61 protein-coding genes and 3 pseudogenes (2 of these 64 cut by a window edge) are annotated in these 55,133 nt (G+C 65.3%); 35 read left to right on the top strand and 29 right to left on the bottom strand.

Annotated features, from left to right (window positions below; translation table 11 throughout):
- The 4 genes from ACQP2D_RS13160 to ACQP2D_RS13145 all read left to right on the top strand — a co-directional run.
- Positions 1–9, top strand: partial view of a YeiH family protein gene (locus ACQP2D_RS13160; protein ID WP_433683987.1) — the end only. It extends 987 nt beyond the left edge of the window; 9 of the gene's 996 nt are visible here — the last part of the coding sequence; the start codon falls outside the window, past its left edge; it ends in the stop codon at positions 7–9.
- A gap of 1,508 nt (positions 10–1,517) precedes the next feature.
- Positions 1,518–2,972 carry an FAD-dependent oxidoreductase gene (locus ACQP2D_RS13155; protein ID WP_433683986.1) on the top strand — a complete coding sequence of 485 codons (1,455 nt, stop codon included), beginning with the start codon at positions 1,518–1,520 and terminating at the stop codon, positions 2,970–2,972.
- Between the two features lie 81 nt (positions 2,973–3,053).
- Positions 3,054–3,515 (top strand): PPOX class F420-dependent oxidoreductase, encoded by a 462-nt coding sequence (locus ACQP2D_RS13150; protein WP_433683985.1) that lies wholly within the window; start codon positions 3,054–3,056, stop codon positions 3,513–3,515.
- 429 nt (positions 3,516–3,944) lie between these two features.
- On the top strand, positions 3,945–4,349 hold the full coding sequence (locus ACQP2D_RS13145; RefSeq protein WP_433683984.1) for a hypothetical protein: 405 nt from the start codon (positions 3,945–3,947) through the stop codon (positions 4,347–4,349).
- Positions 4,350–4,556: 207 nt separating this feature from the next.
- Here the strand turns inward: ACQP2D_RS13145 and ACQP2D_RS13140 are convergent, their stop codons facing one another.
- Positions 4,557–4,946 (bottom strand): winged helix-turn-helix transcriptional regulator, encoded by a 390-nt coding sequence (locus ACQP2D_RS13140; RefSeq protein ID WP_433683983.1) that lies wholly within the window; start codon positions 4,944–4,946, stop codon positions 4,557–4,559.
- 150 nt (positions 4,947–5,096) lie between these two features.
- Here ACQP2D_RS13140 and ACQP2D_RS13135 point away from each other — a divergent pair, with 150 nt between their 5' ends.
- Positions 5,097–5,825, top strand: coding sequence for an alpha/beta hydrolase (locus ACQP2D_RS13135; RefSeq protein ID WP_433683982.1), 729 nt, complete (start codon positions 5,097–5,099; stop codon positions 5,823–5,825).
- 698 nt (positions 5,826–6,523) lie between these two features.
- On the opposite strand, the gene ACQP2D_RS13130 is transcribed toward ACQP2D_RS13135, so the two are convergent.
- Positions 6,524–7,339, bottom strand: coding sequence for an IclR family transcriptional regulator (locus tag ACQP2D_RS13130; RefSeq protein ID WP_433683981.1), 816 nt, complete (start codon positions 7,337–7,339; stop codon positions 6,524–6,526).
- 811 nt (positions 7,340–8,150) lie between these two features.
- Here ACQP2D_RS13130 and ACQP2D_RS13125 point away from each other — a divergent pair.
- The gene (locus ACQP2D_RS13125) at positions 8,151–10,229 is read left to right on the top strand and encodes a nitrate- and nitrite sensing domain-containing protein (protein ID WP_433683980.1); all 2,079 of its coding nucleotides are present in this window, start codon (positions 8,151–8,153) and stop codon (positions 10,227–10,229) included.
- A 397-nt stretch (positions 10,230–10,626) separates the two neighbouring features.
- A complete protein-coding gene (locus ACQP2D_RS13120; RefSeq protein ID WP_433683979.1) occupies positions 10,627–11,088 on the top strand; it encodes a phage tail protein in 462 nt (153 codons plus the stop codon).
- A gap of 165 nt (positions 11,089–11,253) precedes the next feature.
- Here the strand turns inward: ACQP2D_RS13120 and ACQP2D_RS13115 are convergent.
- The 3 genes and pseudogenes from ACQP2D_RS13115 to ACQP2D_RS13105 all read right to left on the bottom strand — a co-directional run.
- Positions 11,254–11,349, bottom strand: a pseudogene (locus tag ACQP2D_RS13115) (DUF2871 family protein); the annotation flags it as partial.
- A gap of 49 nt (positions 11,350–11,398) precedes the next feature.
- Positions 11,399–11,836, bottom strand: coding sequence for a DUF4267 domain-containing protein (locus ACQP2D_RS13110; RefSeq protein WP_433683978.1), 438 nt, complete (start codon positions 11,834–11,836; stop codon positions 11,399–11,401).
- Positions 11,837–11,971: 135 nt separating this feature from the next.
- Positions 11,972–12,337, bottom strand: a complete 366-nt coding sequence (locus ACQP2D_RS13105) for an antibiotic biosynthesis monooxygenase family protein (protein WP_433683977.1) — start codon at positions 12,335–12,337, stop codon at positions 11,972–11,974.
- A 94-nt stretch (positions 12,338–12,431) separates the two neighbouring features.
- Between ACQP2D_RS13105 and ACQP2D_RS13100 the strand changes: the two genes are divergently transcribed.
- Entirely contained in the window at positions 12,432–12,920 is a 489-nt protein-coding gene (locus ACQP2D_RS13100; RefSeq protein WP_433683976.1) for a MarR family winged helix-turn-helix transcriptional regulator, read from the top strand.
- A 101-nt stretch (positions 12,921–13,021) separates the two neighbouring features.
- Here the strand turns inward: ACQP2D_RS13100 and ACQP2D_RS13095 are convergent, their stop codons facing one another.
- Positions 13,022–13,333, bottom strand: coding sequence for an integrase core domain-containing protein (locus tag ACQP2D_RS13095; RefSeq protein ID WP_433683975.1), 312 nt, complete (start codon positions 13,331–13,333; stop codon positions 13,022–13,024).
- Positions 13,334–13,425: 92 nt separating this feature from the next.
- Here ACQP2D_RS13095 and ACQP2D_RS13090 point away from each other — a divergent pair, with 92 nt between their 5' ends.
- From ACQP2D_RS13090 to ACQP2D_RS13080, 3 genes are all read left to right on the top strand, one after another.
- Positions 13,426–13,743, top strand: coding sequence for a DUF222 domain-containing protein (locus ACQP2D_RS13090; protein ID WP_245567547.1), 318 nt, complete (start codon positions 13,426–13,428; stop codon positions 13,741–13,743).
- 183 nt (positions 13,744–13,926) lie between these two features.
- Positions 13,927–14,124: an alpha/beta fold hydrolase gene (locus ACQP2D_RS13085; protein WP_433683974.1), complete on the top strand. Its 198-nt coding sequence runs from the start codon at positions 13,927–13,929 to the stop codon at positions 14,122–14,124.
- A gap of 201 nt (positions 14,125–14,325) precedes the next feature.
- Positions 14,326–15,135, top strand: a complete 810-nt coding sequence (locus ACQP2D_RS13080; protein ID WP_433683973.1) for an FAD-dependent oxidoreductase — start codon at positions 14,326–14,328, stop codon at positions 15,133–15,135.
- Here the strand turns inward: ACQP2D_RS13080 and ACQP2D_RS13075 are convergent.
- Both ACQP2D_RS13075 and ACQP2D_RS13070 read right to left on the bottom strand, forming a co-directional pair.
- Positions 15,084–15,698 (bottom strand): hypothetical protein, encoded by a 615-nt coding sequence (locus tag ACQP2D_RS13075; RefSeq protein ID WP_433685991.1) that lies wholly within the window; start codon positions 15,696–15,698, stop codon positions 15,084–15,086. The genes ACQP2D_RS13080 and ACQP2D_RS13075 overlap by 52 nt on opposite strands.
- A 79-nt stretch (positions 15,699–15,777) precedes the next feature.
- Positions 15,778–16,188 carry a class I SAM-dependent methyltransferase gene (locus ACQP2D_RS13070; RefSeq protein ID WP_433683972.1) on the bottom strand — a complete coding sequence of 137 codons (411 nt, stop codon included), beginning with the start codon at positions 16,186–16,188 and terminating at the stop codon, positions 15,778–15,780.
- A gap of 411 nt (positions 16,189–16,599) precedes the next feature.
- Between ACQP2D_RS13070 and ACQP2D_RS13065 the strand changes: the two genes are divergently transcribed.
- Positions 16,600–16,980 carry a PPOX class F420-dependent oxidoreductase gene (locus ACQP2D_RS13065; protein WP_433683971.1) on the top strand — a complete coding sequence of 127 codons (381 nt, stop codon included), beginning with the start codon at positions 16,600–16,602 and terminating at the stop codon, positions 16,978–16,980.
- A 158-nt stretch (positions 16,981–17,138) separates the two neighbouring features.
- Here ACQP2D_RS13065 and ACQP2D_RS13060 read toward each other — a convergent pair whose 3' ends face one another.
- From ACQP2D_RS13060 to ACQP2D_RS13035, 6 genes are all read right to left on the bottom strand, one after another.
- Positions 17,139–18,035, bottom strand: coding sequence for an AraC family transcriptional regulator N-terminal domain-containing protein (locus tag ACQP2D_RS13060; RefSeq protein WP_433683970.1), 897 nt, complete (start codon positions 18,033–18,035; stop codon positions 17,139–17,141).
- A gap of 10 nt (positions 18,036–18,045) precedes the next feature.
- A complete protein-coding gene (locus ACQP2D_RS13055) occupies positions 18,046–18,447 on the bottom strand; it encodes a DUF4345 family protein (RefSeq protein ID WP_433683969.1) in 402 nt (133 codons plus the stop codon).
- 52 nt (positions 18,448–18,499) lie between these two features.
- On the bottom strand, positions 18,500–19,261 hold the full coding sequence (locus ACQP2D_RS13050; protein ID WP_433683968.1) for an SDR family NAD(P)-dependent oxidoreductase: 762 nt from the start codon (positions 19,259–19,261) through the stop codon (positions 18,500–18,502).
- Between the two features lie 480 nt (positions 19,262–19,741).
- Positions 19,742–20,152 (bottom strand): thioesterase family protein, encoded by a 411-nt coding sequence (locus ACQP2D_RS13045; protein WP_433683967.1) that lies wholly within the window; start codon positions 20,150–20,152, stop codon positions 19,742–19,744.
- A gap of 35 nt (positions 20,153–20,187) precedes the next feature.
- Entirely contained in the window at positions 20,188–21,534 is a 1,347-nt protein-coding gene (locus ACQP2D_RS13040) for a methyltransferase domain-containing protein (protein ID WP_433683966.1), read from the bottom strand.
- A 525-nt stretch (positions 21,535–22,059) separates the two neighbouring features.
- Entirely contained in the window at positions 22,060–22,632 is a 573-nt protein-coding gene (locus ACQP2D_RS13035; protein WP_433683965.1) for a TetR/AcrR family transcriptional regulator, read from the bottom strand.
- 87 nt (positions 22,633–22,719) lie between these two features.
- On the opposite strand from ACQP2D_RS13035, the gene ACQP2D_RS13030 reads away from it, so the two are divergent.
- Together ACQP2D_RS13030 and ACQP2D_RS13025 are read left to right on the top strand one after the other, a co-directional pair.
- Positions 22,720–23,241 (top strand): carboxymuconolactone decarboxylase family protein, encoded by a 522-nt coding sequence (locus ACQP2D_RS13030; RefSeq protein ID WP_433683964.1) that lies wholly within the window; start codon positions 22,720–22,722, stop codon positions 23,239–23,241.
- Positions 23,238–24,038, top strand: coding sequence for an SDR family NAD(P)-dependent oxidoreductase (locus tag ACQP2D_RS13025; protein WP_433683963.1), 801 nt, complete (start codon positions 23,238–23,240; stop codon positions 24,036–24,038). The genes ACQP2D_RS13030 and ACQP2D_RS13025 overlap by 4 nt, the downstream gene beginning before the upstream one ends.
- A gap of 368 nt (positions 24,039–24,406) precedes the next feature.
- On the opposite strand, the gene infA is transcribed toward ACQP2D_RS13025, so the two are convergent.
- A complete protein-coding gene (gene infA, locus ACQP2D_RS13020) occupies positions 24,407–24,640 on the bottom strand; it encodes a translation initiation factor IF-1 (RefSeq protein WP_433683962.1) in 234 nt (77 codons plus the stop codon).
- On the bottom strand, positions 24,637–25,434 hold the full coding sequence (locus ACQP2D_RS13015) for a GNAT family N-acetyltransferase (RefSeq protein ID WP_433683961.1): 798 nt from the start codon (positions 25,432–25,434) through the stop codon (positions 24,637–24,639). The genes infA and ACQP2D_RS13015 overlap by 4 nt, the downstream gene beginning before the upstream one ends.
- Before the next feature lie 594 nt (positions 25,435–26,028).
- Here ACQP2D_RS13015 and ACQP2D_RS13010 point away from each other — a divergent pair.
- Both ACQP2D_RS13010 and ACQP2D_RS13005 read left to right on the top strand, forming a co-directional pair.
- Positions 26,029–26,970, top strand: a complete 942-nt coding sequence (locus ACQP2D_RS13010) for a LysR family transcriptional regulator (RefSeq protein ID WP_433683960.1) — start codon at positions 26,029–26,031, stop codon at positions 26,968–26,970.
- Positions 26,971–27,324: 354 nt separating this feature from the next.
- Entirely contained in the window at positions 27,325–27,756 is a 432-nt protein-coding gene (locus tag ACQP2D_RS13005; RefSeq protein ID WP_433683959.1) for a hypothetical protein, read from the top strand.
- Between the two features lie 37 nt (positions 27,757–27,793).
- On the opposite strand, the gene ACQP2D_RS13000 is transcribed toward ACQP2D_RS13005, so the two are convergent.
- Positions 27,794–28,879 (bottom strand): sulfite oxidase, encoded by a 1,086-nt coding sequence (locus tag ACQP2D_RS13000; RefSeq protein WP_433685631.1) that lies wholly within the window; start codon positions 28,877–28,879, stop codon positions 27,794–27,796.
- Positions 28,880–29,101: 222 nt separating this feature from the next.
- A complete protein-coding gene (locus ACQP2D_RS12995) occupies positions 29,102–29,380 on the bottom strand; it encodes a hypothetical protein (protein WP_433683958.1) in 279 nt (92 codons plus the stop codon).
- A 128-nt stretch (positions 29,381–29,508) separates the two neighbouring features.
- On the opposite strand from ACQP2D_RS12995, the gene ACQP2D_RS12990 reads away from it, so the two are divergent.
- The 4 genes from ACQP2D_RS12990 to ACQP2D_RS12975 all read left to right on the top strand — a co-directional run bounded on the left by ACQP2D_RS12990 (position 29,509) and on the right by ACQP2D_RS12975 (position 33,103).
- The gene (locus tag ACQP2D_RS12990) at positions 29,509–29,823 is read left to right on the top strand and encodes a hypothetical protein (protein WP_433683957.1); all 315 of its coding nucleotides are present in this window, start codon (positions 29,509–29,511) and stop codon (positions 29,821–29,823) included.
- Between the two features lie 487 nt (positions 29,824–30,310).
- The gene (locus tag ACQP2D_RS12985; RefSeq protein ID WP_433683956.1) at positions 30,311–30,634 is read left to right on the top strand and encodes a hypothetical protein; all 324 of its coding nucleotides are present in this window, start codon (positions 30,311–30,313) and stop codon (positions 30,632–30,634) included.
- A 305-nt stretch (positions 30,635–30,939) separates the two neighbouring features.
- The gene (locus ACQP2D_RS12980) at positions 30,940–32,475 is read left to right on the top strand and encodes a GH1 family beta-glucosidase (RefSeq protein WP_433683955.1); all 1,536 of its coding nucleotides are present in this window, start codon (positions 30,940–30,942) and stop codon (positions 32,473–32,475) included.
- 346 nt (positions 32,476–32,821) lie between these two features.
- Complete coding sequence (locus ACQP2D_RS12975) at positions 32,822–33,103, top strand: hypothetical protein (RefSeq protein ID WP_433683954.1); 282 nt, start codon at positions 32,822–32,824, stop codon at positions 33,101–33,103.
- 89 nt (positions 33,104–33,192) lie between these two features.
- Here the strand turns inward: ACQP2D_RS12975 and ACQP2D_RS12970 are convergent, their stop codons facing one another.
- Positions 33,193–33,993, bottom strand: coding sequence for a crotonase/enoyl-CoA hydratase family protein (locus ACQP2D_RS12970; protein ID WP_433683953.1), 801 nt, complete (start codon positions 33,991–33,993; stop codon positions 33,193–33,195).
- Positions 33,994–33,996: 3 nt separating this feature from the next.
- On the bottom strand, positions 33,997–34,104 hold the full coding sequence (locus ACQP2D_RS12965) for an acetate--CoA ligase family protein (RefSeq protein ID WP_433683952.1): 108 nt from the start codon (positions 34,102–34,104) through the stop codon (positions 33,997–33,999).
- A gap of 186 nt (positions 34,105–34,290) precedes the next feature.
- Here ACQP2D_RS12965 and ACQP2D_RS12960 point away from each other — a divergent pair, with 186 nt between their 5' ends.
- Together ACQP2D_RS12960 and ACQP2D_RS12955 are read left to right on the top strand one after the other, a co-directional pair.
- Positions 34,291–35,202: a cutinase family protein gene (locus tag ACQP2D_RS12960; RefSeq protein ID WP_433683951.1), complete on the top strand. Its 912-nt coding sequence runs from the start codon at positions 34,291–34,293 to the stop codon at positions 35,200–35,202.
- 351 nt (positions 35,203–35,553) lie between these two features.
- Positions 35,554–36,258: a class I SAM-dependent methyltransferase gene (locus ACQP2D_RS12955; protein WP_433683950.1), complete on the top strand. Its 705-nt coding sequence runs from the start codon at positions 35,554–35,556 to the stop codon at positions 36,256–36,258.
- 114 nt (positions 36,259–36,372) lie between these two features.
- On the opposite strand, the gene ACQP2D_RS12950 is transcribed toward ACQP2D_RS12955, so the two are convergent.
- Both ACQP2D_RS12950 and ACQP2D_RS12945 read right to left on the bottom strand, forming a co-directional pair.
- Complete coding sequence (locus ACQP2D_RS12950) at positions 36,373–36,537, bottom strand: helix-turn-helix domain-containing protein (RefSeq protein WP_433683949.1); 165 nt, start codon at positions 36,535–36,537, stop codon at positions 36,373–36,375.
- Positions 36,538–36,598: 61 nt separating this feature from the next.
- Complete coding sequence (locus ACQP2D_RS12945; RefSeq protein ID WP_433683948.1) at positions 36,599–37,012, bottom strand: VOC family protein; 414 nt, start codon at positions 37,010–37,012, stop codon at positions 36,599–36,601.
- 96 nt (positions 37,013–37,108) lie between these two features.
- On the opposite strand from ACQP2D_RS12945, the gene ACQP2D_RS12940 reads away from it, so the two are divergent.
- Both ACQP2D_RS12940 and ACQP2D_RS12935 read left to right on the top strand, forming a co-directional pair.
- Positions 37,109–38,116, top strand: a complete 1,008-nt coding sequence (locus tag ACQP2D_RS12940) for a helix-turn-helix transcriptional regulator (protein ID WP_433683947.1) — start codon at positions 37,109–37,111, stop codon at positions 38,114–38,116.
- Between the two features lie 1,129 nt (positions 38,117–39,245).
- Complete coding sequence (locus tag ACQP2D_RS12935; protein WP_433683946.1) at positions 39,246–40,745, top strand: WS/DGAT/MGAT family O-acyltransferase; 1,500 nt, start codon at positions 39,246–39,248, stop codon at positions 40,743–40,745.
- 324 nt (positions 40,746–41,069) lie between these two features.
- On the opposite strand, the pseudogene ACQP2D_RS12930 reads toward ACQP2D_RS12935, so the two are convergent.
- A pseudogene (locus ACQP2D_RS12930) lies at positions 41,070–41,636 on the bottom strand (LLM class F420-dependent oxidoreductase); the annotation flags it as partial.
- Positions 41,637–41,781: 145 nt separating this feature from the next.
- On the opposite strand from ACQP2D_RS12930, the gene ACQP2D_RS12925 reads away from it, so the two are divergent.
- On the top strand, positions 41,782–42,522 hold the full coding sequence (locus tag ACQP2D_RS12925; protein ID WP_433683945.1) for an SDR family NAD(P)-dependent oxidoreductase: 741 nt from the start codon (positions 41,782–41,784) through the stop codon (positions 42,520–42,522).
- A 43-nt stretch (positions 42,523–42,565) separates the two neighbouring features.
- On the opposite strand, the gene ACQP2D_RS12920 is transcribed toward ACQP2D_RS12925, so the two are convergent.
- Entirely contained in the window at positions 42,566–43,222 is a 657-nt protein-coding gene (locus tag ACQP2D_RS12920) for a hypothetical protein (protein WP_433683944.1), read from the bottom strand.
- An 18-nt stretch (positions 43,223–43,240) separates the two neighbouring features.
- Here ACQP2D_RS12920 and ACQP2D_RS12915 point away from each other — a divergent pair, with 18 nt between their 5' ends.
- Complete coding sequence (locus ACQP2D_RS12915; RefSeq protein WP_433683943.1) at positions 43,241–43,504, top strand: hypothetical protein; 264 nt, start codon at positions 43,241–43,243, stop codon at positions 43,502–43,504.
- Between the two features lie 2 nt (positions 43,505–43,506).
- On the opposite strand, the gene ACQP2D_RS12910 is transcribed toward ACQP2D_RS12915, so the two are convergent.
- Positions 43,507–44,937 carry a short-chain fatty acid transporter gene (locus tag ACQP2D_RS12910; protein ID WP_433683942.1) on the bottom strand — a complete coding sequence of 477 codons (1,431 nt, stop codon included), beginning with the start codon at positions 44,935–44,937 and terminating at the stop codon, positions 43,507–43,509.
- A 564-nt stretch (positions 44,938–45,501) separates the two neighbouring features.
- Between ACQP2D_RS12910 and ACQP2D_RS12905 the strand changes: the two genes are divergently transcribed.
- Positions 45,502–46,779 (top strand): hypothetical protein, encoded by a 1,278-nt coding sequence (locus ACQP2D_RS12905; protein ID WP_433683941.1) that lies wholly within the window; start codon positions 45,502–45,504, stop codon positions 46,777–46,779.
- 24 nt (positions 46,780–46,803) lie between these two features.
- Here ACQP2D_RS12905 and ACQP2D_RS12900 read toward each other — a convergent pair whose 3' ends face one another.
- Positions 46,804–47,988: a hypothetical protein gene (locus tag ACQP2D_RS12900; RefSeq protein ID WP_433683940.1), complete on the bottom strand. Its 1,185-nt coding sequence runs from the start codon at positions 47,986–47,988 to the stop codon at positions 46,804–46,806.
- A gap of 289 nt (positions 47,989–48,277) precedes the next feature.
- Here ACQP2D_RS12900 and ACQP2D_RS12895 point away from each other — a divergent pair, with 289 nt between their 5' ends.
- On the top strand, positions 48,278–48,835 hold the full coding sequence (locus ACQP2D_RS12895; protein ID WP_433683939.1) for a DUF2165 domain-containing protein: 558 nt from the start codon (positions 48,278–48,280) through the stop codon (positions 48,833–48,835).
- 52 nt (positions 48,836–48,887) lie between these two features.
- On the opposite strand, the pseudogene ACQP2D_RS12890 reads toward ACQP2D_RS12895, so the two are convergent.
- From ACQP2D_RS12890 to ACQP2D_RS12880, 3 genes and pseudogenes are all read right to left on the bottom strand, one after another.
- Positions 48,888–49,541: pseudogene (locus ACQP2D_RS12890) on the bottom strand (dienelactone hydrolase family protein); the annotation flags it as partial.
- A gap of 152 nt (positions 49,542–49,693) precedes the next feature.
- Positions 49,694–50,206: a MarR family winged helix-turn-helix transcriptional regulator gene (locus ACQP2D_RS12885; protein WP_433683938.1), complete on the bottom strand. Its 513-nt coding sequence runs from the start codon at positions 50,204–50,206 to the stop codon at positions 49,694–49,696.
- A gap of 96 nt (positions 50,207–50,302) precedes the next feature.
- Positions 50,303–50,731, bottom strand: a complete 429-nt coding sequence (locus ACQP2D_RS12880) for a PPOX class F420-dependent oxidoreductase (protein WP_433683937.1) — start codon at positions 50,729–50,731, stop codon at positions 50,303–50,305.
- Between ACQP2D_RS12880 and ACQP2D_RS12875 the strand changes: the two genes are divergently transcribed.
- From ACQP2D_RS12875 to ACQP2D_RS12845, 7 genes are all read left to right on the top strand, one after another.
- Positions 50,730–50,945 (top strand): hypothetical protein, encoded by a 216-nt coding sequence (locus ACQP2D_RS12875; protein ID WP_433683936.1) that lies wholly within the window; start codon positions 50,730–50,732, stop codon positions 50,943–50,945. The two genes, ACQP2D_RS12880 and ACQP2D_RS12875, sit on opposite strands and share 2 nt — an antisense overlap.
- Positions 50,946–51,446: 501 nt before the next feature.
- Positions 51,447–52,526 (top strand): alkene reductase, encoded by a 1,080-nt coding sequence (locus ACQP2D_RS12870; protein WP_433683935.1) that lies wholly within the window; start codon positions 51,447–51,449, stop codon positions 52,524–52,526.
- A 347-nt stretch (positions 52,527–52,873) separates the two neighbouring features.
- Positions 52,874–53,299: a hypothetical protein gene (locus tag ACQP2D_RS12865; RefSeq protein WP_433683934.1), complete on the top strand. Its 426-nt coding sequence runs from the start codon at positions 52,874–52,876 to the stop codon at positions 53,297–53,299.
- Complete coding sequence (locus ACQP2D_RS12860; RefSeq protein ID WP_433683933.1) at positions 53,296–53,595, top strand: SH3-like domain-containing protein; 300 nt, start codon at positions 53,296–53,298, stop codon at positions 53,593–53,595. The genes ACQP2D_RS12865 and ACQP2D_RS12860 overlap by 4 nt, the downstream gene beginning before the upstream one ends.
- Positions 53,592–54,302 carry a thiocyanate hydrolase subunit gamma gene (gene scnC, locus ACQP2D_RS12855; RefSeq protein ID WP_433683932.1) on the top strand — a complete coding sequence of 237 codons (711 nt, stop codon included), beginning with the start codon at positions 53,592–53,594 and terminating at the stop codon, positions 54,300–54,302. The genes ACQP2D_RS12860 and scnC overlap by 4 nt, the downstream gene beginning before the upstream one ends.
- On the top strand, positions 54,299–54,628 hold the full coding sequence (locus ACQP2D_RS12850) for a ScnB (protein WP_433683931.1): 330 nt from the start codon (positions 54,299–54,301) through the stop codon (positions 54,626–54,628). The genes scnC and ACQP2D_RS12850 overlap by 4 nt, the downstream gene beginning before the upstream one ends.
- Before the next feature lie 132 nt (positions 54,629–54,760).
- A protein-coding gene (locus ACQP2D_RS12845; RefSeq protein ID WP_433683930.1) for an FIST signal transduction protein crosses the window boundary here: on the top strand, positions 54,761–55,133 show its start. It continues 785 nt past the right edge of the window; only the first 373 of its 1,158 coding nucleotides appear in the window; it begins with the start codon at positions 54,761–54,763; its stop codon lies beyond the right edge, outside the window.

Here is a 55,133-nt window from a genome sequence, read left to right as displayed (position 1 = left end):
TGGCGTTGATCCGGCCCGTCAACCTTTCACACGGTCTCCGCACCGAGGAAACCGCCGCTTCGTGCGTCCCGGCTCGGTCACCGGGTGGTGACTGTCGGCCGAGACGGTTGTCGGCGAGTTCTCGCGGCTTGTTCGCCGAGCCCGGTGCGTCGCTGGCAGACGTGCCAGCGATGAGTATCCAGAGGAATCGGCAAGCCGGGCTGGGGGTCGTCATCGACGCACGGAGCCGCAACATTGGGCGGCTTGTCCAGCATCGTGCGGCTGACATCCAGGCCCGAACAGGTCGCCTGCACCTGAAACAGCAGTCCGTCGATCCCAACCCCCGACCGTCATGAACGATCTGCCTTCACCCTGCTGCTCAGATTAGTAGCCACGCCGGGGAGCCCATCGAGCAGCTCCCGGTAGCGGGCACGCGGACGCCGGGGACGCCGGGTGCGCCGATTAGAGCAGGGCGATGATGGTGCCGGTGATCCCCAATGTGACCGTCGCGGTACTCACGGTGCTGACCTCCCCTAGTCTCGAGAAAGCCCCTGAGCGGCAACAAGAGATATGTCCTCGACGTCGGCGGATTCGCTCGTTTCCCTCGCGCATCGCGCGTTCGAACGCCGACTAGGGTCCGGCACAAACGGCGTAATCGATGTCCGCAGGGGTGAAGTGAGTCGTTCGCGGCAGCACTGCCGAACCACACAACGTAATACTGAGGGGCGATCCCTGAACGCGAGCTGCTCACACCGGGGCGGCCAATCCGGTCGCGCGCCAACAGCGCTATCGGCGTCAAGTAAGTTGCAGGTCAGCGACATACACCAGGTTGGGGATATGGGTCAGTTCCCCCTCCGGACACAGACAGTACGTCACGTCAGCCGCTCTACCTGCGGTTATGCAGGATGGCGGGTAACACCTATCGCACGACAACGCGAGCTCAACAGAACTCGGAGTCATCGTTCCGAAAGATCCCCCCGACCTCACGCCGGCCGCTGCTCGCGCCCTGCTGTACCTCATCCAAGAAGCTGCGGCACGGCCGCAATAACCGCGGACGTCGGAGCATCGAGCGCAAACACACAGCCCGACAATGCATTCCATGCACTTACATGGCTTCACCGCGCCGGCGTCGCCATCACAGGCCGCGCCCGCCGTCGAACCCGGCGAAGTCGTAGTCGATGGCCTCGACCATCTCCGCGGCCTTGGGATCACGCAGGATCGGTCTCCGCTTGCCGGTTTCGACAGCCCGACCGTAGAGCGGAATGAGCAGCGATTTCTTCTGGCTATGCTGGGATTTCGATCAGAGTGAAGTCGCCGTCGGCACTGATGTTCACCTCATGGTGGTCCAACGGTGACGCGCAGTAATTCTCACCATCTCCGGGTGACCGTGCAAGCGCGCCGCAAGCATCGCACCAGGGTGGTGCAAGAGTTCTCGAAAAGCATTGATTCATGGACGAATTCGACGTGGTGATCGTGGGCGCCGGCCCGTTTGTCTCTTCCTTGCCTGCGAGCTCGGTCTCGCGGGCTGTGCTGTCCTGGTGCTCGAGCGGGAGCCGGAGCCCGGGTCCCCGTGGCGGGCGGACCCGCTCGGGACGCGGGGTCTGTCCGCCACGTCGGTCGAGGCGTTCTACCGGCGCGGGATGCTGCATCCGCTGTTGAAGGCTTCGGGCGTCCACGACGATCCCGACGCGAATCTCGATGCGGACGAGCCGTCGCCCCCGCGGAGCGTGGGCCACTTCGCCGGGATAGCGCTCGATCCGGCCGAGGTCGACGTTGCCGCACTGCCGTTCCGGCTGCCCAGCCCGGCAATGGACGGCGTGATGACGAACCTCGACGCAGTCGAGTCGGTGCTGTCCGAGCGGGCGGCCGAGCTCGGCGTGGAGATACGGCGCGGCGCCGCGGTCTCCGCCATCGCGCACGACGATGACAGCGTGGTCGTGCAGGCCGGCGAGCATGAGTACGCGGCGCGCTGGGTCGTGGGCTGCGACGGTGGACGCAGCGCGGTGCGCAGGCTCGCGGGTTTCGAGTTCGTCGGCACCGAACCACAGTTCACCGGCTACGTCCTGCTCGCCGCCATCGCCGATCCGGAGACGCTGAGCCCCGAGATGATCAACCTGACGCCAACGGGCGCGTACCTCCGGATGCGCGCGGAGGGGCACATCGGCATGATGGACTTCGACGGCGGCGCGTTCGATCGCACGCAGCAGCTGACTCGCGACCATCTCCAAGCGGTGCTGCGCCGGGTCTCGGGCACCGGCGTCACTCTGAGCGATGTCCGTCTCGCCTCGAGTTTCACCGATCGGGCGATGCAGACGACCACCTACCGGCGAGGGCGCATCCTGCTAGCCGGCGACGCCGCCCACATCCACTCTCCCCTTGGCGGGCAGGGACTCAATCTCGGCATCGGCGACGCCATGAACCTGGGATGGAAGCTCGCGGCGACCGTGCACGGGTACGCGCCGGAGGGGCTGCTCGACACCTACACCCGCGAGCGCCATCCGATCGGTGCCCGGGTGCTCGACTGGTCGCGCGCCCAGGTGGCGGTAATGCGGCCGGACCCGCATTCCCAGGCGATCCGAGGAGTGGTCCGGGACCTGCTCGGGACCCGTGACGGAACGACCTACGGGTTCCAGAAGATCTCGGGATCGTCGATCCGCTACGACCTCGGCAGCGAGCACCCGCTGGTCGGCCATAGCGCCCCGGAACTTCGATTCGCGGACGGCACTCGCCTCGGCGACCTGACGCAAGACGGACGGGGCGTCGCGCTCGATTTCAGCACCAACCGACGCCTGCGCGATTCAGCGATGGGCTGGGAGAACCGGATCCAGTATTCGGCCGGGTCGGTGAGAAACACCCTCGGATCGGGTGCCGTGCTGATCCGACCTGACGGCATCGTCGCCTGGGCAGGTGATCGCGACCCTGATCGCGAAGCGTTCGAGCGGGCCGCCGGCCGTTGGTTCGGCAGTCCGGCAATCCGACCCAGTGCCCTTTGACGCAGCGGGTTTCGCTCGCCGACGTGTCGAGGGGAACCATTCTGCATTTGTCCCTGGCATCGCCACGACAGGAGCCCGACCGTGCCACGTATTGCCACCGCCGACCGGGTCGAACGAGCCGAACTGCTGGAATTCCTGCGTACTCGCCACCGCGGCGTCCTGGTCACGAACCGCGGCGACAGCCGCCCGCAATTGTCGCCGGTAACCTGCGGGATTGATCCCGAAGGCCGCACCGTGGTGTCGACCTACCCGACCCGCGCCAAGGTCGGCAACGCGCGACGCGACCCGCGCGTGTCGATCTGCGTGCTGTCCGACGACTGGAACGGCCCCTATGTGCAGGTCGATGGCCGCGCCGAGGTCCTGGACATGCCGGAGGCCCTCGACGGTCTCGTCGAGTACTTTCGCGCCATCGCCGGCGAACATCCGGACTGGGCCGAGTACCGCGAGGCCATGGCACGGCAGAACAAGTCGCTGTTGCGCATAGCTATCGAACGCTGGGGACCTGTTGCGACGGGCGGCTTCCCGCCCGAACTCGCGGACTGAGACGGTCGAGCACTGCCTGGCCTTCGTTCTCCCCACATCACCTGCAGTGAGCGGGTGGGCCGGTATGGTCGGTACCCGCAAGCCCAGGAAAGCCGCGCGAAGGCCGAACGGAATCGTTTGCCGAACCCAACAGAGTCACTGGGGCCGCGATTGATCGTGTAGCCGTGAGTCGGCCGACATCGCACTCTGGTGGTGGTCTCGCCGTCGGCGGTCATCTGGACTCGATGATCCGAGCCGCAGCAGTCTCGGGCGGTGTGATCGTCGGCGGGTCAGCTGGGGTGTTGGCGGTCGATCGCGGTGTCAGAACAGGTGTCAGGTGTGTGTCAGGTCGGTGTCAGTCGGCCCGGCGACAGTGTGTCCATCGAACAAAACGACCGGCACCGACACGGTTCCAGTCGGTGCCACAACCGATTTCGAGGAGTACACGACATGTCGATCACCATCACGCTGACCGATCAGGACAAGAGCACCCTGCGCACCGCCGCCTACGGTGCGGTGTCGCTGTTGGCCGCCGCCGGTGCACCGCACAAGGGCATTACGCACGGCTCCATCGCCCTGACCTCGGCGACCGGACTGGTCGGGCACGTGCTGGCCGCCAAGTCCAAAGACATTCACTTGCCGGGCAAGTCGGTCGCCGAACTCGCCGACCAGGTGCTGCCTGCCCTGACCGCGGCCATGAGCCTGCTCGGCAAGCAGTATCCGGAGGAGGCCGACAACTTCCGCGGCACCGTCCTGGTCGCCGTCGAAGCCGCCGCCCAGTCCCGCAAGGGCGAGCCCAGCCCCGCCGTGGCGGTGATGGCCCGCAAGGTCACCGCGGCCCTCGACGCCGCCTGACGGGTGCGGGGTCGGCGCAGCGCAGTTGGTGGTTGGTCGCGGGGTCCTCTGTGGCTCCCGCGACTCGGCCACCGAACGTCGAACCTCAGGGTGCGTGCGCGTAGCCGTTGAGAAACGCGCGATAGGCGGCATTACGGACGGCGGTCGGCGACGTGGACACGCTGTCGGTCAGCACAGTCGGCAAGACGGGCGGGGGCTGGCTCCGCACTAGGTGGACGTGGCGTCGGCGCGTGTGTCGTATTCGGCGCGGGCGGCGTCGATGTGCGCCAGGTGCGTAGTGCTCCACTCCAGCAGGGGTAGGGCCGCTGCGCGCAGACTCGTGCCCATCGGGGTGAGTTCGTAGCTGACGTGGGGTGGCATGACGGTGCGCACGGTCCGGGTCAGGATGCCGTCGCGTTCGAGGGCGCGCAGGGTGACGGTGAGCATGCGCTGGCTTATGCCTTCGATATCGCGCTTGAGTTCGCTGAACCGGCGTGGCCCCTGGCTGAGGTGTCGCACGACCAGCAGTGACCACTTGTCCCCGACGATGTCGAGCACTTCTCGTGTCCGACACGCATCGTCGTGGCTCTGCGGCGGCCTGCCCTCTGTGGCAGTCATGGTTACCTCCCGGGAACCGGGGCACCGAAATGTGCCTTATTGCCCGATCCATGTCGAGCGCACCACACTGATCGTGGTTCCCAAAGTGTACCGAGGTGTGAAAAGTAACTACTGAGGTCGGTGCACTACCGCACGTCGAGAAGGACGATCATGTCGATATTTCTACTGGTCCACGGCGCCTGGCACAGTGGCCACTGCTGGCAGCGAGTGGTGCCGCTGCTGAGATCGGCCGGGCATCAGGTGCTCGCGCCATCGCTGACCGGCTACGGCGACAAGGCGCATCTTCTCGGCCCCGACGTCGGGCTCGACACCCACGTCGCCGACGTCATCGAGCTGATCAAAGACAAGGACCTCACAAACGTGGTCCTCGTGGGGCACAGCTACGCGGGATTGGTCATCTCCTCGGCGGCCAACGAGATTCCGGAGCGCATCGCGCGCCTGGTGTACCTCGACGCTATGGTCCCGGAGGACGGCGAGACCGCGGTCGACATTCAGCCCGTCAGCCAGCGCCTGATCGACCTCGCCACACAGTCGGGAAGCGGCTGGCGCATTCCCCCGATGCTCGAGCAGCCAGCGCCTTTCGGCCTTTTCGGGGTCACCGACCCGGCGGACATCGCCTGGCTGCGCACGATGCTCTCGGATCAGCCGGTACGTTGCCTGCAGCAACCGGTCCGCTTGGACAATCCGGCCCTGAACGCGATTCCTCGCACGCACATCCACTGCGTCGGTGCCACTCCCGCGGGCATCACCCGGCGAGCCGTTCCCGCGATACAGCCCAACGGTTCCGCCGCGCAGGTATGGGAGTTGCCGACCGGCCACGACTGCATGATCACCATGCCAGCCGAACTCAGCGCACTGCTGCTGAAGCTCGGCCGTTAGCAACTGGTCGTCAACGAGCTGGCCGATGGGTGGGGCTGGACTCCGGTCATCGGCAGGAGCGCTCACTCATTCCAGCTATCGCCAGCGCGCGAGGGTAAGTGTGTACGGCCTGACCAGCCCCCGAACGGTAGTCGTACCGACACTCCCCGTGCCGATTGTGCCGATGCCGACATCATCGTCGACAGCGAGCAGGTAACCTACGACAACCCCATTCCGCGAATCGACCTTCAATCTCGATTCTCCGTACGCGCCAAGGGCGATCAACTCAATCCGCGGGCGACGCTCTGTCAGCGGTTCGGTATCCGCTCCCGAACAGTCCTGCATGCCCAGCCGCATCTGATGGCGCTGCCGATCGACTTCGAATGGTCGCTGAACGGCGAGGTACTGACCACCGCGACCGGTAGCGTCACCGTCCCGAGCGGAACCCTCGACTACACACTGTCCGCGGAGCTTGATCGGTTGACCGTCGAGACGACGGAGATCGGTCAGCTGGTCGACTGCCCGCTGTGCGTGACCGGTACCGGCGCCCGTGGTCAGGAGGTCGTGACGTGCACCGACCTGCGGCCGACTCCAATTGTCATCGAGAATTGCAAGATCCCGGATCCACCCCGTCCGATTCGCCGACTCCGGATAATTCCGGCCGGACCCCGAACAGCACCTCGTCCAGTACCCGATCCGGCGCGGCTTCCGTCCAGAATCTATGGTTCGATGACGGCGACGTCAGCTTCGATTCCGGCAACGGCATTGCGCATCTGCGTCACCAGCGGCCCGCGTAGATGCTGGGCGTAGCGCACGACCGGCACCGCCACCGAGATCGCCCCGAGTGTTCGTCGGGCATGGTTGCGGATCACCATTCCGAAGGCCGCGATCCCCGCCTCGGTCTGCTGCAGGTTGATCGCGAAGCCCGAGGAACGACAGTTGTCCAACTCATGGACGAACCGGTCGAACTGTGTGCGGGGCATCCGCCGGTCGCCGGGCCAGGATCCGGCGTCCGCGCGGTCGTCGGGCCTCAGGTACAGCTGCGCCAGCGTGTCCCTGCCCAACTGGGCCAGCAGGATCTTCCCACCCGCCGTGCGTTCGGCGGCGAGCACCTGACCTTGGCGATCACTGACACGCAGCATCTCGCTCGACTCCGCCGACAGCAGAAAACGGACCTGCGCGCCCACGCGGATGACCAGGTTCACCGTCTCCCCGCACTCGCCGGCCAATGCCTCCATATGCGGGCGCGACCAGTCAGTGAATTCGCGAGTCCACCCCCGCAGTGCCGGTCCGGCACCCATGGCGGGGCCCGGGTGATAGCGCCGCTTCTCGTCCTGCACGGCAAACCCTCGGTACAACAGCATTGCGAACAACCGGTGCGCCGTAGACGGTGCAATACCCAACTCCTCGGCGGCATCCTTGAGTCGCACGCTCCCCAGGTCACGCAGCATCTGCAGCAGACGCAGCGCGTTGTCCACCGACTCGACCAGGTAAGTCGGCCGCTCGATCATCGGCCGACTCCGCTTATTCTGCACAACGGAATGCTATTGCCACGAGGGTGCGTGTGGAGGCACAGTCGATCCATCAGCGCTGTTCTGCAGACCTGAGCATGATCGTCGTCGGAATCGGCGGGTCGCTGCAGCGCTTGTTCTCGCGGACAATGCGCGGACGCCACAGATCGTCTCGGCCTGGCGTTCGCTGCCCGACCAGCTCAGCGCCTGCTTGCGCGCCGTTGCTGCTCGGACTCGATCTCGCCGAGCAACTCTTGCACGAACGGCCGTGGCACACCCGGCTGTTCGGGAACCTTGATGGGCCAGGAGCAGGCAGATGGCCGAGTCCTGAGCAAGTTCGGCTATGCCGCGACAGCGGTTGGTTCGCTTGGCGCCGGTACGGTGGGGGCCGATCGAGCGCGTCACGTTCGGCCGCAGAAATCGGAAGACCCAGTCGCACTTGCTCATTGACGATGCGCGCGGATAGTCGCGGCAACGTGAGATCTTCCGCGAGCTGTTGCCGTTCGGCAAGGCGTTCGCCGGCTCCGGACAGACCACCGCGTGGGACCACGAGCCGGGCTCCGGTCCCGTAGGTGGCCAGCAGGAATTCCACTCCGCCCGCCGCGATGCCGTGGCCGGATTCGAGCGGCACTCCGGATTCGACGAATTGCCCTTTCTGGTACAGCAATTCTCGACCGATCCCGGTAATCGCGCGGGGGTAAATCAATGGCCTCGGAATGGGCGTATGAATTCAGCGGCCGCACTGGACTTCTGGCCGTCAGGACGTGACTGTCAATGTTGTTCCGCTGTGCAGAAACGGAGTGAGTCCGCCAACTGTGAGCGATACGTTTGCCCGATGTTCAGAGCGACGCTCGGCATCCGAACCCGAATTCTCGCGATTGCGCTCGTTCCGAGCCTCACCCTGCTTGTCCTCGGTGTGGGTGCAGCGGGATATCTGGCCTGGCAGGGCGACACCGTGAAGACGTGGTCCTCGGTGCTGGAGGCCGCCGCCGCCCAAGCGCGGGAGATGATCGGCGCGGTCGAACAGGAGCGCCTGCTGTCGCTATCGCAGCTGGCCGGTGACCAACCGGATCCGGTGGCGTTGGGACGGGCCCGCCAGCGGCTCGACCATGCCCTTCTGGGGATCGCGGATCTCGAGACGGCGCTGACGGATATGAGCCAGGGTGGAAGAGATGCCGGGACAGGCGGATTCGACTTGGTCAAATCACAACTGCCGATGATTCGCGGTCGAATCGATGCCCGAACCCTGCCGATCTCCGACGCCTACGGTATCTATACCGAAATGCTGCGCGCGGTCGTCTTCGGTATCCGGGTCGTCGGTAAAGCCGCGCCCGACGCCCCGATCGCGTTCGAGTTCGCCGACACGGCGCGCGTGCTGCTCGCCGCGGAGGCGATGTCGCGCGCTGCCGCGCTCACTGTCGTCGCCCTGGGTACGCCCGGATTGCCCGCCGCGCTGGTTGACGAGTACCGCAGCATGGTCGGTTACTACCGCGCCGAATTACCCCAGCTCGCTGCGGATCTCGACGGTCAGCAGAACGTCCTCGCCCGAGCCTTGATGGAGTCCCCCGCCTGGCAGCAGCTCGGCGCCATGGAGGACTACGTCATCGCGCCGCCGAGTAAACCCGGCACCCATCAGGCTGCGCCGATGAGCATCGGCGACTGGCATCAGGCTGCCGACCAGGTCAACTACCACATGCTCGAGCTGTGGCAGCGACAGAACGAGCACGCCAACGGGGTCGCCTTGGACGACGCCGCCACGACGTCCCGAAGCTCGCTGCTGGCCGGAGCGGGCGTGCTTGTCCTGGCGACAGTCGCCTTCCTCGCATCGCTGTGGCTGGCCAACCGTCTCATCGGCCGTTTGAAGCGGCTGCGGACCCAAACCCTGGCCATGGCCGAGGTGGAACTGCCCGATGTGATGCGCCGCCTCCGCGAGGGCGAACATATCGACGCCGAGATCGATTCCGCTCGACTGGATTTCGGCTATGACGAGATCGGTCAGGTAGCCAGGGCTTTCAACCGCGCCCACACCGCCGCCGTGGCGGCCGCGGTCACCGAAGCCCGTACGCGCGAGGACGTCCGGGCGGTGTTTCTCAACATCGCCCACCGTTCCCAGATCGTGGTGCACCGCCAACTCGAACTCCTGGACGAGGCTGAAGCGCGGCAGGAGGATCCGGTGCTGCTGCAGACCTTCTTTCGCCTGGATCATCTGGCCACGCGTGAGCGCCGCAACGCCGAGAACCTGATCATCCTCGGCGGTGGCAAGCCTGGTAGGCAGTGGCGTCGACCGGTGCCGCTGATCGAACTCGTGCGTAGCGCGGTGAGCGAAACGCTGGACTACACACGGGTGCGGACCGCGCGGTTATCGGAGGTCTTCGTCAACGGTAGCGTTGTCGCCGATCTCATCCATCTGCTCGCCGAACTGGTCGATAATGCCACCGCGTTCTCCCCGCCGCACTCGCGCGTCGACGTGACCGGCAACGTGGTCGGCAAAGGCGTCGTGGTCGAGGTCAGCGACCAGGGGATGGGCATGCCGGCCGCCGATCTGAAGCGTGCCAACGACCTGCTGCGCCGGGCACCGGACTTCGGCGTCGCAGCGCTGTCCGCCGATTCGCGGCTCGGCCTGTTCGTGGTGGCACGACTGGGCGCCCGCCATGGCATCTCGGTCCGGCTGGCCGAATCCGACTACGGAGGTATCCGCGCCATCCTCCTGATTCCGAACACACTCCTGACCACCGACGCCCCAGGGGGCGAACCTCTTGCCGGATGGGCGCCGAAGCAGCACCCGGATCATCCTATTGCCGATGCGCTGCCCCCTACCCCAGCCAAGCACTCTGCCATAGCTGCTATATCGCCCACAGCAACCGCCGTTCCGCCACAACAGCCTGATGATCCAGGAGGCGAGCCGATGCGGTGAGGGCGCGATCGAGTAGGGCTGCACGACATCTTCACCGATCAGAGCGGCAGATCCTCGTCCTCGATCAATGCCGACCGCAGGGCGAGACTGAATTCCGCTGGGTTCCTTGGGTTCAGCGTGACGTCGACGTGCTGCAGGGCCGTGACTTCGCACAGGAAGCTGCCGAGCTCGTTTCATGTTGTTCGAGCGGCGGTACGCCCGCAGGCGCGTGCCGCGGCGCCGCCGCCTGGCTCACTCTATGAGCACTGCATATGTCCGTTCGACCGCTTCGCACGCCACGCGGTGGTCCCACGGCGTTGTAGAGTCCAGCTCGATTCAACCTCGCCATGCCGTCTCGGGACGAGATGGATACCCGGATTCAGGAAGTTGAACGGACAAAATCGCTGAGGAGTTCGCCATGCCCTACACCGTGGACTTCACCACCGTATCGACCGTCGGCCTGGAATCGTCGCCGGTCGCGGATGCCCTCGCCGGCCTGCGGGCGAACGAGGCCCGATATTTCAGGAACAAGTACGGCCACGACTTCACAGTGGAACCTGCGGGAGATGCCGAATCGACCGTCGACTGGGTGAGCCGGATCCTCGAAGAGGAACGCGGCATCGTCATCTCGTCACGGCCCCTGGAAGCCACGGCGTTCGAGGTGGCGAATATTCGCTTCGCCTATGTCTTCTACGAGAACGGGCTCGCCATCAACGTCATGTATTCCGTCGACGGCAGCGACAAGCGGGCGGTCGGATTCAAACTCTCCGAAGGGATGGACATCCCCGAGGAACTCGGCTCGTTCAAGTTCGCGAGGCAGAAGTCGAAGTTGGCCGGGACGATTCGCGGCTCCTACTTCGTCATCAAGAACGAATGCTGACCGCCGAACCGGACGGCAACGACAAGAGACCTTCGGTCTGCAAACTACTCTCATAAACGGCGCCAATGCGATCGGCAACCTTGTGGGAGGCGCGGCAATACGATCAGGAAGAAAAGGGTTCCCAACGCCAGCAGGTGGGTGTGGACCACGGCGAGTTCGCTTTCCGGTGAACTGGTGGGCTTTGGTGAGTTCGCGGTAGAGCAGGCCCGAGGGCAGTCCCAGTGCGGCGTAGCCGACGGCGGCCCAGTAGAGCTGTTTCATCGAGTCCTCGTTCGTGAAATATGGTGCGGTCGTTCGAGGGGTGCAGACGTCAGGCGGGCTGCGTGGCGTGCGCTGGGGCGGCGGTCTTCTGGGCCTTGTGCGCCTTGCTGGTTTCGCGGAGGATCAGCAGGCCGGCGGCCGCGATCAACGCCGAGGTCAGGCCGTGGACGCCGAACGCGGTGGCCGTGGAGCCGTGGTGGGCCAAGACGTTGACCATGTCGCCGAGTGGGGCGACGGCCGTCATCAGCAGGATCCAGCCCAAGGCACGGCGCTGGTCGGTAACCAGCAGGATGCCCGTGCCCAGGCCCATCGCGAGTTCGCGGCAGCCTTTCACGATGAGGAAGCCGCTGCCGTCGCCGGAGGGCCAGCTCGGCAGGCCGAAGCCCGGGGCGGCTGTCGCGGGAGCCAGGACGAAAGAGATCCCGAGGTAGAAGGTGAACAGCACGGTGGCGGTGGCCAGGACGGTGTTGAGGTTCTTGCGCGACATGGTTGTTCTCCTGTGACGTTCGGACGGTGAGCTGTTGCCCGGCAAGGCATTCGGCCCTGCCGGGGGTACTGCCCGGCCGGCTGCGCTCTCGTGCGAGCCGGCCGGGCGCTGAATCTTCCAGTTACCGATCGGCGGTCACTGGGACAGCACGTCGCCGGGGCCCAACTCGAGGGTGAGATGGAAGATCATCGGTCGTGCGGTGAGGTCGAGATCGTTCTGGATCCGCAGAGTCAACTCACGCCATTCCGGAGTGGCGAGGGCGTTGCGCAGGGCGGTGCCGCTGTCCCAGTCCCCGACGTTGACGAAAACCGCCTCGGCCGCCTCATCGGCCGCCTGGAACATCCGGGTTCGGCGGAAACCGGACGCGGCCGCCATGTACTGGGCGCTATCGCGCCAGCGCTGCAGGAACAGGTCCCGCTGTGCCGCGGGTACGGACATCGTGTTGATCACTGTGACCGGGGCGTCGGTGTCGGGGACGGCCGGGTTGCCAGGAGCTGTCATATTGTCACAGTAAGTGACAGTCTATTTAGATGTCAATCCAGTTAGATGTCAATCCTGTTATGTGGCAGTCATGTTGGGTTGCTAGTGTGAGGTCATGATGAACCGGCCGCTGGACTCGCGTGGGGTATTCCTGTTGTCGCAGATCGGTCATCACGTGGCGTACCGGTTGACCGAGCAGCTGGCGCGGTTGGATCTGGATCCGGCCCACTTCGCCGTCCTGGGCCACCTGGCGGCCGCGGATGGCCGCAGTCAGCAGGAACTCGCGGATCTGCTGCGAGTGCACCGCAACGCGATGGTCGGACTGGTCGACGAGCTGGAGGAGCGCGAATTGGTGACCCGGCGCCCGCACCCGGTCGACCGTCGCGCACACGCGGTCCACCTCACCGATCACGCACGCGAGGTGCTCGAGGCGGTCGAATCCGAGGCAGATGCACTGGAATCGGAAATCCTCGCACCACTCGACGAGACCGAGCGAACCCTGCTGCTTCCCCTACTCCACCGCATCGCCGCACACGCGGGCCTCCCTCCCGGAGTACACCCCGGCCTGCAGCGACGGCGCCGCGCACGCCGGGAAACACGGTGAACTCAGCCCGCCAAGCACCCCCCCCCGAGCACCTGGCTCGGACCATACTCAGCGCACGGCTTCCGGCCCCTGGGCGCCGGACGGGCGTGCGCAATTGCCGCTTATCGCTCGATTTTCCGCTGCTCGCAGCCGATGCAGGCCGAACTAGGTGTTCGGTCGTCGAGCGCCTGGTGCGGCCTGATCGTGTTGTAGATGATCCGGAAGGGGTGGACCTCCATGTCGAGAGCATCGCCGTCGGCGATCGCCCCGCGGAACAGGTGCTCGTATTTCCAGGTGCCGAAGAACCGCTCGATCACACCGTTCGTCTGGGGCGACCGGACCCGGGTGCGGACGTGCCGCAGTAGCGGATCCGACCCCCCGGCGAACGCGGTCTTGAAAACCTCTCCACGGAAGCAAGGACCGTTGTCCGACACCACCGCGATCGGCGCAACCCTGCCAGAAAGTTCGACTCACTAGAAAGTCGAGTATCGAACATACGTTCTATGTTTGAGGTAGGCTGCTGCGGGTGAACATACATTCGACCGCGCTGGCGCCGGATGCTCGAACACCAGGATGGCCGGAACTGGCCGATGTCGACTTGCTGCGCACCCTCGTCGAAACCGAACGCCGCCGGAGGCGACTGGATGCTGCCATGCGCGCGGCCGTCGCCGAAGCCGAGCGTCGTGGCCTCGCCGCAGACACCGGCTATCGGGACACCGTCGAGCTGTTGACCGACCTGTTGCGGATCAGTGCTGACGAAGCGCGCCGGCGAATCGAATACGCGGCTCCGCAGGTCCGCTCGCGTACCAGAAAGATGTGGAGGGTGCTGGCGGCCGCGAGCTGAGGCCGAGCCCGGGTGCTTCGAGCTCTGAAAGATCAACGAGCCGAGCTCATCTCGACCGGACGAACGAGGATCGAATTCGAGCATGGCTGTGATGTTCGAAGTTCATGCATGGATCACGCGGTAACGCAGATGTGTGGCGTCGCGGCCTTCGAGCGAGCGGCCGAGTTCTAGTTCGATGTGGCCTTGTCCGGTCGGTTCGAACAGAATCCGGGCTGCGCGGAAGCCACCGCCAACTACGTCGACGCCGACTACCGATTCGACGCCCTCGAAGGCGCCAGCCACTGGTTACCCGAAGAAGTCCCCGAGCAGATCCTCCCCACGATCCTCGACCATCTGGCCGTCCACAACACACTCCCACCCCGATCTTCGTCCGCAGGATAGCTCGCTTCTACTCGTCACCGCGAGATGGTGAACCTCAGTTGATCATCTGCGAGTCCCTCGCTCGATGTTTTCATTTGCGACAGAGGGAAACTCATTGCCGTGGGCCTCGACTATTCTGCGAACACTCGACGACGCCCGCACGCTGCGATCCCGACTTGACACCGCTACCTCGGCGTCGTCATTGGCGCGGGATTCCTCGAGATGGAAGTCGCCAGCGCGTGCACTGCCCGCCATATCCCGGTGACGGTGGTCGACGTCGACCGACCCTTGGAACGCATCCTCGGCGCATTCCCGGTCCGAGCTAGTCTGCGCGCGCGCCGAACACCACGGTGTCCAAATCATCCAGACCACGGACTTCGTTCCCCCGTTGGTGATCCGATCCGCGGGATAGTCCTACCCGACGGCACCGAACTCACCGCCGACCTCGTAATCACCTGCGCTGGAGAAACACCGAACACCAGCTGGCTGCACGGCACCGGTCTAGCCGACCACCTCGGGATCGGTATCGATAATGCCTGCGCGACGGTTGTCCCCGGTGTCTACGCGGCAGGGGACGTCTCCTACCTCTACTCGCAGGACCGACGTGCTCCGTTCTGGTCGAACGCAATCGCTCGAGGCAAAGCCGCCGCAGCCTCAGTCGTCGGTCTCACACCCATCGGAGCTCCGAACGACGACTACTTCTGGACCGAACTCCTTGGGCTGTCCATCAAAGTCGTCGGCCCACTACCGCTGACCGGCGAACCCACCCACATCCAGGGAAACCTCGCCGACGGATCTGCCTTGCTCACCTGGAACGACGGCGGCGGACGCGCGACCGTGGTCGCCTACGGCATACGCAAACCGGTCACCCGGCTGCGAGCCATGGTCGATTCGCATCGCAACTCTGAACCGAAGCCAATTCCACAAAATGGTTCGGCCGTGCCAGTAACCATCATCGTCGCTATGTATTCAACGGCAGATCAGTACGGCGGTCTCGGTAGCCGTGTTGACTCCGCGTCGCGGAGAACATAATTGCCGCTACCGACAACGTCGTGATGCTGATGGTCGGCCGGGCAAATACCCGCGGCCCCCGGAGAAATGCCGTTGTAGTACAAGCCAGAACATTTGCGGCACCAGCGCCAGTTGGTATCTCCTCCCGGTCCGTCTCGAAAAGTGAAGTCTTCCAGCCGGTAGTTACCAGATCCAAAATAAACATGGCCGGGAATAAGATGCGGTGAAGGACACACCCCGGCACCGCCGTTTCCCAGGAACCAAAGCCCCTGGCAGTTCTCACACCAACGCCAGTCGGATTGGCCCTGTCCGCCGTCAGGGTCTTCCTTCAGGATGAAGTCGCCGGTCCCATCGTCGTGGTGGCCGCCGTCCAAGATATCGCCGGCCGGGCAACCGCCGCGGGTGCCGTTACCCGAGAACCACAGACCACTGCAACGCGCACACCTCTTCCACAGGCGCTGTGTGGCCGAAGCTGGCGCGGCGTTCTCTATCATCAAAGGCCCAGCTATAGCGGCCATTCCGACGCCTACTGCGATCCGCAGCATTTTGCGCCGCGTTGTGAATGTCGCATCGCTGGTCGTCATCAGATCCACGTTCCTCCCAGACAGCGGATTCTCCGGAGTCGTTTCTCCGATCCACGATGCTAGCGCCAAATCGGCGCAATCACAGCGCTTTTGGGGCTCCTTCACCTGTCAGGGCCATTGACGACAACAGCCGGAAGCTGGACCATAAGACGGACCCGTCCGGCAGCGGTATCGCCTCGGCACTACCAGTCAGGGCACGGACAGCCGGTAGCGCCCGCTGTAGCTGGGTCAGCATCGCCGGGTCAGGCTCGACCGCGATTACGTTGGCGTCCAGCGAGACTAGCGTGCCGGTCAGCTTGCCGGTTCCCCGAGATCGAGGACTCGCGGGCCAAGTGCGGGCTCCACCGCCCGCCGCGTCGCGGATAGGGGCGCATGGAACATGATGCGCGGCAACGTCATGCCTCGTCGTTTGGCACAGCGGCGGTCGCCTATGCCGAGCACCGCCCGGACTACGCGCCTGCTGCGGTGCGCTCAGGGCAGCAGAGCGCACAGAACGTCGCGCAGTCCTGCGTTCGATGACAAGCACAGCATATTTTCGGCGCAGGTGGATTCGTAACGGATCGTGCAAGGGTTCGCCTCTTTTAGGCAAGGCTATTCGCTAACGAACTGATTTAATGTTGGCGCCTTTGAGCATCTGCCCTGAAGCCCGCTACACCGAGGAGGTACGACGAATGGAATCCTCGCCGAGATGCTGATTCACATCAATGGTCTTCCCTACCCTGCTCAACCTCGTGTTCTCCATTGTCTTGCGTGCGGCACTCTAATCCGACAGCGTGCGCCGCGAGTACAAAGCCGCTACCTCCCGAATGATCACACAATGGATCGAGCCTCAACTGATCCATGCAATGATCCGCGCCCTCAGATGGCGGATGCGTTACTCGAGAAAGGTTAGGTTGCCAAATTGGACAATCCGTTCGGCCCCGTGGGCACCGCGCGCTACGTTCTGTTGACGAGTTTCAAGAAAGATGGGTCGCCGATCTCAACCCCCGTGTGGGCGGCGCTCGATAACGGCAAGCTCTATGTCTCGTCCGAGCCCAATGCCGGAAAGGTCAAGCGCATTCGACGCAATTCCGACGTCACTCTGCAACCATGCAATGTCCGCGGCAAGACGCACGGCGAGATCGTGAAAGGTACCGCCGTTCTGCTCGACGAGGCCGCCAGCGTCAACGCCCGCAATGTGGTCAGGCGCCGCTACGGGATACAGGGCTGGATCGCCTACCTCGCCAGCCGGTTGCAGCGCGGCAAGTACGGCAACATAGGCATCGAAATCACCACAGCCTGACCGCTGAATCGGTGCCGGGCCGACGACCCGAGGCGTTCCGCGACAGACGCAGTCATCGCCGAGGCCCCGGTACCCGGTCCGATGCCGCCATCTCGACCAGCAGAGTCGCGGGCCCCGTATGGCGGTCGCATGTTATTGCCGAGCGGATTACCTGCAGGTCAATCGCTTTCGGATCGGGTGCGGGATGCGAATCCCATTGCGTCCTGGCTGGGTGGTGCGCCGAAGAGGCGGCGGTATTCCCGGCTGAACTGGGAGGGGCTGTCGTAGCCCACGAGATATCCGATGTTGGTGACGTCTTTGGGATTTGCCGCCAGCAGGAGTCGGGCTTCGTGAAGTCGGATTTTCTTCTGGTACTGGACGGGGGTCGTTCGGGTGACGGTCCGGAAGTTGCGGTAGAAGGCCGAAGGGCTCATCCCGATGAGTTCGGCGAGGTCTTCCACCAGGAACGGCTCTCGGTAGTGTTGCCGGATCCAGTGCACGGCTTTGGCGATCGGGGAGAGCCTGGGATCGGCGAGTCCGATCTGGCGGACCGTTGCGCCGTGCTCGCTGGTGATCAGTCGCCACAGGATCTCCCGTTTCACCAGCGGTGCGAGGACGTCCCTGTCGCGTGGCTGGTCGAGCAGGCGTACCAGCCGCACGGTGGCGTCGAGCAGTTCGTCCGAGGCGGTGCTGAACGCGATTGCCGGTGGCGCGGTGTCGTCGGTATCCGGAATGGTGCCGGGGCCAGCCTGCAACACCAGCTCGGCGACCTCCGAGGCTTGCAGTAGCAGGCACAGGCCGAGCACTGGCCGTTCCGGGGTGGCGTCGGTGAATCGGCATTTGAGGGGCATGGCGATGGACGTCACCAGGTATTGCCCGGCCCGGTAGTCGTAGACCTGCTCGCCGTAGGCGAGACGTTTGGCGCCCTGGGCGATCAGCGTCATTCGGGTTCTGGCCATCGACGGCGGTGCCGGCAAGTCCGACTCCTCCCGGCCGACCAGCAGGTCCTCAATGGCCGTCGCTCCATCGTCTCGAGCATGGCGGGCCAACAGTATGCAGAGCTCGTCGAGCAGCATGGGCCGGAGTTTAGTGCGCCAGGTGTGCGCGGACGATGACGAATTCCACCGCGGCGAATGAGAGGAATTCTGACGGACGGATGGGAAGGTCTTTCAGGGCGATGGAGAGCACCCGCCCGGCGAACCCGAGGAAGATCGGCACCGCCAACAGGTAGATCAGTGGACCGTGATCGTGATCGCGGACAGTGACCCCTGCCCATACGAACATGGGAGCCCAGCCGATGTAGACGCCTGCCATGAAGCGGTGGATGTGGTCCGCGATCCCATCACCCCCGCGGGCTCTCTGCACCAACCGCAGACCGGCGCCGGCAACGATTACAGCTGCGGTCAGCAGCAGACACACCATGACGGTGATGTTGGAGGCGGTGAAGGAAGCGTGGCCGTCTGCCAGCGTCAGTCCTAGTGTGTCCATAGTGGATTCGTCCTTCCGGTCGTAGGTCGGCCGCTCGCCGTCGCGCGGTTGTTCAGGCTTGCTCGGTGGGGCGGACGAGCAGTTCAGCGACGGCGACGTGCCGGGGGCGGGTGACGATGTAGCCGACGGTGTCGGCGATGTCCTCGCCCTGCAGGCGTTCGATGCCGCCGATGCCGGCGGCGATCTGCTCCTGGACCGCAGGCGCATTGTGCGAACGCAGTTCGGTGTCGACACTGCCCGGCTCGATCACCGATACACGCACGTGCTGACGCGTCAGTTCCTGACGCAACGCCTCAGTGAAGGCACCGACACCGAACTTGGTGGCGCTGTACACCGCTGACATACCGAAGGCCATCCGGCCAGCGAGCGAGCCGATGTTGACGATGTCGGCAACCTGACGTGGGCCATCAGCGGCCGCTTTGACCAGGTGAGGGACAGCAGCGTGGGTGCAGTACATCAGGCCCATCAAGTTGATATCGACCATGCGTCGCCAGTCGCTCAGGTCCGCGCCCGGGGCGGGCCCGAGCAGCATCAAACCGGCATTGTTGACCAAAATGTCAAGGCGGCCAAGACTTTCGACCGTCCGGTCGACCGCGTCGGCAGCGGCCTCGGCGTCGGCGATGTCGGCGGGCACGACAACGGCCCGCCCACCCACATCCGAGATCTCCGACGCCAGCTCGGTGAGACGGTCCTCGCGGCGGCCGACCACCGCCACGGACGCACCCTGGCGGGCAAGCTCCAACGCCGTGGCGCGGCCGATTCCGCTGGAGGCCCCGGTAACCAGGGCGACGGTTCCGTCGAGACGACGAGTCATACTTCCTTACCTTTCGAAGCGTGTCGACATTTCTGGGTGCCCCACATCCCGGCCAAAGTGCACAGGCTCGACCCTGCCAATTCGCCACTTTCCCGTTCCAACTCGGATGTCGGTACGAAGTAACGGTCATCACTGATCTTTGGATGCGTTCCTGTGCAGTGACGAACGAGACGACCTATTCAAGCACCGTGACCTGCGGAAACGTTAGAACGATGCTGGCCGGGACTTGCCTGATCCTCGCGTAGGACCCCAGATCCGACACCCAGGTCCTCCCCGATCTCGCTGCCCCGAACCCAAATCGGGATGGGTCCGCAAGATCCACTTCGACTGCATGCCGCCGGGGGCAATTGGTCGGGAGCCGGTTCATTGGCCTGGCTGGCTGTGTGGCTGGTAGCAGTCGTAGTTGCGCTGCTTGATGATTACGACGTCTTGGATAGTGAGAAAGGTGGCGATGTCGGCTTGCAATTGGTCACCTACCTCTTATGGAGTACGCGCGCGTGAATGTGCCGCCTTGTCGGCCACGCGCCTCATGAAGGTGTCCAAGTCGACAACAGCTCGACAGTGAGTTCCTGCTCCGATCAGACCTGATTCATCATGGCAGGACACATCGAAGCGCAGGTTTCGACCGTCGAACTCGGTCAGTGTGACGGTCGCGGTGACGGTCATTGCTTGTGGTGTTGCGGCGACGTGACTGACATCGACGTGAGTGCCGACTGTCCGCTGACCATCGGACAGGTACGGCCGCAACGCGGTGACGCAGGTCTGCTCGATGAATCCGATCATCATCGCGGTCGCGAACACAGGCGGCATGTCCGCAAAGCCCCGCCACTCCGGCGCCACATAGGGGACGGTGTGGCGTTCGTCGACGATCATGGTCTCGCGGTGTGTCAAACCTGACCGTATAGAGGGTGTTCGTTGCGGCGTTGTCAAATGAACCCCAATCGCATGTTGACAGGCCATCTGACCTGACGTGTTGTCGTGGGGTCGCCCCACAGGTCGGCTAAGTCCGCCACAAACGATTGCAGGACTTCGGATTTGTCGGCTTCCTCGGCCCGGCGGACCGCCGACCAAGTCGACAGGTAGCCGAGAAGCTCGTTCAGGTCCCAGTCCTTCGTGATCTGCATAGGCGGCGCCGGATACTCGTCGAATGGGAAGTCGATGTCGGCATAGCCGCTGTCGACGAGCTTGCGTTCCGGTGGCCAGAACGGACCGATCTCGCTGCGGTAGAAGCGTTCGAACCGTTCGTCGAGGTCGCGTTCGAGTTGCATCACCCCGTAGCTGATCAACGCGATCACCGCGTTGTCGACCGCGATTCGGCGAACTTCGGAGTAGAACGCCGGTCGGTCGAACCAGTGCGCTGCCTGGGCCGCCGTGACGAGGGACGCACTGCGATCCGGGACCGGCAGGTCCTCTGCAGGCGCCCGGATGTAACGGATCCGTTCCCGCGGCCGCGCGTTCTCGATCTGGTCGCCGCTGGGATCGACCCCGATCGTGGCATCGAAATACGGAGCTAGTTGCGAGGTCAGTTGCCCACTGCCGCACCCGACGTCGACTGCGAGATCCGCGGAAGGAGCCAGTGACGCGAGGAACATCGCGAGTCGAGCCGGATACTCAGGACGAGAACGTGCGTATGCCCGGCCTCCGCGATCGAACCAGTTCTTCACCGACGTCGCGCCCGCTGACAGCGGTGTGCCCTGCCCGTCTCGCCACTGCCGCGCCTCCTGGAGCCTCGCCGCGAAGCCCTTGCTCTCCAGCGCGGTCGCCGCGTCGCCGAGGACTCGCCGGAGCGGGTACCCGATTTCCTTTTCTAGACCGACGATCGCCGCGAAGGTCACCTCCCAGTGCGGCCTGAGCAATTCGACCAGCTCACGGCCCCTGACGGTCAGGCGTATGCCGCTTTTGCGGCCGTCGGGGAGCTGCTCCCGCACGACCAGACCGTCGGCAACCATCAGCCCAACCGTCTGACTGATGCCCCCCTGCGTGACGTGTGTGAGGGCCGTGATGTCCGTGACGGTCGTCGCGCCGAGGCCCATGGCCCGCAAGACCGGCGTATACCTCGGTCGATACGACATCCCCAGGGAGTCGTACACCTCTCCAGCTCCCCGATCGATCAGCTCGCCGACGTAGCGGAGGAGTTCACCAAGCCCCGGTGCCGGCCGTACCATCATCACACCATAATACATTAGTGCTAATGGACTGTATCGAGGTTCTTCCTGACCGCGGTTCGCCATCTTGGGCTGGACGATGCTCGATGGTTGGCCGGTAGAGGTCATGCAGTTGCCGACTGACCTCGGCGACGGCACCGCCGTGCGCGCGGATCTCGTTCTGCCGCAGATTCGCGAGTACGTGCAGCCGACCGCCGACCGCAATTGCACGAGTAATTGACCGGTCAGTGATTCCCGGCGACCCGCACCGAAATGCCTTGGCGCTCATGGCCATCGGTCAACACCCGGGGTGCGGCGCTGGCGGTGCTGTCCCGACGCAGCCGCGAGAATGTTCAGTGAGGCCGGGTTGCGGTGGTGGTGTTGCTGAAGCGGCAATTCGACTGTCGCCTCCCCCATTTCGGGGAGTCGGCGGCGGCTGGGTGGCACCGGCAACGTCCTGACCGCAGCCATGCTCAACGGCGACGCCTGACGCCGACCACGCGTGGGCCCTCGCTCGCGTCGAGGACGGAGCCGCCTGCCCGCGGCTGGGCGAAGAAGCAGAGTCCCACCCGGCCGAGAATCAGCTGGGCCCCATACGCTTTCAGCGACCTGGCGATCGCATGGTGTTACGGCCTGTAGCGGCCCGCGCAGGTCCTAGGTCTTCGACGCTCCGTTGAGGAGCCAAGTGAAGGCGTCGACGAGGGACGTCTTGTTGGTGGAGTCGGGGTCGACCAGGCGCTGGAGACCGTAGCCGTACGCGAGGGCCTGGAGGGCGGCGGCCAGATGGGGCGGGGCCTCGGGAGCAAGGCCGGCCAGATCGGCTCGGACGCGAGTGAACTCCTCGGCGGCGTGGAGGCGGGCGGAAGGGTTGTCGCGGGCAGCGTTGAGGCAGAACTCCAGCAGAAGCAGGACCGAGTCGCGGTGGTCTTCGACGAAGTCGGCCCACTGGGCACTAGCGGCGGCGACAGCGTCCTCAGGCGAGGCTGTCACACGGCGGACGCGGCGCTCGCTCTGACGGCGCATCTCCCCGGCCATCAGCGTGTGGAACAGGTCTACCTTTCCGTCGAAGTTCGAGTAGATCGCGCCGGTCGACAGCCCGGCTTCGGCGGCGATCTCCGGCACCGAAGCCCCTTCGTAACCACGGCGAGCAAAAACGCGGGCGGCGGCGTCCAGCAGCTTGGCACGGGTCTGCTCCTGACGCTGCCGCCGGGTGGTCGGTGCGGGCAAAACATCCTCCTGGGGTCTTGCGGACAGCATACCAAACTTGAATAATGACCATTCGGCGAACGATCATTATCTGAAAGGGTATTCTCCATGCGAGTTCCCCCCACCGTCGAGGCCGACTGGGACGAGCGCACCCGAACGACGCTCGACCGGCTCGGTCGGCAGAACATCTTCACGACCGTGGCCCACCATCCCGACCTGCTGCACCGCTGGCTGGTGTTCGGCCGACACGTCCTGGCCAGCTCGACGCTGCCGGCACGCGAGCGCGAGTTGGTCATCCTGCGCACCGGGTGGCGGTGTGACTCGGAGTACGAGTTCGCCCAGCATCGCAAGCTGGGCGAGGAGGCGGGATTGACCCGTCCGGAGATCGACAAGGTGGCCTCGGACGCCACCAACTGGCCCGAGCGCGACCTTGTCCTGTTGCGCGCCACCGACCAACTCGTCGCCACCCACACCATGGACGACTCCCTGTGGGCGGCTCTGAGCCGGGACTGGACGCTGCAGCAGGTACTGGACATCGTCTTCGCCGTCGGCCAGTACACGCTCGTTTCCACTGCGCTGAACACCTTCCAGGTCGCCCTGGACGAAGGGTTGGAGGGATTCCCGTCATGACAGGACGTCTGCACGACAAGGCCGCCGTCGTCTGTGGCGCCGGCCAGACCCCCGGCACGACCATTGGCAACGGCCGGGCCACCGCCCTGCTGTTCGCGCGCGAAGGCGCCGAGGTGCTGGCCGTCGACCGGGACGAGAAATCGCTGCTCGAGACCTGCGCGCTGATCTCCGAGTCGGGTGGCACCGCCCGTCCGCTGGTCGCCGACATCACCGACCCGTCCGACTGCGCCGCCATCGCCCGCACCGCGCTGGACGCCTTCGGCCGTATCGACGTCCTGCATAACAACATCGGCATCGGCGCCGGCGACGGCGGCGCGCTCGAGGTCACCGAGGACGCCTGGGACCGCATCCATGCGGTAAACCTGCGCGCCCCGTGGACGGTCTGCCGCCAGATCATCCCGCACATGCGCGAACGCCGGACGGGCGTCATCATCAACGTCTCGTCCATCGCCGCGGTCTGCTCGACCCCGCTGGTCGCCTACAAGGTCTCCAAAGCCGGCCTCAACGCCCTGACCCATGCCCTGGCCATGGAGAACGCCTCCTACGGCATCCGCGCCAACACCATCATGCCCGGCCTCATCGATACCCCGATGGCGATCGAGGGTAGGGCCTTGGCGTTGGGCATGAACCAGGACGAACTGCGCGCGGCCCGCGACCGGATGGTCCCGCTGAACCAACGCCAGGGCACCGCATGGGATGTGGCCCATGCCGCCCTCTTCCTGGCCTCCGACGAGGCCGCCTTCATCACCGGTGCCCTGCTGCCGGTGGATGGCGGCCAAAGCGCCCGAATCGCCTGACACCCCATCGCTGGAACCCGCGTTTCGCAGAATCCGACTCGGCTAGACCGATGACCAGCAGTTTTCGGTGTTGCGGGAGGTTGGCGTACTGGTCGATTCCGGCCGACACCACCGCACAGAACACCTCTCGGAGGTTTCGGCGACGACGATCCGGCACCAGTTCGGACCATCCTCGCGGTCTGCGGCATCCATTATCATCCGCAACAACGCCTGCGCGGCTGCGGGATTCAGCTCGGGTGCCTCGGCGGGCGCCGCAACCTCGACCTCGGTGACGATGGACGAGCTGGTATCGGCGACCGGCTTCGAGCCGGTCGCCGATACCGTTGTCTGTCGGGGATGACGTCGATTCGGCCGCCTCCCCGCCTCTGCTATGTCCTGTACCGGAAGAGGATCCGGCCGCGGGTGAGGTCGTAGGGGCTGAGTTCCACGAGCACCCGGTCATAGGGCATGATCTTGATGTAGTTCTTCCGTATCTTTCCGCTGATGTGTGCGAGCACCTTGTGCCCGTTCGGGAGTTCCACCGTGAAGGTGGCGTTGCGCAGGCACTCGACGACGGTGCCCGCTATTTCGATACCCCTGCCGTTCTTCGCCGTTTTCGTCATCGCAGCACCAACTCCAGGTTGCTGCTCGCACGTCGGGCACCGATGCCCTCGAACAGCGCCAGAGCCGCTGCGTTGGATTCGTTCACTTCGGTTGATGCCGTTGCGATCCCGGCGCGGTGCAGTGCGCCCAGCGCGTGGGCCAGCAGCGCCCGGGCGATGCCGCGGCGGTGCTGATCGGCCCGGACTGCGATCAGCCCGATCCGTGGCTGCCGGGTCACCTGCACCACTCGGACCAGTCCCACGTATCGATCGGACTGTGCTGCCACCGCATACTTCGACGGATCCAGCAGGGTGTTCCCGTCCGTGCGGGGCAACACCTCGGCCGGCATCTCCTGCCATCCCACGGTTGCCTCGACCTCGTCGCGAATCGCGCTGTCCAATGCGCGCAGCGGGCCTTCCTTCGCTTCACCGGCAGCCACGATCGTGACACCCGGCGGCGGAAGCGCCGCGTCGAGTCCCGTGACCTGCGGGTCGGCGGACACGAGGTATTCCCACTCACGGCGCCGGGTCGTGAAACCGGCGCGCTCCCAACTGCACGTCAGGTCCAGGTCGGCCTCGTCGACCACCGTGTACAACGGCGTCGGCAGCTCCGCCAGCATCGCGGCCGCGAGTTGGTCGAAGACCGCGTCGTGCCACGAGTCGACGCTGAGAAAGACCCGACCGTCGGGCCGCCGGGAAACGTCGCCACGGCCGACCACCCGGTCGGCCTCCACCGCGTGCCACTGCGTCTGCGTGACCCGCGTGATCACTACGGTGGGCTCACCCGCACCTGAAGTGAAATGTACAGAATTCATAGGTTGTCGCCTTTCGGGATAGCCCTGTCTCTCAGGCGCTCCCGGCGACACCTACATCGTTCGCCCAACCGTGATGACGAGGGGGAGCACCCACATCGATACAGCATTCATGGGTCTCACCTCCTCGCGTGATGTCACGGTCTCCCGGACGCTATCAGCCCGCATATCGGCCTGCCCAATCATTTTTCCGCCGACCAACTGAGAGCGCCGATGCACTCATCTGCAGCGAAGCGCGCGGGCCCAACGTCTTGCCAACGAAGGTTGGTGAGACACATTGGGGCGCTGCGGAATCCCGAATCGGCTACCCCGGCTCTTCTTCCGGTGTGGCTCGCGATGGCTTGCGTCCCATCGGGTTACCGTGCGGGCGTGGCTGGAAAGGGGTTGTTCGGCAGCGCCTAGCGTGGCGGATCGACGGCACGTGTGCTCTGCTCGTGATCCATCTGTTGTACCGGGGAATCAGGCGCGACCGGTCAGTCGAATGTCGAGCTGCCCTTGGGATCTGTGCCACCTTCGTGCTCTGAATCGCCGACCGGCAACGCAACCTTCGGCGGCTCGCAGCCTGCTCGGATGCTGACGGATCGGTAACGTTGTGGCGTGGAACTGAGGCAGTTGCGGTATTTCCTCGCGGTTGCCGAGGAGTGCAATCTGACCCGCGCCGCCGACGTGCTCGGAATCCGGCCGACATCGCTGAGTCAGCAGATCATCGCGCTCGAGCGCGAACTCGGTGCGGCGCTGTTCGTACGCACTTCCTCGGGGATGACACCGACAGCGGCCGGTGCACGGTTGGTGGCGCATGCACGGGCCACAATGGAGTCGGCGCGACGTGCACGGGAGTCGGTTCGGAAAGAACGTGTCCTGCGCCTCGCCGTGACACCCGGAGCGCCACCGTGGCTGGCGCCGGCGTTGCGACGGGCCGCCGCAGATCCTGCCCCCGAGATCACCGATCTGCAGACCGCCGAGCAGTTGCCACGGCTCCGGGGCGGTGCGCTCGATGCCGGAGTACTGCTGTTGCCCGCGGATGTGGCGGGCCTGCACCATGTCACGATCGAACACGCCGAACTCGGGGTGGTGGTCGCGTCCGGCCATCGACTGGCCGGACGGGATGCGGTGCGGTGGGCCGACCTCGAGGGCAGCGCACTGCTGTGGTTCGCGCGTTCGTCGGCTCCGGGCTACCACGATGCGGCCCGCGACTCGTGGGTTCGGTCGGGGTGGCGTCCGGTGGATGTTCGGGAGGGTCCGCCACGACGGGTGCTGTTCGCCGCCGAGCTCCGATACGGCGGGGATATCGTTGCGCTCCGGCCGGTGTGGGATGTGTGGCCGGGCGACGGATTGGTCTGGGTGCCGTTCGCCGCTGACGCACTCCGAATCCGCTATGCCCTGGTGTGGAATCCGGCCGATTCATTCGCCGCGCGATACCGCGAAATCGCCGCTGACCTGGTGGCTGCGGATCCACCGCACACCCATCCGGTATTGCCTCGTGGACAGCGGGGCCCACGATCGGCTGTGCTCGAAACCGATCGGGCCGCACCGCGATAGGAACTTCGGTGCGGCGCAACCTGTACCCAGGAAGGCAAACAGATGGCGCTCACCGCGTGGGGATTCATCTACACCTCATTAACTTTCGTGCTGGTGTAGCCGGATCTCAGGGCGGTCAGATCCGCCCACCCCGCCACCGCTACGCCGGTCACGAGGTCTCCGGTTTTCTTGGTCGTTGAACCACCCCACCGGAGACCTCACCCATATACCAGCGCAGACAACAGCCTTCAGAAACAACCAAGGGGGCACCGCACAGCGGTGCCTCCTCGCCTCACTTCGACACAAACTAGTTGCCGGTCTTCAACATTCGTCGAGCGGCGCCGATCCTGACCTGTTCCACATCGCGGGCTGGCCGTGATCTTCGGCGAGGACAGCTATGGCCAGGCCGGCTGTCGCTGCCGCGATCGAGAGAATCACGTCCAGTCAAAGCTTCCGCTGGTCCGTCCTGAGCGCGCTAACGATGTCGATCACCCCGACCACTACGAGGACGGCGCCGAGCGGTCCACCTCGGAACCAGACGAATTCGGTGTCCCGCGCGAAAAGCCACAATGCTGCTCCGGCGACGACGAGCAATACCCCGAAGCCGGCCGCAAGTCGTATCTGCATGCTGCAATCCTGCCGTCACGTCGGGTGCGGTTCATCGGCCGTAAGGCGGTGCGTACGTCATCATTTCGTAGGACGAGCCCGGTGACCCGTTGTACTGTCATGGAGATCGTGCTCGGTTTCCACCGCTGCGCGGCGGCCGATGGACACGGCGGTACCTGGGCCCCGCGATCAGCACTCTGAACCGTCGCTAGTGGCCTGACCTGCACACCGCGATGCCTTACAGGACCGTCAGTTCGATGTGGGCCCAGGCGTTGTTGCCGTATCCGCGGGGATTCCAGATGGATGCTGGGGATCGGGGTTGTGTGGCTCCGGTGTCGTCCCAGGCGCGCGCGGTGATGTTCAGTGGCCCGGGTCGCATGTCGACGGTCAGTGACCACGGCCGCCACGCCCACCGGCTGAGTGCGGGGTGCAGGTCGGCCAGCCGCCAGCTGCGGCCGTCGTCGACGGAGACCTCGACCCGTCTGATGCCGTGGCCGTCGCCGGCGATTGCCCATCCATGAACGGTACGGGAGCCACGCGGAATCTGATCGCCGTCGGTGGGCACGAGGATGTCGCAGTTGAGCGCCAGCGACGATAGCGAGATGCCCTGGCCCGGCGCGACCGCCTCTGGGTCGGCCTCGCGCGGAAGAATACGGTAGTCGAGGGCCTGAAAATAGTTCTGTGATGGGGCGGGTTGCACGGTGACGGCGGTGACCCATTTGACGCTGCGAGCCCCGATGTAGCCGGGCACCACCACGCGCACCGGGCCACCGTGAACGCGCGGAAGTGGCTGGGAATTCATCTGCCAGGCCAACAGCACCTCCTCGCGCAGCGCCTTGGACAGCGGGATGGAGCTGCCGTAGGACTGGACCGGCCGAGCCTCTTGGGCCACGTCGGGCGCAGCGAATGCGACGTGCAGTCGGTCATCGTGGTGCACCCCGGCGGCCTGTAGGACATCGGCCAGCCTGGGCCCGGCCCACTCGGCGGTCGAGATCGCGCCGTGCTCCCAAGGCTGCTTGTCGGGGATCGGGCGCACCGCCAGCAGTTCAGCGCGCCGGTTGCCGGCACACGCCAGCGTCGCTATCACGCTGTGTTGCTCAAAACCGGTCGTCAGCTGGTCGTAGGTCACGGTGAGCGGATTGTCCACCCGGCCGTCGACGCCCAACCGCCACTGCTCGGCGGGGATGTCGGGGAACGGACCGTGATTGCGCGCATAGAACGCGTCCACCGCGGTGATTTCGCTGCTCGCCAGCACCGATGGCGGCGGCTCGGCGTTGAACGGCAGCCGTCCCCGCACAATCATGTCCTCGCGCTTACCCCACATCTCATCGCCCCGGTAAGGAGTCGTCGCGGACTGCGACTTCAATCCTATCGCCGGTTGAAGGCGATCTGCTCGTAGCCGACTCCGAGGCGGCGCAGTTGTGCGTCGGCGTAGGAGAAGCCGCTGGCGAGCGGCGGGTCAGCGGCACCCTCCGCGTAGGCACCGACGCTGTCTCGGCAAAGAATCTCCTCTACGAGGCGGGTTCGCAGCCGATCGGCAGCAGCTCTATAGCACGACCTGGGGAGAGACGACCAGGGCGGCATCGGCTCCTGAGTGGGTCGCATGGCGCGACAACTCGCCTGGTAACGCCGGATCGCCATCAAACCAGCGGGCCACCGAGCGCGTCGTCGGCTCGAGGCCGCGCGGCGCCGGGATCGAAGGTCCGCCACGAAATCGGGTCCGCCGCACGCCGATACGCGGCACCGTCGAAGAAATCAACCGAATTTGATCATTGAATTCACAGGAGAAATGAAGATCAAATTGTGTCACCTCGGCATAATTCATTGTTTGCCCACTGTTAACCGTGATTATTCGCACAAGTAGATCAGTGGATTTGCAGATCACTTCTTCATAACATTTGTAGTGCGCGCCGTGATGGCGTCGTTATCCATCTGTGAAAGGAAACTCCGTACATGGTCTCTCGCAAGGTCTTTGCCGCCGCCGCCACCGTCTCCGCCGCCGCCCTGTTCTTCGGCCCGGCCGCGATGGCATCCGCTGCTACCCCCGCCGCCACCCCCGCCGCCAAGTCCGCCGCCACCGGCTCCGCGGGCCTGGGCTCGGGTTCGGCCGACGGCGGCTCGTCCTCGGGTTCGGCCGGATCGTCCTCCGGCTCCGCCATGCTCGACTCCGGCAGCTCGGCCCTCGACGGCGGCACCTCCGCCATCCTCAACATCATCAATTCGATCACCGGCATCAGGGACCTGAACCAGCCCAAGCCCGCCTCCTGATTCGGTCTCGGTAGATCACCACTTCGTCCGTATCGCCCCGCGGGGCCGGATTTCTTTTGTGCCGCTACTCTACGCATCGGCGACTACGGGCTATTGCAGTAAATTTGCCATGATCAAATTGATCATTCGCCGTGTCGAGTAGCCACGGCGGGTGAACTATGACGATTCCGTTTGCCTGCCAACGAGATAGTTCTCCGCGCTGTGCATCCGGAGCTTCCTTGAACAGCGGGTTTCGTGCCGTCCGAAGAACTCGCCGGACGGCACGAAATTTCCGTGGAACTCGAAACGCAGACACGCTGCCTGGCACGGCCGATCCGGTGAGACGAGTTCGACACGTCGGGCCGTGCTCACTGCCAGGCGTGGCGAAGTCGGGGCTGCGCGAGGACACTGAAGGCGTAGCGCCGAATTCGTCTCGAGGAGCAATGTGATGGCACCTGACAGGCCTTTCGGGATCGATCCGGAAGAATTCGAACGTGCGTTACGGGAGGTGGGGATCGAATTCCGCGACCTCCTCGGAAAGGCCAGCGAGTACATCGATCGCACCAGCGCGAGCACGCTGGCGTCGCTGCTCGGCCAGTTTGTTCAGCCGGAGCGTACGCGGCCGCCGAAGCCGGAGGGCGAGACCACCGGCGAGACCGGCAGTGGGGTGTGGGTCATCTACAGCATCGACGACGTCGGCGAGGCCCGGGTCGAACAGGTTTTTCCGAGCGAGCTCGAGGCCTTGCGTGCGCATCGCGACAATACCGACGAACGCCGTCGCGTGCGGTTCCTGCCCTACGGCGTTCCCACAACTGCGCTGGGCACGCCCTGACACAAGCTGGGGCACTCCCCCAGCGCAGCAGCTCGCGGCGTAGGTTGCCATCGTCGCGGTGTGCGCCTGCCAGCATCGAACGGCGAGTCCACATGTGGCAAGGACTGGCAATTCGGACGAACCGGCAGTCACTGTGATCTTGTGGCGCTAGCCTCCCTTGGAGGCGTGCTGATCAATAAGTGCCCCAGAACGTCCAGGCGCTCGACCGGCGCGCCCCTGCGACCCGCTGACTCACATAACGGCACCAACGGGATGCTCGTCGCGGCAATCGTCTGCCCGAACCGTCCCGGAAGGGTTGGGATGCGGTGGAGACTGTGCGTGACGACGGCGCTTCGCGCGCGGCCGACGGCGCAATGCCCCGCTTGTCGCGGCGCGGATTGGGGACGGCGGCAGGCGCATTGGCCGCCACGCTCGGATTCGGAGGACGGATCGCCGCTGCACCCGTCGCCGCACCATCGGGCGAACCCAGCGGCCCCACGGGGTCGATTCAGTTTCCCGACGGCTTCCTCTGGGGAACCTCCTCGTCGGCCGAATCGGTCGAGGGAGCGATCACTGCGGACGGGCGCGGACCATCGATCTGGGACACCTTCAGCCACACTCCCGGTAAGACCCTCAACGGCGACACCGGCGACGTCGCCTGCGACGAATATGGCAGGTACGAGCAGCATTTCGATCTCATGGCCGCCCTGGGCTTTCGGGCCTATCGTTTCTCGATCTCCTGGTCACGCATCATGCCGACCGGCACCGGGCCCATCAACCCGGCTGGGCTCGATCACTACCAGCGCGTTGTCGATGCCCTGCTGGTGCGCGGTATATCGCCGTTCATCACGATCTATCACTGGGATCTGCCGCAGGCGCTGCAGGACTCCGGCGGCTGGACGGTGCGCGACACCGCCGAGCGCTACGCCGATTTCGCGGCGGCGGTCTATGAGGCGCTCGGCGACCGGGTGCCGCATTTCGTCTGCCTCAACGAGCCGAACTCGCAGGCGCTGCTCGGCTATGGGACGGGGCAGATCGCGCCGGGAATCGCCGACCGTGGCGCGATCTTTCCGGCGGCTCACCACCAGTTGCTCGGCCAGGGACTGGCGGTGCGGGCCATGCGTGCCGTCAACCACCCGAATGCCTCCATCGGGACCACGATCAATATCATCGATGTCATTCCGGCGAGCGGCAGTTCTGCTGACACCGCGGCCGCGAAGCTCTTCGACGGCATGTGGAACCGAACCTATCTCGCACCGATCTTCCAGGGTGCCTACCCTGCCGATTTTTTGGACTACTACGGCAAACTCGGCGACACCGCGAAGGTGATCGAGGCAAACGACCTCGCGACGATCAACAGTCCACTGGATTTCCTCGGCGTCAACTACTACACGACCAATGTCGTGGCCGCCGACCCCGAGCCACCCGGCTACCGACTCGTTCCCCCGGTCTGGTCGAGCGGACCCGACATCACCGCGATGGGATGGAAGGTCGCTCCGCAGGGAATGACCTCGGTGCTGCGCCGGGTCCGCGACGAGTACACCAGGATCCCGCTCTACATCACCGAGACCGGCGCCGCCTACCACGACTATGTCGAGCCCTCCGGTGAGATCCGCGACGGCGACCGAATCGCGTTTCTCGACGCGTACCTGCGCGCCGCCCACGACGCGATCGCCGATGGCGTGGACCTACGCGGGCTGATCGTCTGGTGCTTCCAGGACAACTTCGCCTCGACCAACGGCTACTCGATCAAGTTCGGCCTGGCCTGGACCGACTTCGTCAGTCAACAGGTGACACCGAAGCAGAGCGCTGCCTGGTTCCGCGACGTGATCGCACGCAATGGCCTGACACCGCCTTCCTGAGCGGCCGCGCAATCCCCAGTTCCGAGCCGATGCTGTTGCTCATGTCCGCGCAGGCAGAGAAGCGTGTTGAAGCGCGCTGTCGCGTGAAACTCCGGGAACCCTGATCGCGGAGTACCCGCTACCCGAAGGTACGCGCGGGATATCCGATGCCGATGGCGCAGTGATCGAGTACTGGATGCGTGGCTCGCGCGGGCCGGCACAGCCAGCATATTGGCCGGACTCCGCGCCGCCCGACCGGAGGTGAACGTCGACCGATACCTGACCTCCGAGGGCCGGGCCGTGCTCGACAGCGTCGGCGCGATGTGCACGCCCCAGATCCCGCGTCCGCGGCCTCAGCATCGGCGAGGTGCTGGCCGAGCCCCTGTCCGTCGAGCCCGTGCCTGCCGTCGCAGACGCTTACCCGACCGTTCCCACCGACGGCTACAGCGCCCCGATCCTGTTGTGTATCAACGTCACCGACACCACCGTGCCCTCTCCACTGCACGGCGTCCTCGTCGCCCAGCTCGCCGCCGCTGGCGTCGACTTCCATACCGTCTGGGGCACCGGCAAGCACACCCAACTCAACCCCCAGATGTGGACGGCCATCGAGCAGTTCGTGGCCCGCATCCAGTCCAGCGATAACCCCTGAGGCCACAGGTGGACGGAATCCGGTTGGGCCGCTGGCGAGATCGTCGCGTAGGTCGGGGGCGACGGTGCCGCTGAAGATGGCACCCGCGTCTACCTACCCGTGAACTTGGGTGGACGGTGCTCGAGCATGGCGGAGACAGCTTCGTAGTGGTCGTCGGTCTGGTGGGCGATGGCCTGGAGAGCGGCGGATAGTTCGAGCAGGCTTTCCAGGCTCTGCCATTGGCCCTCGCGGAGCAGCTTCTTGGTCATGCGCAGCACGTGGGGTGGATTGGCGGCGACCCGGGCGGCCAGTGCATGAGCCGCGTCGAGCAGTGCATCGGGTTCGACGACCGCCGAGACCAGCCCCCAGTCCAGCGCCGTGGCCGCGTCGATCGGCTCGCCGGTGAACGCCATCTCGCTGGCGCGCGCCATGCCGACGGCGCGTGGCAGTAGCCAGGCGCCGCCGTCACCGGGGATGATGCCGACCTTGGCGAAGCTCTCGGCGAATGTCGCGGTGTCGGCGGCGATACGCATATCGCACATGAGGGCCAGATCGCAGCCCGCGCCGATGGCCGGGCCATTGACCGCGGCGATGGTCGGAATTTCGCAGTGATACAGGGCCTTCGGGATGCGCTGGATCCCGTGCCGATAACCCTGCCGCAGCTCCGCTGGTGCGCCGCCGAACATGCCGGCCCGGTCGCGCATGTGCTTGATGTTGCCGCCCGACGAGAAGGCGGTGCCGGCACCGGTCAGGATCGCCACCCGCACCGAGGGATCGGCGTTGGCGTCCGACACCGCCCGCTCGAGCGCGTCCACCGTCTCGGCATCGGATATCGGGTTGCGCGCCTGCGGGTTGTTGAGGGTCCAGACGACGACGTCGCCGGTGCGCTCGACCAGGACGGGCTCACTCACGATCTACTCCTCGGGTGCGATGACGATCCGAACATCCACCGGAACTATGCCGCTACCCGAGGCCACGACGGGATTCAGGTCCAGTTCCGCGATCTCGGGATGCGCGGCCACCAGCTCACCGATCCCATGATGTCCAGTGCCTGGCCGCGGCCGACTCGTTGTCGCAGTCGCATCGCAAGCCGGGTGTACAAATGACTGTCCTGCTACTCCAGCGCTGTCCCGGCCAGACCTTTACACTCGCGAAGTAACCTTCGCCGAACGAACCATGCCCTCAGCCGTGAAACCCTGGGAGAGACGATGTTTTCTCGATGGAAGAACACCGCCGTATGCGCGGCTGCACTGGTGAGCGCCGCCCTTCCGGTCGGCGCGGCCTCCACCGCACAAGCAGCCCCACAGCAGTGCCCCGACATGTATGTCGTAGCGGTTCCCGGCACCTGGGAAACGTCGAAGTCCGAACCGGGCCAAGGGATGCTCGCCGCCGTCGCCAACGGCTTGCCGGGCAATGTCCAGACCGACTACGTCGCTTACGCGGCGACCGCGTTCCCTTGGGAAGGCGACGTGTACGGCCGCTCCAAACGAGAAGCCCTCGACAATGCCCGTGGCCTGGTCAGCGCGATGGCGCAGCGCTGTGGCGCAACACGATTCGCGCTGCTGGGCTACAGCCAGGGCGCCGACGCCGCCGGTGATCTCGCCGCCGAGATAGGCACCGGACTCGGTGTCGTAGCGCCGAACCGCGTGGAATTGGTCGGGCTGATCTCCGACCCCCGCCGCTCCCCCACCGACAACCTGATCGGCCCGCCCGTCGTGGGCGCCGGCGCCGGTGGTCCACGCCTGGGCGGTTTCGGCTGGCTCACCCCGAAGACCTACACCTTCTGCGCCGTAGGAGATCTGTACTGCGCAACCCCCGACGGCGACTTCGCCGCCCGCATAGCCGGATTCTTCGCCCAGATCTCCAACGCCGACCCCGGCCAGTTCGGTATCTATCAGCAGCAGGCGGGCAACCTCATTGCCGATGCTCTCGCCGCGGGTGGTCTCGGGTTGCTCCACGACCAGCTCAATAACTCCGCCTACGAACAACGCAAACAGCAGATCGACGATTTCGTGAAGTCCGGGATCCACCAGAGCTACCCGCATTACGCGATCGGCCCCGGCGGCGCCACCCCGCTGACCTGGCTGCACCAACAGCTGATCGACGCGGCACACAACTAACGCTCGCGCGGGATCGGCGACCGACTACCGGCCGGTCGCCGATCCCGCCGTGGCATCCCGCCATTCAGCAGACCCGATCCGCACGCTCATCGGCAATATTCGCCAGACGCACGGTATGTCGCGCCATCAACACCACGAAATCTGCTCCAGCGAACCAGTCGAGCACTGAGAAACGGTTGGTCGCACCGGATTCCCTCGGTATGGAGTGCCGCCAAAGGCGCCGTCCCGGGGCTACGACCGGTCGGCAGCTCCGCCGCTGGAGCATGCTGACAGCAATGCTGACCGCTCGGACCTGTTACCACCTACATCAAGGACGTTGACAGGTATCAGCAGCGCTGATAGTCGTAGGCTATGACCTATCCGGATGATTTCGATTTCGAAGCCGTCTACCAGGGCACAGGCGGGCCGTTCGGGCCGGGCGTCAAACCGCCGTGGAGTATCGGGGAACCCCAGCCCGAACTCGCCGCGCTGATCCGGCAGGGCAAATTCCATGGCGATGTCCTCGATGTCGGATGCGGGGAGGCGGCGATCTCGCTGTATCTGGCCGAGCAGGGCTACACCACCGTGGGACTGGATCTGTCGCCGACCGCGATCGAGCTGGCCCGCGCCGAGGCCGCCCGGCGCGGCCTGGCCAACGCCTCCTTCGAGGTCGCCGATATCACCTCCTTTACCGGCTACGACGGCCGGTTCGGCACCATCGTCGACAGCACGCTGTTCCATTCGATCCCGGTCGAGTCGCGGGTGGGCTATCAGCAGTCGATCGCGCGCGCCGCCGCGCCGGGCGCGTCCTATTACGCGCTGGTTTTCGACCGGGCCGCCCTGCCCGATGCGCCGGTACCAGGGCCCGCGCCGGTCACCGCCGACGAGCTTCGCGAGGCGGTGGAGAAGTACTGGGTGGTCGATGAGATCAGACCGGCGCGTATCCATGGCGACCTGCCCGAGGGCGACATCGGATTGCCGGCGGGCGGCCCGGTGTTCCGGTTCGAGGGCATACGCGACGAGCCCACCGGCCACAAGTCGGTTCCGGCCTGGCTGTTGAGCGCCCACCTGGGCTGATACCCGCCACAGCGAGGTTACGGGTGCACTATCCCCAGGCGGGAGGCATCGACACGGGGTGCGGATGTGGTGGCGAATCGGCGCTTGTAGTCAGCGGGTCTGATGCCGTCCGCGCTAAGGCACTGATTCGTCGCTGCCGAGTCCGCGGCGGTAGGCCGCGGCGGTGATCGTGTGCCCTTCCAGCAGGAGCTGCTGGGCGCGGTCGAGGCGGACCCGTTCGACCCAGCGCGCGGGTGTGGTCCCCAGTTCCGCGTGGAAAAGCCGATCTGGCGGGTGCATACCCCAAGCTTGATCGGAGTCCGCGACTGCCCCGGTCCGATGCCGGACCGGGGCAGCTCGTTCAGGAGTATTCGCTCACGACGTCGACAACCCAGACAATGTCGAAGCGGTCCCGCAGCATTCCGTAGGCGAGCGACCAGCCCGCCGGACCCATCGGGATCACGATCGTCGCGCCGTCGCAGAGCTTGTCCCAGTAGCCGGTGACCTCGTCGACGGTCTCGCCGCGCACGGAGACGAAGAAGGGGTTCTCACCTCTGTCGAAGGACATTCGCGAGGGGACGTCGTAGGCCATGACATGAAATCCGTTGTCGGCGCGCACCTGTCCCCACATCACCTGGTCGGACTCCTCCTCGATGTTCCCGGCGTCCTTGTATGTGACAGCGGCGAGATCGCCGCCGAATACGGATCGATAGAACTCCAGCGCGGGTCGCGCGTCGCCGCGGAAGTTCAGGTGGGTGGTGGTCGTGACGGCCATGGTCGGCTCCTTACCTTCGAACTGATACCTGATGGCGGCAACAGTCGCAGTGGAAGCGGCCAGGATGTGTCCTCTTCTTCGGGCAGAATGCGAAAGGTGCCGAAGACCTCCGCGCGACTGTTGTCGTTGCTCTCATTGCTGCAGACGCGCCGGGACTGGCCGGGGACACTGCTGGCCGACCGGCTGGAGGTCAGTCCACGCACCGTGCGCCGCGATGTCGACCGCTTGCGCGAACTGGGCTATCCGATTGTGGCGATCAAAGGTCCCGACGGTGGGTACCGGCTCGGCGCCGGTGCGCAACTCCCGCCGCTGCTGTTCGACGACGATCAGGCCGTCGCCCTGGCCGTCGCACTTCAGCTCGCCAGCACAACCGGCGCCGGGATCGAGGAAGCCGCGGCGCGTGCCTCGAGCACCATCCGGCAGGTCATGCCCGCACGCCTGCGCCACCGCATCGACGCCCTCCAGGTCACTGCCGTCGACCGGCCCGCGGCCCGCCCGGACCCGCACGTCGACCCCAGCGTGCTCACGACGCTCAGCGCCGCCGTCCGAGCCCGCGAAGTGCTGCGCTTCGACTACGCATCCCCATCGCAAACCGGCGATGACCCCGCGGGATCTCCACCGCGCCGGGTGCAGCCCCACCACCTCGTATCTTGGGAGCGGCGTTGGTATCTCGTCGCCTGGGACCTCGACCGCAACGACTGGCGCATCTTCCGCGCCGATCGAATCACTCCGCGCATCCCCGGGGGACCCCGCTTCACCCCGCGTGAACTGCCCGGGGGGAACGTAGCCGCATTCGTCACCGGCAGGTTCCGTGGCTCCGTGGACTCGGGCGACTGGCCCTGCCGCGGCGAGGTGCTGCTCACCCTGCCCGCCACCGTCGTATCCCGCTATACCCGCGAGGGAGTGGTCGAGGAACTCGGCCCGAACCGCTGTCGACTCAGCATGGGCTCATGGTCATGGGTCGGCCTGGCCGCGGCCGTAGGCAGGTTCGATGCCGACATCGAGGTCGTCGGGCCGGCCGAACTTCACGCCGCCTTCGCGCGCCTCGCCCACCGCTATGCCGACGCAGCGAGCCATAGAACCAAAACTCTGGCCGACGACTAGGTCGCCGACTACGCACCTACCAGGTCTTGTTTGGTGACGCTGTCGTCGGCGAGCCACGCCTTGATGGCTCCGGCGAAGCCGTGCGCGACGAACTCGGCCATGACCTGACGGTTGGCCGCGGCAGTTGAGGATGCTCGGTGGGGCGATGTGCGCGCGACGCGGCGGTCGCGTGCGCACCCGTCTGGTGGAGCCAGCGGTTGCCGTGAATGCTCCACGGGCCGAACGCATCCCGCGCATGGAACGGGATTCACCGCTATCCGCCGGACGCCTCCGCCCCTTCGCCACCGAGGCGCCAGATTCGCTAGCACATCGCGACGGGCGCCACTATCCGGCCGAGCGCAGCGTCTGCCGTAGATTTGGCACGTCGTCCCGGTTTCTTCCCGATCATTCACACCCACTTCGGCGGCGGTGAATATCCGGAACTTCTTGTTGAGCCCCAACGGGATTCAGCTCTCTGTGATCAACCTGCACTATCTGCCGGCCTGAATGGGCTGCAGTTACTTCATCGAATAATGCTGTGCCGCACGAGATTCAGGTAAGTTCAGCTGAAAAGATGCAGTGGATGCGGAGTTCCGCGTGGTCGACCTCACCTGCCCGGGGTACAAACATGCACCCGACCAGCAGAGTTCATGGCTTGATGGAATGTCCGGCCCTATTGAGGGCATCAGCAGTCCTTCAGCAAGGCGATCCGATGACTTCGTGATGAACGTAACTCTCGAGCAGCGACAGATGGGCTCGATGTCCGATTTTCGAATTCCGCAGCAGCCGCATATCTTTCGCGGAAATCCGAGACCAACGGTTACATCTTGTTGGACTTCGGCGGCCACCGCGAGGGTTCGCGAAAGCTGGCGCTGTACCGGTACAGCTGCGCGCAATAGGTAAGGGTCGCACGTTTGCACAGAATTAACGTGGAGGGCACATGGCCGCAGCCGAGAGCGCCCCGCCGGCAACTAAGCTCGATGACGCGTCTTCGACACGCACATCGGCATTACCGCAAGAGCGGAGCGGCTCGAACGGTTCCAGCGCCCGCAGATACCGACACACCACAAATGCGTCACGGCACCATCACAGCGCCCGTTGAACTGCATCGGCAAGCCTGTCCTGACCCCAGCGACAACGCGGAGACCCTATGTTCCACGCCGACCTGAAAACCACCCGACACCTGGAAGCCCGAATCATGACACCGGGCCAACTCGCCAGCTGCACATCCGCCCACCGAGCGACACCCTCGCAAAGAATTCCGCTATCGCCCGACAACGGGCCATCCCGACAACTCAGCTCGCTCGACGTCCTGCTGCTCGATGCCGAATCACCCACCATGCTGCTGCACGTCGGGTCGGTCACGCTGCTGGAACCACCCACCACCGGTGACGCGCTGGATGTCACGGCACTGCGCCGGTTGATCGCGAGCCGACTGCATCTGATCGCACCGCTGAGGTGGCGATTGCGCACCGTCCCGTTGGGTCTCGACCTCCCCTACTGGGAAGACAGCGACACCATCGACCTCGGATATCACGTACGAGACACCCGCCTGCCCGAAGGTTCGAACGACGAGGCGCTGGCCGATCTCGCCGCCCGCCTGCACGCGCAGCCGCTCGACCGAACTCGACCACTGTGGGAGTGCCACCTGATCTCCGGGTTGACCGAAGGCCGCCAAGCCATCTACACCAAGGTGCACCATGCCCTGATCGATGGCGTGTCCGGAGCGGAGGTCATGGCCGCAGTCTTCGACATCGTGCCCGAGTCCCAGCCCGTGCCCCCACCGCCCGACGGGCTCCGATTGTCACGAACCCCCAATCCCGCCGAAGTTCTCGGCCGCGGCATCGCACACACGATGGCCCGCCAGGCCGATCGGGTCCGACTGCCGCTACGCCTGGGACCGATGCTGCCGAACGCACTCACCGACATGCCCAAAGCCAATCCCACGCTGCCGGGCAACGGCCCCAACGGCACCGACCGGTCCTTCGCCTTCGTCTCGCTACCGCTCGACACTGTCAAACAGCTCAAGAACAGCTTCGGCGGCACCGTCAACGACGTGGTGATGACATTGTGCACCAGCGCATTTCGCCGCTGGCTACTCGACCACGACGCTGCGGCCGACGACCCGGCCGTGGCCGCGATCCCGGTATCGGTGCGCACCCAGGAACAACTCGGCACCGCGGGCAACCAGTTCTCCATCATGCTGTGCGAACTACCCATCGGCGAACCCGACCCACAACACCGCATGAAACTCACCCATGCCGCAATGCTCGCCGCCAAGGACCGCTTCCAGACCACCCCACCGGCCCTGCTGCACTACGCCACCGCTGCCCTACCGCAGATCCTGCACGGCCTGGCCACCCGCCTGCTCCTGCGCGTCGCCGCCCCCGCACTCCCACTGGCCAACATGGTCGTCTCCAACGTCCCCGGGCCGCAGATACCGTTGTACGCCGGGGGAATTCGGGTGGCCGGGAGCTACCCCATCTCCGTGCTCACCGACCTGTCCGGCCCGCTCAACATCACCGTCATGTCCTACAACGGCCACCTCGACTTCGGTATCCTCGCCTGCACCGACACCATCCCGGACGTCTGGAACTTCGCCACCTATTTTCAAGACGCACTCGCCGAACTGGTTGACTGCGCCTGCTAGTTCGTCGGGGGTTGCCGGGTTGTGGAGTCGTTGAGATAGAGCGGCCCTGGGCAGCGAGCTGTCCCCGAGGGCCCTCGCCGCCATCGAGGCCGCCGCGCCGCCGTAGCAAATCGCAGGCACCCGCTCCGACGACAGCCTCACGTTCGTCAACGGCTGAGGCCACCGCGGCGCTCGATGTCCGGGCCGATTCCGGCGGCGTGGCACTTCACGCGATTCAGGGTGTGCCCCGTTCCGTCGATGGTCTGTCGGCGATAGGCAGACAATATGACCGGGCGCTGGACGAATCGCAACGGCACCGACAGCAGCCAGGTCCCCGCCCGGCTTGTCGTGGTCGGCGGCGGCCCGGTCGGCGTGGAGATGGCCACTCAACGTTTTCCGCTCTCCGGAGCCGCCGATGAGAATCGGGATGTGCCGCACCGGCGCGGGCCGCAGCTGGTGCAGGCGTCGCTGGATGCGTTCGAGCCCCTGCTCGAACAACCGCATTCGGGAGCCGAGGGTGCCGTAGTCATAGCCGTAAACGGCGTAATCTTTTTCGTACCAGCCGGAACCGAGGCCGAGGATCAACCGGCCATCGCTGATGTGATCGACCGTGCGGGCCATGTCGGGATTGCGGTAACCGATGCTGGTGACCAGGGTGCCGATCTCTACCCGATTGGTGATCTCACCCCTTGAAGCAAGCGCGGTCCAGGCTTCGAAGTTGTCGACGTCGGGCTGCTCGGCCAGCAGGGTGGGTCCCTCGCTGGTCAGCTCGACGAACGGTTTGTGGAAGTGGTCGTAGCCGAAGACGACATCGACACCCATGTCCTCGGCGGACAGCACCGCGCGCCAGGCACGGTAGTTCGGTGCTCCGCCGGGCCAGATGTGGGCGCCGATCTTCCCGGCCCGCTGCAGGTTCTGCTCATCGCCGCCAGAGGCAGCACCGATGGCCAACCGGGATGTCCCGCAGCGGAATTCGGTTGGAACGGACGGCGGTGTCGGCGACCTGTCCGAGCCGGACGAATGGATCGATCCGATGAATACGAAATGAGGAGATGTGATGTCGGAACTGTCTGGACTCTCGGCCTTGGTCACCGGCGGCACCAGCGGAATCGGTCGCGCCACCGCGTTGACATTGGCGCGGCGCGGGGCCCGGGTGGCGCTGTCCGGGCGCAATGACCAGCGCGGTGAGGAGGTGGTCGCCGAGATCGAGGCAATCGGTGGTACCGCGGTGTTCATCCCGGCGGATCTGCGGGGCGAGGTATCAGCGCGGGCGCTGGCCCGAGACGCTGTCGCCCGGCTCGGTCAGATCGATGTGCTGGTCAACAATGCGGGCATCTATCCGTCCGGTCCGACGGAGCTGGTGACCGAAGCCGATTTCGACGCGGTGTACGCCATCAATGTCAAGGCGCCGTATTTCCTGGTGGCCGAGCTCGCCCCGCCGATGGCCGCGCGGGGCCACGGCGCGATCGTCAACGTCACCACCATGGCCGCCGAATTCGGTGTTGCGGGGACGAGCCTGTACGGGTCCAGCAAGGCGGCCGTGGTGTTGCTGACCAAGGCGTGGACTGCCGAGTACGGGTCCCGCGGGGTGCGGGTCAACGCGGTCAGCCCTGGGCCCACCCGTACCGAGGGCACCGCAGCATACGACGGCCTCGACGAGCTGGCGGCGAGCACGCCGGCGGGACGACCGGGAACGCCGGAGGAGATCGCCGAAGCCATCGCCTTCCTGGCCGACAGCCGGGCGGACTTCGTCTACGGTGCGATCCTGCCGGTCGATGGCGGGCGCACCGCCGTCTGACCGGACATCGGTCCATGCCGGGCGAGTGGCTCGTGCTGGGTGGTCAGGAGTTCGTCCCGTCCGGTGTCTGCACGGCTATTTCGCCACCCAACTCGTAGCCGCCGACCAGCTGCAGTCTGTCTCCGCTCCAAAATCGTCCAGGGTCGTACCAGTTGGGGCTGTGGTCCCGTGGCAGTAGTCCCATCTCCTGGTATGTCGCGGCGACGACCTCCGCGCAGTACGCATTCTCGAATTTTTGGGCGGCCGCCCGGCGAGACTTGTTCCGCGGCAGGCGCGTCCGACCGCGTAGCCAGCGTCCGGCGAGAGCGGCGGTGGATGGGAACGGGGTGCCGTCGAGTCGGGCGATGGTGCGCAGCAGGCTGTCCTCCATCTCTCGGGTGGCCGGACGGTTCAACTGGCGCAACCAGGTCCGCTGACCGTAGCGGTGCGCCCACACCAGCACGGCATCGCGCAGATTGTGCAGCTGGACGCCGCGGTGCACGACTCCCGACCACATATCGGGCAGCGATCGGCCGAGTTCCGCATGCCAGATCAGCGCGGGCAGATCGTCGATCACGACGGACATGCCGACATGATTCACCGGGCTGTTCGTCGTCATCCGAATCGCCCGGTCGGCGGCCGAATGACCACGGAACAGCCAGATGTCGCCGGTTCTGGTGAGCTCGAGTGCTCGGTCGAGGCTGATGCCCGTACCCGTCATGGCCGTAGCCTATGCGGTATGAGGTGGTGGAAGGCAGTGGGATTGGCGGGTGCGGCCGGTGTGGTCGCCACCGGTGTGGTGATCGTGCGTGCCGAGCGCCGCCGCCGCGCCTACACCCCGGACCAGGTCCGCGAACAACTACACATGCGATTCGCTCGAGCGACCTCGGCCCGGGCAGCCGCTGAAAACCCTGCTCCGGCAGCGCAGGAAGCCTCTGGTATCCGCGTGCGCATCCGACGTTTGCTTCGGCGCCGACCACAGCCGGGGCACCGACCCGGATGAGGTCACGGCAAGACCGGCGGAACGTATTCGAACGTCTTTCCCAGCAACCACACGAGTAGCAGTACCACCGGCAGATGGAACATGAACTGCAGGAACGTGAAACCGACGAGGTCGCGCGCCCGCAGTTTGAGTACTGCCAGCAGGGGCAGCATGAAGAACGGATTGACGAGGTTGGGCAGTGCCTCGGCCACGTTGTAGATCTGGACCGTCCAGCCCAGGTTCATGTGGACCTCGGTCGATGCCTGCATGACATAGGGAGCTTCGACCAGCCACTTTCCGCCGCCGGACGGGACGAATATGCCCAGTACCACCGTGTAGATGGCGATGACGATGGCGAAGCCGCCACCGCCACCGATGTTCGTGAAGAACTCCGCGAGATGTTCGGAGACGGTAAGACCGCCCCTGCCCTTGGCTTTGGTGAGTATCGCGGCCATGGCGGCGTACAGGGGGAACTGGACGAGAATGCCAGCCGTGGCGGGTACGGCGAGCGAGATGCCTTGCAGGAACTTGCGCGGCGTTCCGTGGAGCACCAAACCGAGCATGAGGAAGATGAGCAGATAGCCGTTGAGGCTGCTGACCACGGTGAGCACCGGTTTGGTGACGAGTTGGGAGATCAACCAGCCTGCCGTCAGCAGGCCGGCCAGGATCGGCAGAGTACGGCTGTACTCGAGCCATTCCCCTGGCCGCGAGCGCGGCGCCACTTCCGCGGGCTGGTCGTCCAGATCGACATCCAGGTCCTCGGCGGTCTTGATGGCTGCGCCCTTCGGCGCCGAGAAGTGCGCGACCACCACGGTCAGCGCCATGATGATGGCGCACATGAGCAGGGACTGCCAGGTGAAGATCGTGTGGCCGAAGTCGAGGACGCCGGTGATCTTCAGCAGTGCCGGAGGCAACGAGGTGGCGGTGGCCTGTAGCTGCGCGGCCGAGGAGGAGATTCCCAACGCCCACACCGCGCCCAACCCCATGAACGCCGCCGCGCCGAGCGCGCGATAGTCCACGCGCAGATCGGTCCGCCGGGCGATCGCCCGAGCCAGTAGACCGCCGAAAACCAGACTGAGTCCCCAGTTCAGAAAGGAGACCGACATGGAGAGGAAGGCAACGAGACCGACTGCGCTGCTGGCGGTTTGCGGCACAGTGGCCAGCCGTTCGATCAGCCGGGCGACAGGTGGGGACGTGGCGACGACATATCCGGTGAGAACCACCATGGCCATCTGAAGAGTGAAAGCCGTCAGATCCCAGAAGCCGTCGCCGAACGCGTTGGCGACCGTTCGCGGTGACGAGCCGTTGGCCAGTGCGGCGGCGGCCACGATGAATACGCCTGCGAGTGCGACGACGTAGGCGTCCGGGAACCACTTCTCCGTCCAACCGGCGAGCGACTGCGCGACCCGCGCGAGGCCCTTTTCGGAGCTGGCTTCTTCGATGGTGGACGTCATCCAGTTATCCCTCTTCTTTCCACACGTTGCCCGTGCGCGCATGTGACGCACCGCACAAGCTCGGTTGGAAAGTATTGGTGTCGATGTGTATGCGGGCAATAGGGAAATGCGCAGGTACCATCTGCAAAACTGCAGAAACTGTCGGCGGTCCGGCAGTCAGCGGCCCGCCCTCCGTCGCGCTTCCCGCGGACCTCGGATCCGTGATCTGCCAGCTCGTTCGGCAACTCCGATGGGCTCAGCTAATTTTGGTGACGGGTAACGATTTCCATCACATCGACTGCGGGAAACGCAGTGGCACAGCCAATTTCGAGCGGGGACAGAAGTGATATCGACCGAGAGCAGCTACAAAGGATTGTGTTGCGGCACAGGCGATCAGCGATCCGACCCCCGCCGTTCCGGATTCGATCACACTGTGCCCACGACACCCATACTCTCGAATCCAGGATTCAACGATGACTTTCCAGGGGCCCTGTGGGCCGGACAGAGGAGCACTATGACCGCCAGATTCGAACTCCGACAAGAACTCTGCGGTCCACTTGCGGCGGCCGCCGCGACGCGCCGCGGATGAGTGATCTGGTAACCCGCGCTCAGCTCATCCTGCTGGCGCGCACATTGCACGTCCCCGCGGAACGACTGGCCCATCTGGAGCGGCTCGGCGCCGAACACCTGCACGAACTGCAGCAGCGGATGGCCGCCATCATCTTCGATCAGCATGCCGAGACCTTTGCGCGCATCAGCACCTTGGTGCCGGTCATTCCGCTGAGTATCTCGATGCCGCTGGTCCAGCGGATCGTGCCGCCGATGATGGCGGGCCGGGCAGCGGGTGCAGTCGGTGTCGAACATCCGAAGAAGGCGGCCGAGACGGTAGCCCTGCTCGACACCTCGTATGCGGCCGATTGCGCGCCGTACCTGGATCCCACGATGGTCGGTCAGCTCGCCGATGTGGCACCGCCGGAACCGATCGTGCACATCCTCAACGAACTGCTGCGCCGCAGGGATTACGTCACGGCAGGCCCGTTCCTGGCCTATGCCACACCGGCCCTGATCGCTGCTGCGGAGCATGGCGTACTCGACGATGCCGGACTGATCTACTCCGCCGCCTACGCGTTCTCGGGCGCCAGTATCAGCGCCATCCTGCGCCAGCTACTCGCCGGTCGACAGGAGCGGATTCCGCGCATTGTGCACATCGCCCTCAACGGGCCGTCCGATCTGCAGCTCGCGGCCCTGTCGGCCTTCGCGCGCTGCGATGCCGACGTGATCGACGCCATCGGCGACATCATGTTCACCATCGGATCCACCGAATCCATCAGCAACCTCATCGTCACCGCGATCCATCTGGGTGCGGTCGCGGAGCTGCTGACCTTCACCGGCCAGCTCAGCCCACAGGCGCTCGACCGGATGGCAGCGAATCCGATCATGCGCAATGAAGCCGCGTTGGCGGCGATCATCGGCACCTTCGACAGCCACGCCGAGTCAGGTGTGTGGCGTGGTCTGATCCAGCTGCTGGCCCGCGGTGACGTCGATAGTCGACGTCGCAGTGCCCAGCTGCTCGCCGGACTGTCCGACGCGACCGTCGTCACCCTCCCCTCGATCGCCACCGAAACCGACCTCTGGCCGATGCTGCTCCAGGTGATCGCGGCGGGCGATGCCGATGTCCAGGCCCGAGTCGGCGCCATATGGTCCACGTTGCCTCCGGAACGCCGCGCCGGACTGGAATGGCATATCCACCACTTCGACGTGGACGGTCGGCTGGCGTTGATCACCGAGCAGATCCCGTCGATGTCGGTGGAGGAAGTCTTCTTCCGACGCCGTCAGATGGGGCGCAGGCGCGGCAGCTATTGACGGCCGGGACGTTCTCGACCGCCGTCAGCGGCCGCCGAGCCAGCGTTGCTGCAACATCCAGTGGTTGTCCCACCAGGCGCGGATGACGGCGGGATCCGCGTCGAACGGTGGTGGTGGGGACTCCCCCGGAAAGAGCCAGCTGCCGTCCGGCGCACCGACGGTGGTCGGTGTCGGCGACTCGGCGGTCGTGGAGGCGGTTGGTTCGAGCGGGTCGGTGGTTTCGGATGTGGGGGCGGAGGCTGTTCTGGGCGGGGTGCGGCGTACCGGGGTCGGGGTTGTTGTCGTCGGCCAGAGCGGGCCCGGCGTCGGCTCGATGGTGACGGGTTCGGATGACTCTGCGGTCGGTGCGTCTTCGGTCGTGATCGGCGCGGGTGCTGCGGGCACGCTCGGCGGCACCGATTCGGAGGTCCGGCTGACGACCTCCGCCGGATGGTCGTCGCGGATCTGCGCCACCGCGATTCCGGACGCACCCAGCACGGTCGCGACGGCGGCGGCACCGAGCAGCAGTCGCCGGGTCCGGCCGTCATCGGTGGACACCGCCACCGGTAGCTCCCGAAGCCGCTGGGCCGCGATCAGTGCCGCACCGCGTGCCACGGCATCGGCGGGATCCGCAACCGGGATCACCGGCGCCTCGAGTCCGAGTACCAGCACGGTCGCGATATCGGGATCCTCCGCCCCCGAACCGCAGACAGCGACCGCGTCCGGTCGCACGGCGACCGAATCCAATATCGGCAGTATCCGGCCGACCGTCTGATCCGCGGTATCGGCGTCGACGGTGCCATACGCCCACGAGCCGGATGCCGATACGGCGTCGCGCTCCGGTCCGAGCAACACGAATGACGTGTGACCGTCCGCGATCTCCAACGCGAGCACGGTGCCGAACTCGTCGAGTCCGGGCTCTTCTCGGGCCATCACGGCCAGCGCCGACCGCTCGGAGACCAGTGAAGACGACGCCCACTGTCCGGCCGCGAGCTGCGAAACGATCAACCGCCGCTCGACCACCGACCGGTACACAATGGCAACGTCCTCGACCCGGGCACTGTCACCCAGCTCTTCGGCGAAACAGTCCAGTACGTCAGTGATCGCAGCACCGACCTCATCCTCTTGCAGACGTGGCAGTGCCGCACACGACACGATCTCCGGCGCCCCTTCCCCCAGCACGACCCCGCGCACCATCGTCCGCTCCGCCGATATCCCCACTGTGGCCATGCAGTACACCTCTACTCGGTATGGACTCTCCTCTGTCATTCGCAACGGACACATCAACCGACTGCACGTCTGGCCGACTTCCATCGGCATATCGCCGTCACTGTCCGCTTCCCGCGTTCCCGACCACCAGCGTTCACCCACTTCCGCAGATCGACCCCACCGACACGCCCAGTGAGATCGGATTCGAATGCCGTCGGCGCCCGCGTCCTTCCCAACCATGAAGTCTCCGCGCCGGCGGGAGTGGTTCGAATGGTCGAACATGGAGTCCGGTCGATTCGAGGAAGGTCATATGAAACCCAGCGGCACAAGGATTCTCGACATTGTGGGTAGCCGTCGGATGGCGGTGGCGACGTTGGCGGCGATCACCGGGTTCTACTACCTGTTCGTCGCATTCACCAACTGCGTGGATACCGATACCAACCGAAACGCCGTCGCCGCTGTGCTGTCGATGAAATCGACCATCCACAACGCCGGAACCGATTGGCGAGCGATCACGAACAGCAGCGTCGCCCTCGTCGCCTACATCCTGATCGTGATCTGGGAATTTCTGACCGCCTTCGCGCTGCTGGCGGCCGCGGCGGTCTGGGGCCGAGTGCTGACCGGACGGCCGCGCCGGCTTCGAGCCGGTATCGACGCGGCCGTGAAACTGTCGAGCCTGGGCTGGACCATGGCAATGCTGCTGTTCGCGGGCGGGTTCCTCACGATCGCGGGTGAATGGTTCCGGATGTGGGCCAATAAGCAGGTGAACGCATCATCGGCGGCGCTGCAGAACTTCCTGATCGCCGCCGTCGGCCTGATCCTCGTGCATCTTCCCGAGTCGAGCACACCGCGGGATACCCCTTCGTGACGCCGGGTGAATCCGCCGCCGTCGAGGACGACGGCCGCGGTGGACCACGTGTTCAAGGACGCACACCGCTGAGATGACGGCGGAACCAGCCGAGGGCCAGATCCGCCACCTGCTCGAGTGCGCCGGGCTCCTCGAACAGGTGCGTCGCATGAGGGACGACGTCGATCTCGCTCGGACACGGCATCTGCAGCCGGGCCTGCTGATTGAGCTCCAGCACTAGCTGGTCGTTACCACCGACGATGAGCAGCGTCGGCGCGCGGACCAGCGCCAACCGCGGACCGGCCAGGTCGGGGCGGCCGCCACGAGACACAATGGCCGCGATCTCGATACCGGGCTCGGTGGCCGCCCACAGCGCGGCACCCGCTCCGGTGCTCGCGCCGAAATATCCGGTGGCGAGCTCGCTCAGCTCCGGCCGCGTGCGCAACCAACGGGTCACCTCGACGAGCCGATGGGCCAGCATCTCGATATCGAAGACCCGGGCACGATCCCCCTCCTCGTCCGCGGTCAGCAGGTCGACCAGCATCGTCGCGAGTCCGGCCCGATTCAGGACGTCGGCGACCAACCGATTTCTCGGACTGCGCCGACCGCTGCCGCTGCCGTGCGCGAAGACGACAAGAGCGGTGACGTGCTGTGGGACGGCCAATATCCCGGCCAGTCGAATGCCATCCGACGGCACCGTGACCTCGTCTGTCCGCGTCAAGGGATCGGATGCAAAGGACTGCATCGCACACCTCCTGTTATCCGGACTACCCCGACCAGTCGGTCATGCGCAAGCGTTCGAAGTGGTCGGGTCCGGTCGGCCGAGTACTCAGGCTCCCGAAGACTGCTGAGCTGATGTGCCGCGGTCTGCGATAGATCTCAAATTTTGCGACTGGCCTGTACCAGGCTGTGTTCGATGCGGCCCAGGATCTCGATGGCCTCGGATTGCTCATCGTCGGTCAGGGAGTCGGTGACGCTGGTTTCGAGTTCGGACCACAGGCGCTCGACTTCTCGACGCAGGGCGAGGCTGGCGGTAGTGGGTTCGATGATGCTGGCGCGCTTATCGTCGGCGCTGGGACGGCGGCGGACGAACCCCGCGTGTTCGAGACGCCTGATCGTGCGGGTCATTGTCGCGGCGTCCGAGCCGAGCATTCGGACGAGATCGGTCTGACGCTGCGGACCGAGGTCCCACAGCTGCATCATTACCAGTTCCTGACCGGGGTGCAGTCCGACGCGGCGCAGCAGTTGCCCGGCGAGCATGCGGTGCAGTCGCGCCACCCGCAGGATGGCATGCGACATGGCACCGGCCTGGACCGACGGCGGCAGCGGGACATCGGCCGCTGCCGTGGCCTCCTCATGGACGGGATCGCCGATCTCCGTGTCCTTCGACAACCGTTCCTCGCCATTCATAAAACTGCTCGAACAGCTGGCTACTCTACGCAGCCACCCGTCGAGCGAGTCCGCCGCCGCGTCCGGGATGGCTTGCCGTCAGCCGACATTGCGGGCGCTGATCACCGGGCGCTGCACGTCGGCAGGGCTGTTGACGCCGAAACTGATCAGGCGTTCGGGGTGGATTCGAATGATCGCGCCGTCGAATCCGCCGGTGAAATCCGCGTAGGCGGAGTCGGTGGGTTCGGTGATGGCCTCGGCGTGACCACGAATCTCCAGAAAGCGCGGTCGCCACGGATCCGTCGAGGCGAGATCGTCGATGACGAAGGCGACGCGGCCATTGTCGGCGACATTTCGGAACTTCCTGCTCTTCGCCATGCCGTGACCGGCGATGTCGATGGTGTCGGTACCGCTGTTGTAGCGGAACCCTACCGGGCTGACCTGCAGGGTTCCGTCGGGCTGGGCTGTTGCGATGCGGCCGAGCAGTTGACCGGCCAGGTATTCGCGTTCCGCGTCGGAGAAGATCATGACGATCCTTTCGGAGTTGATCGGAATGGGACTCGAACGGGAATCGATGGATTCGTCGGCGGGCGGTCAGCCGAATTACCGGGATGACCCGGTCGGTCTTCTTCTCGTAGCCGCCGAACCGCGGGGCCGCCCATCGAATCCGCTGCTGTGCCTGGTCAAGCGCAGTTCGCGCATCGTCACACACAACCACATTCCCGGAATTCTCGAGGTCTGAGCGGCGCAATCCGATGGGCACGGTCGTCCTGTTGCGCGCCGGAATGACCAATGCGACGCCGCCGCGCACCCACATCACGGCGCAAGCGGTGGACAAGCTCGCCGCCACCATCGACGTACGTACCCGACGCGCGGCTGCGTCCTGCCCCGGGTCCAGGCGATGCTGATGAGCGGTGCCAGCCCTGCGCTATCTGCTGCGCATACCCGATCCGCAGCAGCCGACATCGTGCCGTCGACCATCCCCGTCCTGCGCGAGTTGATCGCGCCGCCGATCCCGATCCCGAACAAAGTAGCTCGAAAATCTCTGTTCGAACAGCAAAATCCGGCAAGCGAGCAGCAGTGGGCGCACTTCGAACGCGGCCGTAGATCCATCCCATCTCTAGCTTTGGGGATATCCAGGACACTTCACGCCGGTGGTCTACGGCACACAACTGCCAGGAATTACGATCGGTAGATACCTGTTCAAACAGGTAAATATTGCCACCAGAAGGAGCTCGAGCCGATGACCACAGCATTCGATCCGATCGACGTCGCGAGCAAGCGCCTGTCCAACCGCATCGTCATGGCACCGATGACCCGCAGCCGCGCGTACGGACCGGGGTCGAGCCCGACGCCGGCCATGGCGACCTATTACGCACAGCGCGCCAGCGCCGGGCTGATCGTCACCGAGGGCACTCAGCCCTCAGTGGTCGGCCAGGGCTACCCGTCCACGCCCGGACTGCACTCGCCGCAACAGGTGGCGGCGTGGCGGACGGTGACCGACGCGGTGCACGCCGCGGGCGGGACGATCTTCGCGCAGCTGATGCACACCGGCCGCATCGGACATCCGAGCATGCTGCCCGAGGGATTGCGGCTCGTCGGCCCGTCGGCGGTGGCCGCCGCCGGAAAGACGTTCACCCAGGCAGGGATGCAGGACTTCGTGACTCCGGTCGAGCTCACCGAAGCCGATATCACCGCGACGATCGCCGATTTCGCACAAGCCGCCCGCAACGCCATCGACGCGGGTTTCGACGGAGTCGAATTGCACGGCGCCAATGGCTATCTGCTGCATCAGTTCCTGTCCACCAATGCCAATCGGCGCACCGATGGCTGGGGCGGCTCGACGCAGGGACGGATCCGATTCCCCATCGCGGTGGTGCGCGCGGTGGCCGACGCGATCGGCGCCGACCGGGTCGGCTTGCGCATATCCCCGGCCAACCCGCTCAACGACATCGTCGAGGACGATTATCGCGACACCTACCGAGCACTGGTCGAGGCGATCGAACCCCTCGGCCTGGCCTACCTGCACGTCATGGAAATGGGCCCCAAGGCCGATCGGGACCTCACCCTGGATTTGCGCAAGCGTTTCACCGGCACGTTCGTCCTCAACCCCGACACACCCGGTGCCGCGACCGGTCCCACCGAACTGTCATTGATCGAGGACGGGACCGCCGACATGCTCTCGTTCGGTGCGCTGTTCCTGGCCAACCCCGACCTGCCCGCCCGACTGGCGGCCGGGGGCCCGTTCAACACCCCCGATCAAGCCACCTTCTACGGCGGCGACGAACACGGCTACACCGATTACCCCACGCTCACCGCGTGACCGCGGCCGCCTGAGCAACCTGGGTCGCCACCTGCTGCGGTGGTGGTGACCCGGGTGGTCGCACGCGGAGCGGCGTCTTCAGCAACCCGATCCTGGCGTGTACGCTCTCAAAGAAGATCATGTAAATGTGACAGGGGTCACAGCTCCTGCCGCCAGTTTCGTTGTGCCAGATCGTCGGACCAGTCGCCCTGTATGGGGGTTCCGATGGCGCTCGTTCACACGCCCGTCTCGACGAGTGAAGGGGTTCGCTCGGCACTCGTCGCCGTGGGCATCGTTGCTGGATAGCCGGGTGTGCGCCGTATGCAATCACCTGTCGGGGAAACCGGATCCGTCACTACGGAGACCTCATGAGTTCACCGAACCGATTCGACGAAATGCAAAGCCGTGTCGCAGATATCGCTCCAGTGTTCCGCAAGCCGCTGGACTCGCCGTACGAGATTTCGAATGAACTGTTCGCCGCGCTGCGGCACGTTCTGCACGACGTCGGCGGACAGCCGGATGTACCGATCGAGTACAAGGAAAAAGTCGAAGAACCCTGGGAGATGAACACCTACGTCACCTGCGAATGCCTCGGCTGGCGGGGCGTGTGGAATTCCGAGGAACGCCGCCGCGCCGAGAACGACCTCGGTGCGACGCTGTACTTCGGTCTGCCCTATTACGCGCGTTGGGCGACCGTCGCCGCGAAGGTCCTGATCAACAAGGGTTTGATCACCCCGGACGAACTGTCGGCGAAAGTGGACGAGGTACGCGCACGGATGGAGGCGCGGACATGACCAGGAAGTACCGGATCGGCGATCGCGTCCGGGTGCGAGACGCGACATCGATGTTCCACACCCGCACCCAGGCCTACACCCGCGGGCGGACAGGTGTCGTCGTCGAGAACCGACCCGAGTGGGTGATTCCCGAGGACGAGGCGTGGGGACGGGACAACGGCCGCTTCGAACCGTTCTACGTTGTCCGGTTCCGCCAGATAGACCTGTGGCCCAAATACACCGGTTTCGACGTCGACACCCTGGAGACGGAGATGTCCGAGCACTGGCTAGAACCAGCGGAGGAGGATTCCAAGTGAGTCGGACCCACGATCACGGGCCACACGCACCGATCGAGACGAGCGGCGAGATCAGCGAGTTCGAGGTCCTGGAGACCGCGATTCGCGAACTCGCCATCGAAAAAGGCCTGTTCTCACAGGAAGACCACCGACGGTTCTCGGAATGGGCCGAATCGGTCGGTCCGCACGGCGGTTCGAAACTGGTCGCGAAGGCGTGGGCGGACCCGGATTTCAAGGCGCGCCTGCTCGCCGACGGGACCGAGACCTGTAGGGAAGTCGGCATCGACTGGCGTGACCCGACCGGCTCCGGAACGCCGAGCGACTACACCAATTTCTACGTGCTGGAGAACACGCCCAAGGTGCACAACGTGATTGTGTGCACGCTGTGTTCGTGCTATCCGCGGCCGGTTCTCGGAATGTCTCCGGACTGGTATCGCACCCCCAACTACCGTCGGCGCCTGGTGCGTTGGCCCCGTGAGGTGCTCGCCGAATTCGGGCTGCACTTCCCGCCCGACGTCGAGGTCCGCGTGCACGACTCGAACCAGAAGTCCCGTTTCATGGTGATGCCGATGCGCCCCGAAGGCACCGAGGGCTGGACCGAGGAACAACTCGCGGCCATCGTCACCAGGGACACGATGATCGGCGTGGCGCTGCCCCAGGTCGACTGGACCGCACAGGTGCCACCGAACCAGGTCCGGGCCGCCACGAGCAAGGGCGGGCAGCGATGAACAATGGTCCGTACGAAGTCCTGTTGGACACGCTGGACCCCACGTCCGGGCGCGAGCGCACCCTGCCGGAGCTGGACCGAAAGCCCGACCCGTGGGAGTCGAGCATGCAGGCAACCTGCGAATGCCTGTCCTGGCGCGGGGCATTGGACAACCTGGAACGCCGCCATGCCGAGGATGCGCTCGGTGAGACGGTCTACCGCGACTTTCCGGTACGGACCCGATCGGTCGTCGTCACGGCCCACACGCTGATGGATCGTGGATTGATCACCCCGGAGGAACTGCGTATGCGGATGGAGGTGATTCGGACGCGGTTCAACCGGGAGTAACCGTCCTGAGGATTCGTAGTATCCCTGCGGTCGGCTGGGCCGGGGCGGTGACCATTTTGGTCATGGTGGCTGCGGAAATACGTTCTGCGGCAACAACTCCTACCGTATGGCAGGGGTCGCTACGATGGAAGGGTGCGGATCGGAGTCGGACTCTCCACCGCGCCGCGAGCGCGGCAGGCGGGCGTGGAGGCCGCAGCGATCGCGCGCGAGCAGATCGCGGGCGAGTCGCCATCGCTTGCTGTGCTGCTGGCGTCACGAGCACACACCGACGAGGCCGCCGCCGTACTCGCCGGAGTCCACGAGGCGGTCCGGGTGCCAGCACTCATCGGATGTGTGGCACAGGCGATCGTGGCGGGCCGCCGCGAGATCGAGGACGAGCCCGCGGTGGTGGTATGGCTGGCGTCGGGATTGCCGTCCGCCGCAGAGACCTTCCAGCTCGACTTCGTCCGCACGACCGCCGGAGGGCTACTCGCGGGCTACCGCTTCGACAAGGCCGCGCGCGACT

This window comes from Nocardia sp. CA-119907 (assembly GCF_050955995.1).
Classification (GTDB): domain Bacteria; phylum Actinomycetota; class Actinomycetes; order Mycobacteriales; family Mycobacteriaceae; genus Nocardia.
Note: the sequence above shows the minus strand (reverse complement) of the source record. Positions and strands in the feature narration are given on the sequence as shown.

Coding starts and splice junctions, on each gene's coding strand:
- ACQP2D_RS13125 (WP_433683980.1), top strand. CDS start 8,151: ATGTTCAGAGCGACGCTCGGCATCCGAACCCGAATTCTCGCGATTGCG.
- ACQP2D_RS12995 (WP_433683958.1), bottom strand. CDS start 29,380: ATGAATTATGCCGAGGTGACACAATTTGATCTTCATTTCTCCTGTGAA.
- ACQP2D_RS12865 (WP_433683934.1), top strand. CDS start 52,874: ATGAGTTCACCGAACCGATTCGACGAAATGCAAAGCCGTGTCGCAGAT.
- ACQP2D_RS13140 (WP_433683983.1), bottom strand. CDS start 4,946: ATGACTGCCACAGAGGGCAGGCCGCCGCAGAGCCACGACGATGCGTGT.
- ACQP2D_RS13015 (WP_433683961.1), bottom strand. CDS start 25,434: ATGAATTCTGTACATTTCACTTCAGGTGCGGGTGAGCCCACCGTAGTG.
- ACQP2D_RS13000 (WP_433685631.1), bottom strand. CDS start 28,879: ATGTGGGGTAAGCGCGAGGACATGATTGTGCGGGGACGGCTGCCGTTC.
- ACQP2D_RS12935 (WP_433683946.1), top strand. CDS start 39,246: ATGTTCCACGCCGACCTGAAAACCACCCGACACCTGGAAGCCCGAATC.
- ACQP2D_RS12915 (WP_433683943.1), top strand. CDS start 43,241: ATGAGGTGGTGGAAGGCAGTGGGATTGGCGGGTGCGGCCGGTGTGGTC.
- ACQP2D_RS12875 (WP_433683936.1), top strand. CDS start 50,730: ATGACGATCCTTTCGGAGTTGATCGGAATGGGACTCGAACGGGAATCG.
- ACQP2D_RS12960 (WP_433683951.1), top strand. CDS start 34,291: ATGTTTTCTCGATGGAAGAACACCGCCGTATGCGCGGCTGCACTGGTG.
- ACQP2D_RS12950 (WP_433683949.1), bottom strand. CDS start 36,537: ATGCACCCGCCAGATCGGCTTTTCCACGCGGAACTGGGGACCACACCC.
- ACQP2D_RS13135 (WP_433683982.1), top strand. CDS start 5,097: ATGTCGATATTTCTACTGGTCCACGGCGCCTGGCACAGTGGCCACTGC.
- ACQP2D_RS12905 (WP_433683941.1), top strand. CDS start 45,502: ATGAGTGATCTGGTAACCCGCGCTCAGCTCATCCTGCTGGCGCGCACA.
- ACQP2D_RS12955 (WP_433683950.1), top strand. CDS start 35,554: ATGACCTATCCGGATGATTTCGATTTCGAAGCCGTCTACCAGGGCACA.
- ACQP2D_RS13040 (WP_433683966.1), bottom strand. CDS start 21,534: ATGACCTCTACCGGCCAACCATCGAGCATCGTCCAGCCCAAGATGGCG.
- ACQP2D_RS12920 (WP_433683944.1), bottom strand. CDS start 43,222: ATGACGGGTACGGGCATCAGCCTCGACCGAGCACTCGAGCTCACCAGA.
- ACQP2D_RS13025 (WP_433683963.1), top strand. CDS start 23,238: ATGACAGGACGTCTGCACGACAAGGCCGCCGTCGTCTGTGGCGCCGGC.
- ACQP2D_RS12860 (WP_433683933.1), top strand. CDS start 53,296: ATGACCAGGAAGTACCGGATCGGCGATCGCGTCCGGGTGCGAGACGCG.
- ACQP2D_RS13030 (WP_433683964.1), top strand. CDS start 22,720: ATGCGAGTTCCCCCCACCGTCGAGGCCGACTGGGACGAGCGCACCCGA.
- ACQP2D_RS13060 (WP_433683970.1), bottom strand. CDS start 18,035: ATGCTGCTCGACGAGCTCTGCATACTGTTGGCCCGCCATGCTCGAGAC.
- ACQP2D_RS13050 (WP_433683968.1), bottom strand. CDS start 19,261: ATGACTCGTCGTCTCGACGGAACCGTCGCCCTGGTTACCGGGGCCTCC.
- ACQP2D_RS12910 (WP_433683942.1), bottom strand. CDS start 44,937: ATGACGTCCACCATCGAAGAAGCCAGCTCCGAAAAGGGCCTCGCGCGG.
- ACQP2D_RS13055 (WP_433683969.1), bottom strand. CDS start 18,447: ATGGACACACTAGGACTGACGCTGGCAGACGGCCACGCTTCCTTCACC.
- ACQP2D_RS13120 (WP_433683979.1), top strand. CDS start 10,627: ATGCCCTACACCGTGGACTTCACCACCGTATCGACCGTCGGCCTGGAA.
- ACQP2D_RS13145 (WP_433683984.1), top strand. CDS start 3,945: ATGTCGATCACCATCACGCTGACCGATCAGGACAAGAGCACCCTGCGC.
- ACQP2D_RS12990 (WP_433683957.1), top strand. CDS start 29,509: ATGGTCTCTCGCAAGGTCTTTGCCGCCGCCGCCACCGTCTCCGCCGCC.
- ACQP2D_RS13080 (WP_433683973.1), top strand. CDS start 14,326: ATGGAAGTCGCCAGCGCGTGCACTGCCCGCCATATCCCGGTGACGGTG.
- ACQP2D_RS12900 (WP_433683940.1), bottom strand. CDS start 47,988: ATGGCCACAGTGGGGATATCGGCGGAGCGGACGATGGTGCGCGGGGTC.
- ACQP2D_RS12895 (WP_433683939.1), top strand. CDS start 48,278: ATGAAACCCAGCGGCACAAGGATTCTCGACATTGTGGGTAGCCGTCGG.
- ACQP2D_RS12880 (WP_433683937.1), bottom strand. CDS start 50,731: ATGATCTTCTCCGACGCGGAACGCGAATACCTGGCCGGTCAACTGCTC.
- ACQP2D_RS12870 (WP_433683935.1), top strand. CDS start 51,447: ATGACCACAGCATTCGATCCGATCGACGTCGCGAGCAAGCGCCTGTCC.
- ACQP2D_RS13100 (WP_433683976.1), top strand. CDS start 12,432: ATGATGAACCGGCCGCTGGACTCGCGTGGGGTATTCCTGTTGTCGCAG.
- ACQP2D_RS13075 (WP_433685991.1), bottom strand. CDS start 15,698: ATGACGACCAGCGATGCGACATTCACAACGCGGCGCAAAATGCTGCGG.
- ACQP2D_RS12925 (WP_433683945.1), top strand. CDS start 41,782: ATGTCGGAACTGTCTGGACTCTCGGCCTTGGTCACCGGCGGCACCAGC.
- ACQP2D_RS13110 (WP_433683978.1), bottom strand. CDS start 11,836: ATGTCGCGCAAGAACCTCAACACCGTCCTGGCCACCGCCACCGTGCTG.
- ACQP2D_RS12850 (WP_433683931.1), top strand. CDS start 54,299: ATGAACAATGGTCCGTACGAAGTCCTGTTGGACACGCTGGACCCCACG.
- ACQP2D_RS12945 (WP_433683948.1), bottom strand. CDS start 37,012: ATGGCCGTCACGACCACCACCCACCTGAACTTCCGCGGCGACGCGCGA.
- infA (WP_433683962.1), bottom strand. CDS start 24,640: ATGACGAAAACGGCGAAGAACGGCAGGGGTATCGAAATAGCGGGCACC.
- ACQP2D_RS13105 (WP_433683977.1), bottom strand. CDS start 12,337: ATGACAGCTCCTGGCAACCCGGCCGTCCCCGACACCGACGCCCCGGTC.